Genomic DNA, 56,473 nt, shown 5'->3' on the forward strand with positions numbered 1-56,473 from the left:
CGGCGTGGACCCGCTGAGCTTGAAGAGCCAGTCGTCGTGGCCGGGTTGCCAGGCGAACTTCACGAATCCGGGCTTGGTCACGGCGCCCGCCCATGCGGCCGGCGTCTGGTGCGAGACCAGGCCGGGTCCGGGGCCGAAGTCGGTGACGCCCGCGGCGTGCTCGAACAGCTCGTCCGTGGAGAGGGGGCGGACGGTGCGGCCCTGCTCGTTCGCCCACAGGTGCAGGAGGTAGCTGATGGCGACCTCGGCGCGGGCCTCCGGCTCGTACTTCGGTTCGCCCGAGAACTTCGCTATCCGGTATTCCGGCGGGTAGCTCTGGTACGCCTCCAGTCGCTCCGCCAAGGCGATCTCCGCCCGGGCGGCGGCCCTGTCCCCCGCCACCTGGGCGAGGAAGGCGAGCGGGATGACGTCTCGGCCGTAGAGATGCTCACGGTCGTTGACCATGGGCATGAGCGGCTCACCGGCGTCGCTCATCACGCCGAGGAGGGTGCTCCACAGCTGGTCGGCGTTCGGCTGGTTGGTGAGCACCTGGGGCAGCGGTCGGCCTGCGGCGATGAAGTGGGCGGCGTTACGGCCCGAAGTGCGCCACAGTTCCTCCTGGTAGTGGGGTCCGAACGAGCCGTGGTTCTCGACGATGAAGGTGTCGTACAGGTTGCGAGCGGTGTTGTCCGAGACGGGAGCCCCGTCCACGCGTGCCGGGTTCGCCAAGTCGGCCTGGGGAAGTCCGGCCTCGTTGCGCGACCACGCGCCGAAGGCCGTGGCCCAGTCGGCGTGCCGTGGGTCGTCCACGGCCCAGGCCAGTCCCGGGGCCAGGGACTGCGCGTAGACACCCATCTCCTCGAGCTTGGTGTCTCCTTCAAAGCCGCCGAGTAGGCCACGAGGGGTCCAACTGCCCGAGGCCGGGTCGTTCCCCGTGCCCAACGCCGTTGTGTAAGCGGCCTGCTCACGGGCGATGGTGTCGACACGGGAGCGGGTGGTCTCGTCGAGGTCGTCCCAGAGCAGCCGCGCGGCGAGTACGAAGTACAGCTGGAACGTGGTGTCGAAGAACAGGGTCCGGCCCCATTGGGTGCCGCCCGTCAGTCTGTTGGACGCGGCGAAGTGCTTGATGGTCGCCAGCGTCCGAGCCTTGAGGACCTGCTTCTCCGTCCCCGCTCGGTCCTCGTCGTAGCTGCCGCGGGTGAGCAGGACCGCATGGCCGAGCACGACGGCGAAGCTGAAATCCTTGTCCGTGTAGTAGCCGCGGGCCGCGTCCCACTGTGTTTCGGTCCAACGGGTGTGGTTGAGCAGGACGCGGTGATAGATGTCCGCCACCGGATCGGACGTTGTGTGGCTCTGCTGTTGTCCCTGGGCCTGAGCCGTGCCTGTGCCGACGGCGAGAGGCAGGGAGGCCAGCGCACCCGTGGCACCGAGGAGTTGGAGGAAGCGGCGGCGGTCCATCGGGGATCTCGGCAGCACGAGCGGCACCTCTCAGTCAGACAACGTTGTCAGGCAATGGCGTGAATTCTTCGGTCCCTTGGTCGAAACGTCAATAGGTCAGGTGCGCGGGAGGGAAGCCAGGTGCGCTGCAGCGAAGCACGACCGAGGTTGCAGGCATGGACGTGCTTTGGACGACGACGGACCCGGAATCGCGACGGTTCTCCGCGATCGAGCGAAGGTCGGACGTCGGCGACTTGGCGGATCACTTCACCGCACTGCACTCGCCTGACTCGGTTCAGCGGCGACTGCGTCCTCGCCGTCGACCGTGCATGGGCCCTCATGCTCGACTTCGTCCAGACGGGAAGGGCCGGCGATATCGGCGAGTGGCGTGAGTTGTAGCCCGCCCCCTCGCGGCTCGTGCCTGCCGCACCCAACCGGTCTGGTGCTCAGGCCCCAGGGTCCGGGGTGACGGCGCGGCGTACGCAGTCGCGGAGCAGGGCGCGTCGCTGGTCGTGCACGCTGGTGGGTTCCAGCGGGGAGGCGGCGTAGACGTTGCTCACCGGGGACCAGGCCATCGACATGGCGATGACCATGGCCATCACGTCGAACGGGTCTCCCTGTCTGATGCGCCCGGCGGCCTGGGCCTCGGCGATCGCGCGGAGTTTGTGGTCGTCGTAGCGGTCGTGGTCCGCCACGAGATGCCCGGTCGGGCGCCGCTCCAAGCGCGCCCAGGTCGCGAGCCGGATCAGGTCGGGACGACTGAGGTACTCGTCGTAGAGGCGTACTGCCCAGTCGGCCAGGTCCGTGGCGTCGATGGGGACGACGTTGGTGATGCGCTCCAGTGAGGCGAAGAAGATCGCGTCGAAGAGCTGTTCCTTGTTGCCGAAGTAGCCATAGAGCTGCGCCTTGTTGGTGCGTGCGGCGGCGACGATCCGTTCGATGCGCGCACCGGCGATGCCGTACTCGGCGAACTCCTGTGTGGCGGCGTCGACGATCCGCTGGTAGGTCGCGGCACCGCGACTGCTCGATGGCTGGTCAGGCATGCCTGGACTTTAACAGACCGAATCGTCTGTTTGCTTTTCGGTCCGCGCCCCTCTACGGTCAAATAGACCGAACAGTCTGTCTTAGGAGTCAGAAATGCGTTCCACGACTGGATGGCTGGCGGACAGCGCGACGCGGACTCTGCGCCGCACCGCACTGAAGCGCCGGGATCTACGCCCGGACGACATCGCGGTACGTGTCGACTACTGCGGTGTCTGCCACACAGACCTTCACGCACTCCGGGCCCATGAGAGCGACGCGACCGGGGTGCTCGTACCCGGGCATGAGTTCACGGGCGTGGTGACCGAGGTCGGCAGCGCGGTCCTCGGCTTCTCCCCGGGCGACCCCGTGGCCGTCGGCAACATCGTCGACTCGTGCGGCAGGTGCCGCATGTGCCAGGCCGGCCAGGAGAACTTCTGCCACGAGTTCCCGACCCTGACCTACGGCGGCACCGACCGTGAGGACGGGTCGACCACCCTGGGCGGGTACTCCCGCGAGTACGTCGTGAGCCATCGATTCGCCTACCAACTGCCTCCGCACCTCGACGCCGCCGCCACAGCCCCCCTGCTCTGCGCCGGCGTCACCGTCTGGGAACCGCTGCAGGCACTGGGAGTGGGCCCGGGCAGCACCGTCGCCGTGGCCGGGCTGGGCGGGCTGGGACACCTCGCGGTCAAGATGGCGGCCGGGCTCGGCGCCACGACCTCCGTCATCAGCCGGACTCCGGACAAGGCTGACGAAGCGCGTGGCCTCGGGGCGCAGGGATTCATCGTGTCGACCGACGCGAAGCAGATGAAGGCGGCCCGCGACCAGTTCGACGTGGTCATCGACACCGTCTCCGCCCCCCACGACGTGGCTCCGTACCTGCGTGTGGTCGCCATGGACGGCACGCTCAGCCATCTCGGCCACCTCGGACCGGTCACTGTGGAAACGATGGACCTGCTCGTCGGCCGCAAGAAGCTCAGCTCCGCCGGCAGCGGCGGCCGCCCGTCCACCGCTGCCATGCTGGACTTCTGCGCTGAGCGCGGTATCACCGCCGACATCGAGTTGCTGCCGTCGTCCCAGGTCAACAACGCTCTCGAACGTCTGGAGCGCAACGACGTCCGCTACCGCTTCGTGCTCGACATGTCCGACCTGGACTGACCAACGGCCTCCCGCATCCGGCACACGCGATCGACGACGAACGCGCCGTCACGGTGATCGACCACCCTCAAAGCCTGTACCCCTCGGTCGCGCACGTCGCCGTGAGGTCGGTAACTGCGTTCTGTGGTGGGGCAGTTGGGGCAGTCGATGTCAGTCGGTCCTGGCATGATCGCGGTCATGACCACTCCGATCGTGGATGAGTTCGTGCTGAGGACGGCCGGGAAGCATGGAGTTCCCAGCCCGGTGGCGCGGGAGTTGCTTGCCGAATCCCGGCCCTGTCTCCACCTGGTCACCTTCCAGGCCCTCACGCCCGCCCAGCAGCAGGAGACCCGCCCCGCCGCGCGCACGGGAGGCCTCCCCTGCCTGCCGGACGGCGTCGACTGGCCCGCTGGGCGCCAACCTCTGATACTGACCGTCGACTGCGCGGCGCTCCCTCGTGACGTCCTGGGCATCGAACTTCCCGCCGATGGAGCCCTGTTGTTCTTCAGCTCCATCGAGTACGAGCCGGAGGCGTCGGTGGTGCTGCACGTTCCCGCCGGCGTACGAACCACGCAACGCTCGGCGACGTACGAGCTCGACGGGGAGCCAGAGCAGGTCAGGGTCTATCAACCGGATGATCTGTATCCGGTACGGGGCCTGACCGTCTCACCCGACTGGCGCGACAGCCCGGCAACCAGCGCGTTCCTGGAGATGGGCGAGGACCGCGACGACACCCTGGACAACTTCGAGGACGCCGTGCGCGAGGCGGCAACTGGCGGCGCGTCACACGGAGTCGCCGTCCAGCTCGGAGGCTACTCGGCCCCCTGGCAGTCACCACCGGACGAAGGCGATCTCGTCCTCCTTGCCCAAGTACACGGACAGGCGATCGACCTCAACGTCTACACGCAGACCCTCGTCGTCGGTACCCGCGAGGACATCGCCGCGCGCCGCTATGGAGCCTTGGCGTTCGAGCAACAGGTCTGAAACGCCGACCAGTTCCACCTCACCCGCGTTGGCCTGTCCGCCTGGACCCGGCAGCGGCCGAGCGGCGAACTCTGCCACATGGCCACCATGGCGCCCTCAGCACCTGAGCTGTGTCGCCCCGGCTGAGCACGAGCCTGCGGCCCTCGTGGTCAGCTAGGCCGGCCGAGTGCCGCCGACGGCCGCAAATTCTCCTCGAGTCCTTCGGACATGGCCGCGCCGGCCAATGCCCGTCCCAGGCGAGGTGCCTGCTTGAACAGGTTGTGCCCGGCTGTGAAGAAGATCTTTTCGGCCTCCCAGACCGCCATGCCGTCTTCACTCCACGGCAGGCGTGTCACCCAGCAGTGCAGGTACTCGACGGGCTCGGGGTCGAGGCCGGGCAGTGCGCGGGAGACGTACGCGCGGGCGCGGTCGTTGAGCGCCACCAGTGCGTCGGGGTCCGCGAAGCTGCCGTCCTCCCGCACTTCGACCGTTTCGCTGAGGCCCACCGCATACCGGCTGTTGCCGGGGTAGGGGGCCGCGTAGACGCCGACCTCTCCGAAGTCGCCGCTGCTGTCCTGCAGGCAGGCGACCCGTTCCGGGGGCGCTCCCCTGACACGGAAGGTGAGGCGGACGTGGGCTGCCGGCCGTACGGGCAGCGAGAGCCCCACGTTGCGTGCCAGCCGCGCGCTGCTCAGGCCCGCGCACACCACAGCCGTCGCGTACTCCTGGCGGCCGGCCGCGCTGAGCACTTCCACCGTGCCGTGGCCCGTCGGATGCAGCGAGATGACCTCGTCGGTGACCACCGCGTCGCCCAGCGCGTCGGTCAGTCTCTCGATCGCGGCACGGGTGCGGATGGCGCCGCCGTTCTCATCGAGCATCGCGGGGCCGCTGTAGTCGGCGAGCAGCGGCATGTGGGTGTGAAGCTCGGCGCTGTCCACGGTGCGGGCCGGTATGCCGCCGGCCTCCCGCAGAATGCGGAGTCTCCCGGGTACGGGATCGCCCAGGGCGACCACTCCGTCCGGGGAGATCAGCTCGGTGCCCAGCCGGTCGGCCCACTCCTCCCAGATCGCGCGGCCCTGCCGGGTGAATTCGACCAGGCGGGCGTCGTCGTGGGCATGGCGGAAGATGCGGGACTGGCCACTGGACTGACCATGGCCGGGAACGCCGCTTTCGTACACCCGCGCCCTCGTTCCACGTTCGGCCAGTGCGTAGGCGGTGCAGAGGCCGACGATGCCGGCTCCGACCACGGCCACCTCGGGAACCCGGCCCATTCGATCGCCTCTTTCGCGTAGACGAGCCGTCCCCCTGCGGCGCAGGGGTCGTATGCATCTTCCGCCGCCGCGACCTGCTCGGTGACTGGACCCGGTGGGCGGCTTTGTCGGCCTCTTCGTGACGCGAGGGCGGTGAAGTGTCTCCCCTCAGCCTCACACCGGTCCGAAATATGTTCAATCGGCCGCCAGGGAGGAGGCTGCCGAGCAGTACATCGGCCGTCCGGCGCTTCCGTGGCTGACCAGGCCGGCAGGCAGCACCGGGGGGCGCTCGGTCGAGGCGCCGACCGGAAGGACGAGGTGACGGCACCCGGAGCGCCGCGGGCAGGCGTGACAGGCCCGGTGAGCGAAGCGCGGTCGACACGTTGTCCATGTCCGCCGAAGACCCGGCCGTCGGGGTGTCACTGCTCCTGGGCGTTCGCTCGGCGTGCTGTGCCGAAGCGTCGCTGGTAGGCGGAGGGGCTGAGGGACAATTTCCTCACGAAGACTCTCCGCATGCTCTCGTAATTCGGGAATCCGGCGAGCGATGCCGTCTGCGTCGCGGTATGCCCTTGGTCGAGCAGAGCTTTGGCCATGTCGAACCGGATCATTTCCACGTACCGGGCCGGTGTGGTGGACAGTTCGTCGTTGAAGAGCCGCGTGAGATGCCGGGGGCTCACATTGAGGTGCTTGGCGAGTTCGCCGAGTGAGTGGTTTCCTCCTGGATTCGCCGTGATCAAGTCGGTGACTCTCCGGAGGGCGGGAGACCGGGGCGGCGGTCCTTGCAGGGGGGCGGAGAACTGCGACTGGCCGCCCGAGCGCTGCAGGTAGACCACCAGAGCGCGGGCGACCTCGCGGGTCAGATCGGGGCCGTGATCCTCCTCGACGAGTGCCAGTGCCAGGTCGATGCCGGCGGTCACGCCTGCCGAGGTGTAGGTGGTGCCGTCACGGACGTAGATCGCGTCGGGTTCGACGCGGCTGGCGCGGCAGCGGGCGGCGAGCTCGTCCGCGACCTTCCAATGTGTGGTCGCGCGCTTGCCGTCCAGGAGGCCGGCGGCACCGAGGATGAAGGCCCCGGTGCAGATGGACGCCACCCGGCCGGCCCGATCGGCCAGGGCTCGCGTCGCCTCGATCAGATCACGGGGCACGGGTGTGCGTGGGAAGAGGTCTGCGCCGGCCACCAGGAACGTGTCGGGGGCGGACTCCGTGGCGGCGGCGTCGACCGCGATCCGGATCCCGATGGACGAGGTGACATCGGCACCGGTCGGCGACACCAGCACGGTCGTGTAGTCGGCACCGAGCCGGTTCGCCTCCCCGAACACCTCCGCCGGGCCGACGACGTCCAGGAGTTTCACCCCGTCGTAGACGAGGATCGCGACCCTATGTGTGACGGAGCCCACGGCCCCACTGCCCGCCTGTCCGGATTCGAGTGACTCATGGCCGGACCGAGGGAGCGCCGGAGCCCGGGTGGTCGGCAGGGTGGAGGACGGACGCACGGTCCATTCGTAACACACCGTTCTCGGAAGGAGCGAAGATCATGAGCGAGATCATCGCGGGGGTGGAGATTCCTGAAACGGCGGCGGTCGCCGAGGCCACCCGTCTCATCCAGAAGATGACCAGCCCTTTCATCTACCACCACTCCCGGCGGGTTTTCGCCTTCGGCGCGATACATGCTCAGAGGCTCGGCCTGGAGCCCGACCCGGAGCTTCTCTACCTGTCCGCCATGTTTCACGACGCGGGTCTCTTGACGCCGTTCTCCGACGTCGAGCAGCGCTTCGAGGTCGACGGCGCCGACCACGCGCGTAAGTTCATGCTCGAAAACGGTTTCCCGGCCTCTTCCGCGGACGTCGTGTGGACGGCGATCGCGCTGCACACGACTCCGGGAATTCCCGGGCGGATGGGCCCGGAGATCGCTGTCACGAATCTGGGGGTTCTGACCGATGTGATCGGCCTGGGCGTGGACGATCTGGATCGCAGCCAGGTGGACGAGATCCACGCCGTCCATCCGCGAGGTGACTTCAAGAACGATTTCTTGCAGGCTTGCTACGAAGGACTCAAGCACCGCCCGGACACCACGAACGGAACCGTGAATTCGGATCTGCTGGAGCATTTCATTCCCGGCTTCCAGCGGACGACCACGGTGGAACGCATCCTGGGCGCTCCGTGGCCGAGCTGATCAATGCACTGTAGAACGCGACGAGACACGTACTCGTCGCCCCGCTGGACTCCATGCTCACGCCTGGCCCGGGCAGGCGATAGACGCGGAACTCACGACTCCTGAACCGCAGCGATCACACGGTCCACCACCTCGGTCAAGGGCTTGGAGGCGTCAATGATCGTAGCGCCGTGTCGCTCGTAGATCGTTCGCGTAAGAGGATTCCACTTCAGGGCCGCCGCGAGCTCTTCGGGATGGCGGCCGAACGAGTTCGTCGTGCGGGTCGCCAACCGGTGGCGGAGGGTCTCGTCGTCGATCACCAGGCACACGACGGCGTCGAAAAGATCGAGGACGTCCGCCTCGTTCTCCGCCGAGCCGCACAGGAACGCGACGCGGGACCGGGATTCCTCGGCGAGGGATTCCACCCGCTCGCGGACGATCTCCCACCCGTATCGATCGAGCCAGCCTTCGGGAACCGGGTACGGCGGGCCTGCCACGGCCTCGCCGTCACTCCGGTCGAACCAGCGACAGAAGCCGTCCTCATCGGCGTCGAGCGCGACGTGGCCACGCTGTCGCAGCACTCCGCAGACCGTGGACTTGCCCGCCCCTGAATTGCCCGTCACCCACACCAACGTCACTCCGTCAGCGTAGACATGAGCGGACGCGACCGTGGGCTCATCGGGCGTGCGCCACGCACCGGCCGACACGTGGCGCCACGCATGGGCCGGAGACGGTGCCACGGCTTCCGCCAGGAATGACGTGGCAGAAGCCAGGTCATCAAGTCTGGACCTCGCACACGCCGCCAAGCGACATGTCCTGTTTGCGTACGTGCGAAATCGGGCAAAAGTTGCGCCGGTGGCGGCTTCCCGTGCGTAGGCGACTGGTACAGGCCGGACCCCACTCCCCCTGACCGCACATCACCAGAACCAGAGGCATGCGCGTTGAGTGACCAGGACCAGCCCGGGCAGACGGGGCAGCCGAGGGTGCCCGACCTGCGGCTGCGGCTGGATTCGGAGCTGGACGAGATCGGTGCGCAGGTGCGCGCTCTGGCCGACGCCAAGGACCGGCTGCAGGGTCTGCTGGGCGCGGTACTGGCCATCAGTGGGGAACTGGATCTCTCTGCGGTGCTGCAGCGCATCGTCACCACCGCGATGGACCTGGTCGGCGCCCGCTATGGCGCCCTGGGAGTGCTTCACGAGTCCGGCGAGTACCTCAAGGCGTTCATCACCGCGGGGCTGAGTGAGACCGAACGCGCCGCTCTGGGTGGGGTGGCGTTCCCCCGCGGTCGCGGCGTGCTCGGACACCTGATCCACAATCCCGAGCCGCTTCGTGTCGACGACATCCCCTCCCACCCCGCCTCCGCCGGCTTCCCGCCCGGTCATCCGCCCATGCGCACCTTGCTGGGTGTGGCGATCAGTGTCCGCGGCGAGATCTACGGCGACCTCTATCTGTCCGAACGGATCGACGGTCGCCCCTTCGGCCCCGATGACGAGGACGTGGTGGTCGCTCTCGCCGGCGCCGCCGGGATCGCGATCGAGAACGCCCGTCTGTTCGGGCAGGTCCGTGACAGTGCGGAGACCTTCCAGCGTCTGTTGCTGCCGACGCTGCCCGATCTCAGCCCTTTCACCTCCGCCACCGTCTACCGGCCGGCCGCCGAGCCCAACCGGCTCGGCGGGGACTGGTACGACGCCATCGTGCTGCCCGACGAAGCGGTCGGCATCATGATCGGTGACGTCGGCGGCCACGACCTGTACGCGGCGGCCGCCATGGCCCAGACCCACAGCATGCTCCGGGCGCTGCTGTACGACCGCCGCACCCCGCCCAGCGAGATCCTCACCCAACTCGACCGCACCCTGAACGCCACCGCGGACGTCCCGGTCACCACGGCCTGCCTGGCCCGCATCGAACCCGACCCGGACGGGTGGGTACTGCGCTGGAGCACCGCCGGGCATTTCCCACCCTTGCTGATCACACCTGACCTGCACACGGAGTACCTGCACGCCGAGCCCGGCCTGCCCCTCGGGGTGAGCACCGGCGAACACCGCCCCGACCACACGCGGTCCCTGCCCGCGGGATCGATCCTCCTCTTCTTCACCGACGGGCTCGTCGAACATCCCGCCCACTCCATCGACGTGGGCCTGACCGCGCTCGCCGACCTGGCCGCCACCCACGCCTCCCGGCCGCTCGACGAGTTCGTGCAGGTCCTGGCCGATCATCACCCGAGCGACGGCCAGGACGACCTCGCGATCCTCGCCCTGCGCATTCCGGCCAGCACCCAGTCCCCACAGCTCCCGGCATGAGCCCGCAACCGTACGAGGCCGGGCCACCCGCCTGACGGCACGTCATCTCGCGTCTGTACGGCCAGACCCCTTCGCCCTTTTGACGATGCCACGGGGAACCGTAGGATCACCTGGTCATCGCCGCGACGGGAGACAGGAAGCCGGTGCGAATCCGGCACGGTCCCGCCACTGTGACCGGGGAGCGCCCCTCCGACACGCCACTGCGCACCGCGCGGGAAGGCGGAGGAAGCGTCGATCCGGGAGTCAGGACACTGGTCCGTCGCGGGCCCGATCCGAGGAGCGCGGACTCCAGGAGGCTTCACGTGTCCCAGTTGTTCACCCCTGCCCGCACGCGCGGGTTCCTTCGTGCCACGGCCGCTGCCGTGGCGCTGTCGTCAGTGCTGCTGACCACGAGCTGCGGTGCGGCCGACGAGAGCGGCGGGGACGCCAAGGCCACCGCGGCCGTGCCCGCGGGTTTCCCGGTCACCGTCGACAACTGCGGCGTGCGGACGACGTACGAAAGGCCGCCGTCGCGAGCGGTCACCATCCACCAGCACCCGGCGGAACTCATGCTCGCCCTCGGCCTCAAGGATCGCATGGTCGGCACGGCCTTCCCCGACTCCGCGGTGCTGCCCGGACTGAAGGCGGACTACGAGGCCGTTCCTGAATTGGCCCGGAGGGAACCGTCGTTCGAGAAGATCCTGGATGCCGAACCCGACTTCGTCTACGGCGGCTACGGCAGCGCCTTCGCCGAGAAGGAGGGCCGCGCCCGCACGGCGTTCGCCGACGCCGGCATCGACACCTACCTCAACCGTGAGTACTGCGGCAAGAAGAAGGTGACGATGGAGGACACCTACGACGAGGTCCGCACCATCGGCAAGATCTTCGGTGTCCCGGACCGGGCGGACGAGCTGGTCACCGACCTCAAAAGCCGCGTCGGCGAGGCCGCGGGCAAGGTCGAGGGCCGGCCCGAGGTGCCCGTCTTCGTCTACGACAGCGGCGACAAGGCCGCCTTCACGGCGGGCGGCAAGAGCCTCGGCACCGAGCTGATCCGACTGGCCGGCGGGACGAACGTCTTCGCCGACCTCGACGACGTCTTCGGCGACGTCTCCTGGGAGCAGGTCATCGAGCGCAGACCGGAGGTCATCGCCGTCTACGACTACGCGGGTGCCGGAAGCGTCGAGCAGAAGAAGCGGTTCCTGCTGTCCCAGCCCGCGCTCGCCGACGTACCCGCTGTGAGGAACAAGCGGTTCGTCGTCCTGCCGCTGACCGCCACGTTGGTGGGAATCCGCTCGGCCTACGCGGTCGGCGATCTGGCCCGCGGACTGCACCCCGAGAGCTTCCGGTGACCCGGACGGCCACCGCCACGTCCGCCGAGGGGAGCCACCGACGAAGGACGGCCTCCGCGCCGGGAGAGAGCCGCACACGCCTGACCGTCACACTGTTCGTGCTCACCGCCCTGCTCGGCGTCTCCGCCATCGCGGGACTCGCGATCGGTTCCGTCCAGGTGCCACCCGGCCAGGTGTGGGGCATCGTGACGCACGCACTGGGTGCCGACAGGCAACCTCCGGACTGGTCGCGGGCCCGGGAGACCATCGTCCTGGACGTGCGGGCGCCGCGGGTGCTGCTCGGTGCGGTCACCGGGGCCGGCCTCGCGGTGGTCGGCACCGCCCTTCAGGCCCTGGTGCGCAACCCGCTCGCAGAGCCGTACCTGCTCGGTGTCTCCTCGGGCGCGTCCCTCGGCGCGGTCTCCGTCATCGTGTTCGGAGTCACCCTGTTCGGCCCTGTGTCCCTGTCGGTGGCGGCCTTCGTGGGAGCGCTGGGGGCACTCCTGCTCGTGTACGCCACCGCCCGCACCGGGGGACGCATCACCTCGTCGCGTCTCGTGCTGTCCGGCGTGGCGATCGCCGCGATGCTCACCGCGGTCCTCGATCTGATGCTGCTCACCACCGACCGGGGCAACGAGACCCGCGCGGTCCTGGCCTGGACCCTCGGCGGGGTCGACTGGGGGACGCTGTGGCTGCCGAGCACGGCGTTGATGCTCGGTGTCGGCGTCCTGTTGACGCAGGCCCGCAACCTGAACCTGCTGCTGACCGGTGAGGAGGCGGCCACGACCATGGGGCTGGACGTGGCCCGCTTCCGTGCCCGGTTGTTCGTCCTGCTCTCCCTCGTCACGGGCGTGCTGGTCGCGGCGGCCGGACCGATCGGCTTCGTCGGCCTGATGACGCCCCACATCGTGCGCCTGTTCGTCGGCGGCGACCACCGCCGGGTCCTGCCGACGGCGGCGCTCGGCGGAGCGGTCTTCCTCGTCTGGGCCGACATCGCCGCGCGGACGGTCGCCGCGCCGATGGAGATACCCGTCGGTGTCCTCACGGCCCTGTGCGGCGGGCCGTTCTTCCTGTGGCTCATGCGCCGGGACGCCCGGCGCGGCACCGACCGAGGAGTGGCATGACCGCGACCGAACTGAGCGTCGACGGCGTCACGCTCACCGCCGGTGCCCGTCACCTGGTGCGCGACGTGTCCCTGACCGCCCGCCCGGGCGAGACCATCGGGATCGTGGGCCCCAACGGCAGCGGCAAGTCCAGCCTCCTGCGGGCCGTCTACCGTGTGCTGCGCCCCGAGAGGGGTGAGGTCCGGGTCGACGGCGCCGACGCCTGGTCGCTGCCGGTGCGCCAACTGGCCCGCACCGTGGCGGCGGTGGTCCAGGAGTCGGCGGCCGATTTCGACCTCGCCGTGCGCGAGGTCGTCGCCATGGGCCGCACCCCGCACAAGCGGCTCCTCGCGGGCGACACCCCCGAGGACGCCGAACTCATCGACGCGGCCCTCCTGGCGGTCGACGCCGTCCACCTGGCCGACCGCGGCTTCGACCGGCTCTCCGGCGGCGAACGCCAGCGCGTCCTCATCGCGCGGGCCCTCGCCCAGCAGCCCACCCTCCTCGTCCTGGACGAACCCACCAACCACCTCGACATCCGGCATCAACTGTCCGTGCTCGGCGCCCTGCGGCGCCTGCCCGCCACCGTGCTGCTCGCCCTGCACGACCTCAACCTGGCCGCCTGCTACTGCGACCGCCTCTACGTCCTGTACGAGGGCGAAGTCACCGCCTCCGGACCTCCCGCCGAGATACTCACCCCCGGGCTCCTGGCCGAGGTCTACGGGGTGGCGACGGAAGTGGCCGTCCATCCGCGCACGGGCGCCCCTCAGGTGACATTCCTCCCCCAGGAGCCACGCGCCTGAAGGGCTCACCCGGCACCGCCCCGGTGAGGAGATGGCCGCACCCCGTGCTGCCGCACACCCCCTGCTGCCGCGCACCCCTTGTTGCAAGTAATATGCAACAGCTTATGATCATCATTAAGGGTGTGAGGTCCATGACGGTCCGTCGGATACGGACAACCGCCGCCACGGCGGCCCTACTCACCGGCGTCGCCGCCTGCTCGGCCCCCGGTGACAACGAAGCCGGCGGCGGAGCCGACTCCGTCGTGATCGGGGTGGCCTCCGAGCCGGACACACTCAGTCCGCTGCTCGGCTACGGCAAGGACGGCAATTCGAAGGTGTTCGACGGCCTGCTCGCCCGGGGCGCCGACTTGAGGCTGAGGCCGGCCCTCGCCAAGGCCCTGCCCGAGGTCACCGACAACGGCCTCACCTACACCTACACCCTGCGCGACGGCGTGACCTTCAGCGACGGCGAGCCGTTGACCTCGGCCGACGTGGTGTTCACCTACGAGACGATCCTCGACGCGAAGACCAACAACACCAGCCGCAGCGAGCTGGACGCCATCGAGCAGGTCCGCGCGGACGGCGACGACAAGGTGGTCTTCACCCTCAAGTACCCCTACGCCCCCTTCGCCGGGCGCACGGTGCTGCCCGTCGTCCCCGAGCACGTGGCCAAGGGGCAGGACCCCAACACCGGCTCCCTCAACACCAGGCCCGTCGGCACCGGCCCGTACGTGCTCACTGCCTGGAGCAAGGGGGAGAAGCTCACCTTCAAGGCCAACCCGGACTACTGGGGCGGCGCGCCGAAGGTGAAGAAGGTGACCATGGCGATCATCAAGGACGACGACGTGCGCGCCACCCGCCTGCGGTCCGGAGACCTCGACGGCGCGGTCCTGCCGCCCAATCTCGCCGCCACCTTCAAGAACGACTCCGCACGCAAGACGTACGAGGCGCGAACGTACGACTTCCGCGCGGTCACCCTTCCGCAGGGGAACAAGGTCACCGCCGACCGTGCCGTCCGGCGGGCACTGGACGCCGCGGTGGACCGGCAGGGCATGGTCGACACGATCCTCGACGGCGCGGGACGCCCCGCGTACGGGCCCTTGCCCGTTGACACCCCCTGGTTCGCCAAGGGCATCGAGCGCAAGCAGGACCTCGGCGAGGCCCGGCGGATTCTGGACCACGCCGGCTGGAAGACCGACGACGACGGCATCCGCGTCAGGAACGGCCTGCGGGCCTCCTTCACCCTGCTCTACCCTTCCGGCGACAAGGTCCGCCAGGACCACGCCCTCGCCTACGCCTCCGACGCCAAGAAGGCCGGAATCGAGGTGAAGGTGGAGAGCGCCACCTGGGAGGTCATCGAGCCGCGCATGAAGGACCACGCGGTCCTGGCCGGCTTCGGCAGCACCGGAGACCCCGACTACGGTCTCTACACGCTCCTGCACTCCTCCCTCGCCGGCGACGGCTTCAACAACATGGCCCGCTACCGGGCCCCGGTCGTCGACAAGGCCCTCGACACCGGCCGCCGCACCTCGGACACGGCGACCCGCAAGGCCGCGTACGACGAACTCCAGCGTGAACTGCTGAAGAACCCCGGTTACACGTTCCTCACCCACATCGACCACCTCTACGTCCTCGCCGACCGCTGGGACGGGCTGACCACACAGGTCGAGCCCCATGAGCACGGTTTCGCCTCCGGACCGTGGTGGAACCTCGAATCCTGGCAGCCCGAGAAGTGACGCCGGCCCACGGAAGGCCCCTGCCCTGGAACGCCATGGCACGACTGGCGGGGCGGCGGCTGCTGTTCGCCGCGCCGATCCTGATCGTCGTCACCTTCGGCGTCTTCGCGATCGCGGCCGCCTCCCCTTTCGACCCGGTCAAGGCGTACGCCGGGACGGCCGCCCTCGGCGCGGACGCGGAGACACTGGCACGGCTGCGGGAGAACCTGGGCGTGGACAAGCCGTTCGTCGCGCGCTGGTGGGACTGGCTGACCGCAGCGCTCGGAGGCGATCTCGGGCAGTCGAGCGTGATGCGGCAGCCGGTCACGCAGGTCATCGGTGAGCGGCTCGTGTGGTCCGCGCTGCTGTGTGCGGTGGCGTTCGTGGTGGCCGTACTGGCGGGCACGGTGCTGGGTGTGCTCGCGGCCCGGCGGCCGGGCTCGGTCCTCGACCGGGTCGTGACATCGCTCGCCTACGTGCTCGAGGCGGCTCCCGTCTTCTGGCTCTCCCTGCTGGCGATCTGGCTGACGGCTCTCCAGTGGGGCCTGCTCCCCGCGGGCGGCCTGACGGACACCGCCAGCGAGCAGGTCACGTTCGGGCAGGTCACCCGCCACATCGTGCTGCCGGCCGGAATCCTCGCCGTCTCCCAACTGCCCTGGTTCACCCTGTACGTACGTCAGGGCGTCGCCGACGCCCTCGCCGAGGACCCCGTTCGCGGCGCCCGCGCCCGGGGGGTGAGCGAACGCACCGTCCTGCTCGGCCACGCACTGCGCTCCGGCCTGCTCCCGGTCCTCACCCTGGTCGGCTCCCGCGTACCCGAACTCATCACCGGGGCCCTCCTGGTGGAGAGCGTCTTCAGCTGGCCCGGCATCGCCGCGGCCACCGTCGAGGCGGCCACCGCCGTCGACTTCCCCCTCCTCGCCGCCCTCACGACCCTGGCCACCGCCGCCGTGCTCCTCGGCAACCTCCTCGCCGACCTGCTCTACGGCCTCTTCGACCCGAGGGTGAAGTTCCATGACATGTGAAGCACCTCAAGGCACCGTCTGGCGGTCGTACGGCACCGATCGCCGCTCCACCCGGACCGTGCGCGTGCGCGTCTCGGCGGCCCTGGTCGCCGTCACCGTGCTCGCCGTGCTCCTCGTCCCGCCCCTGGTACAGCTCGACCAGCAGGCCGTGGATCTGCAGGCGAAGCTGCTGCCCCCGAGCTGGGCGCATCCCTTCGGCACCGACGACCTGGGCCGGGACCTGCTCCTGCGGTGCGTCTACGGCCTCCGGGTCTCCCTGTTGGTCGGGGTCGCCGCCGCGCTCGCGGCGACCCTCATCGGTACGGCCGTGGGGGCGGCCGCCGGAGCGCTCGGCGGTTGGGCCGAGCGCGGTCTGATGCGGCTCGTCGACACGCTCTCGTCCGTGCCGCATCTGCTGCTGGGCATCTTCATCGTCGCCATGTTCCGGCCCGGTGTGTGGCCGGTGGTGGTGTCGGTCGCGCTCACCCATTGGCTGTCCACCGCGCGGATCGTGCGCGCGGAGGTGCTGTCGCTGCGTGCGCGCCCCTTCATCGACGCGGCCGTCTCCGGGGGAGCGTCCCGGTGGCGGGTGGCGATACGGCATCTGCTGCCCGGCGTGCTGCCGCAGGCCGCGCTGGCCGCCGTCCTCATGGTGCCGCACGCCATGTGGCACGAATCCGCGCTGTCCTTCCTCGGGTTGGGTCTGCCCACCCACCTGGCCAGCCTCGGCAACCTCATCCAGGGCGCGCGGGGCTCGCTGCTCGCCGGGCAGTGGTGGCCGACGCTCTTCCCGGGCCTTCTCATCATCGTGCCCACGCTCGCCATCGCCGGGCTCGCCGGGGCCTGGCGTGAACGGATCAATCCCCGCCGTCGATCGGAGCTGATGCTGTGACCGGCCGAACCCCGATCCTCACCGTACGAGGGCTGTCCGTGCGCTTCCTCATGCCAGGTGGGCGGCGGATCGCCGCCGTCACCGACGCACACTTCGACGCGGCCGCCGGCGAGTGTCTCGCCCTGATCGGCGAGAGCGGCTGCGGAAAGTCGGTCCTCGCCTCCGCCCTGCTGGGTCTGCTGCCCGCCAACGCCCAAGCGGCGGGAGAGGCCCATATCGGAGACCTGGACCTGCTCGCCGCCGACGAACGCACGCTGGCGCGGGCAGTACGGGGCCGTCTGATCGGCCTCATCCCGCAGAGCCCGGCCGCACACCTCACACCGGTGCGCACGGTCCGCTCGCACCTGGAGGAAACCGTCACCGCGTTGACGGGAGCGCGAGGACGGGCGGCCGTACGATCCGCGGCCGAGGCAGCCGCCGAACGGGCCGCCTTCCCCTCCGGTCACCTCGATCGCTTCCCGCACGAACTCTCCGGCGGCATGGCCCAGCGCGCCGCCACCGCCCTCGCCCTCGTCGGTGACGCCCCCCTGCTCCTGGCCGACGAGCCCACCACCGGTCTCGACCGCGACCTCGTCGAACACACCGTCGACGAACTGCGCCGCCACGTCGACACCGGTCGCCGGGCTCTCCTGATGATCACCCACGACCTGGCCGCGGCCGAGCGCATCGCCGACCGGGTGGCCGTGATGTACGCGGGCCGCGTCGTCGAAGTCACCGACGCGGAGAGCTTCTTCGGCGCCTCCGGTCCCCGCCACCCCTACAGCCGCGGTCTCCTCCAGGCCCTCCCCGACCGCGCCTTCAGCCCGATACCCGGCACACCGCCCGAACTCGGCGACCTCCCCGCGGGGTGCGCCTTCGCCCCACGCTGTGAGCGGGCCACCGACGCCTGCACCGTGCTCCCCCCGCCCACCGACGGCATCGCCTGCCACCACCCGCACGTACCGGAGGACCTCCGTGCTTGAACTGCACGACATCACCGCCGGATACGACGGAGGAACCCCCGTCGTCCGCAACGCCACCCTGACCCTCGCCGCCGGTGAGAGCCTCGGGCTTCTGGGGCCCAGCGGCTGCGGCAAGTCCACCCTCGCCCGGGTCGCGGCCCTGCTGCACCGTCCCGACACCGGCACCGTGACCCTCGACGGGGAGCCCGTACGGGGCTGGCGCTACCGCGCCCCACGCGTCCAGCGCACCGCGTTGGGGATCGTCTTCCAACAGCCCCGCCTGTCCGCCGACCCACGTCTGCGCCTCACCGACCTCATCGCCGAGCCCCTGCGGGCCACCGGCCGGCGCGACGAGATACGGCAGCGCCTGTCCGGCCTGGCCCCGGCCGTCGGTCTCACCCCCGATCTTTTGGACCGCCGGCCCCACGAGGTCAGCGACGGCCAGCTCCAGCGCGCCTGCCTCGCCCGCGCTCTCGTCCTGCGTCCGCGCTGGCTGATCTGCGACGAGATGACCGCGATGCTGGACGCCTCCACCGCCGCTGCCCTGGTCGGAGCCGTCGAGGAGTACCGGGCCGCCACGGGCGCCGGACTGCTCGCCGTCGGCCATGACCACAGGCTCCTGGACCGCTGGTGCGACCGCACCGTCCACTGGAACGACATCACCACCGCAGAGGTCCGGGCTTGACGCCCCCGCGCCCGGCTGCCGGAGCCCCCGCAACGGTGTGACTCCCGTGACGGCGCGCTGCCCGGGCCACGCTCCGGTGGCACGTCGGGGTCAATTGCGGCGGGCGGCCCAGACGGTGCGCTCGGTGCGTACCGTCAGGTCGTCGCGGCGCAGGATGCTGTGCGGGCCGTCGGGGTCGAGGAGCCGGTCCAGCGCGGTGACGTCGTCGGCGGAGAGTGTGTCCGCGATGGCGCCGCGGATGCGCAGCAGGACGCTGGTGGCGTAGCGGCCGATCGTTTCGCTGCGGGTGCCGTCGAGGTTCACGGCGATGGTGCGTTCGCCCTCGACGGTGAATCCGGCGGCGGTCAGCATGGGGCCCCAGTCGGCGCCGCGGTGGGGCATGTGTTCGGCCTGGCGGCGGTCGGCTGCGGCGTGGAGGCGCTCTTCGAGGCCGGGGCGTTCGGCGGGTGCGTCCGCGGGCAGGAAGCGGGGGTGGCCGGCCAGTTCGACGACGGCGAACAGGCTGCCCGGCGCGAGCGCGTCGTGGACGGTGCGCAGTGCGTGGTCGGGGCGGGCCATGTGGTGCATCGAGGCCGACGCCCATACGAGATCCGGTGAGCCGAGGTCGGGCCAGGCGGCCTGGTCGAGGTCGGCCTGCACGGTGCGGACGCGTTCCTCGACGCCGAGGGCGCACGCCTTCGTGCGCAGGCGCTGAAGGTGTTCGGCGGAGGCGTCGACGGCGGTGACGTGCGCGTCGGGGAAGCGGTCGAGAAGGGCGAAGGTGCCCGCGCCCGTACCGCAGCCCAGGTCCACGATGTGGTGGGGGCTGGTCTGCAGGGGCAGCCATGCGGTGATGGACGCGGTGTGCTCGGCGAGTACCTCGGCGTCCAGGTCGAGGATCTCCGCTTGGCCGTCGGCGCCGTGCCCGTGGTGGTGACCGTGGGAAGCGCCGTGGTGGGGGGCGTGCGTGTGTGCGTGGGTCATGCTCATCACGCTAGGGCCCGTATGCGTCTGCGGCACGATGCATCCCGGTTTACGCAACGCGATGGCCGCGGGTGCTGCCTCACGCGCAAGAGACCACCCGCGCGGAACCGTCGGGCGACCCCGCCGTCATTCGTCGCTGTCTTGCGCGTCGTCGCCGCTGTCGCCCTGGTGGCCCCGGCGGGCGTCGCGGTCGAAGATGCCCAGGATCTCGCAGGGCCCGCCCTCGGCGCCGATCGCGTGCGGCATCATCGTGGGGAATTCGGCGGCCTGGTTGGGTTCGAGGCGGAAGCGGCGGTGACCGAGCATGAGGATCGCCGTGCCGGACAGGACGACGAGCCATTCGTGCCCCGGGTGGGCACGCATGCGTGCCGGGTTCTCGGGGGGCGGTTGGGTCATGCGCTGACGCACCACGCTCATCCCCGGGTCGGCCTTGACGGTCCAGCGCATCCGGCCGTGGGCGCTGTCGATCGTCGGGCTGATGACGACGTCGTCGGTGGCGGTCTCCACGAGCTGATCCAGTGTGGTGTCCAGGGCGCGGGCGAGCGTGACCAGCTGATCGAGTGCCAGGCGGCGCCGGCCGTTCTCGATGCGGCTCAGTGAGGACTGACTGAGGTGGGCGCGGGAGGCCAGTTCCTCCAGTGACCAGCCCTGGGCCACGCGCAAGGCGCGGATGCGTTTGCGTACGAGGCTGTCCAGGTCTTCATCTTCTTGCGTCATAGGCAACAGTGTATGCCTTGCCGGCAAGGCGGGATTAGCGTCGTGGCGGATGGTCCCCACCGTCAGGGACCAGTCCATGAGGCATCAGGAAGCCATCGCAGTGACGACCGGGCACCGGCCCACCGCCCGACCGCGCGCGGCGACGCGCGGGACGGACCAGGCCCCGCCCACCCTTCTCGACCCCGCGACCGGCCCTGTCCCGGCGCCTACTCGGCATGCCCATCGTGAGAGGAATCCATGAGTACGAACCAGCCCGCACCAGCCACGCGGTCCAGTGGGGGACCACCCCGACGCACGTCAGCTGCGCACCATCCTGATCACCGTCTCCCTCGCCCTGATGGCGGTCATCGCCTCGGTGACCGGGCTGAACGTCGCGCAGACCCACATGGCCGTGGAATTCAGTGCCTCGCAGAGCGCGGTCCTGTGGATCATCAACATCTACACCCTCGCCCTGGCCGCACTGCTGCTGCCACTCGGCGCTCTCGGTGACCGGCTGGGCCGCAAGCCCATGCTCGTCGCCGGGCTGGGAATCTTCGGCATCGCCACCGTGGCCGCCGCCCTGGCCCCGACGGCTTCAGTGATGCTCGCCGCGCGTACGGTGAGCGGCATCGGCGCGGCGATGATCATGCCGGTCACGCTGGCCGTCATCACCTCCACCTTTCCCCAGGAGCAGCGAGGCAAGGCGATCGGCGTGTGGACCGGCGTCGCCGGGGGCGGCGGCATCCTGGGCATGTTCCTCGCCGCACTCCTCGTCGACGTCGCCGACTGGCGCTGGCTGTTCGCGCTCCCGGTCGTCCTGATCCTCGTGGCCCTGGTCATGACACTGAAGTCGGTTCCCGACTCCCGTGAGACCTCGGCTCACCGATTCGACACCGTCGGCGCCCTAATTTCCGTGATCGCCGTGACCGGCCTCATCTTCGTCCTGCAGGAAGGTCCCGAACGCGGCTGGACCGCCCCCGTAACGCTGGCCAGTTCGGCCGTCGGTCTCGGCGCCGCCATCGGCTTCGTGGCCTGGGAGTCGCGTCGCCATGACGCCGGCCTGCTGGACGTGCGGCTGTTCCGGGAACGCGGGCTGTCGGCCGGATCGGTCACACTGCTGGTGGTCTTCGGTGTCCAGGCGGGCATCGGCGTGCTCCTCTTCCCGTTCTTCCAGGCCGTGCTCGGCTGGTCGGGTCTGCTGTCCACGGTCGCGATGATGCCCATGGCCCTCGCGATGATGACGGCTTCCGGCCTGGCCCCCAAGCTGGCCGCGGGGATCGGCGCGCGCTCGACCATGGTGGTGGGCATCGCCCTGGCCGGCGTCGGGATGGCGTTCATGGCCCTGTTCGTCTCGGTCAGCGGCGGCTACCTCTCCGTCCTGCCCGGCCTGCTCGCCATGGGCGTCGGCATGGGTCTGTCGATGACCCCATCCACGGAGGCCATCACCGCATCCCTGCCGCGTGAGAAGCAGGGGGTCGCCTCTGCTCTCAACGACGTCACCCGCGAGTTCGGCACCGCGCTCGGCGTCGCTCTGCTCGGCGCGCTCGTGTCCACCGGCTACCGCAGCGCCATCGACGGCAGACTGCACGGCATCCCCGACGAAGCCGCGGACACCGCCCGCGAAGGCGTGGCCAACGCCGTCGAGGCGGCGGGCAGCACCGGCCCGCATGAACAGGACCTGCTCCATGCGGCCCACCAGTCCTTCGTCGACGGCTGGCAGCAGGCCATGTGGTCAGGGGCCGCCATCATGGGCGCCCTGCTCATCCTCATCGCCCTTCGGGGACCTGCGAACGCTCCCTCCGCGGCCGCGGACGCCTCAGACCCCGCGGAGGCGGTCTCCGCCGGCTGACCCCGACGGGTGGCGGCCGGAAACCAGGCAAAGAGACGCACGATGACGGCGGTGTCCGCCGCCGCAGCGGCGTCTGGCACGCTGATGCCGGGGAGGGGGAGTCCCCCACCCCGGCACCGGCGCCGCTCACTCCTCGTCGCGCATCCGGTCCGCCAGCTCTGTCAGGGACTCGGCCGCCTCGGTGTGGCCGAGGGACTTCAACCGGGCCGCCGCCGCCTCGACCCGGGCGAGGGCAGGGGCGGTGCGTTCCAGGTAGACGCCCTCCACGAGGCCGGACAGGCGGACGCACTCCGCCCACTCCCCCGCCACGTCGGGGTCCTCGCCCGGCTCCCCGAGCAGGCCGAGGGCCTTCTCCAGTGCGGCCAGCGCCTCGTCGTAGGCCCCGGCGTATGCGTTGACCCGGCCGTGCTCGTAGGCCAGGGCCGTGTCCAGGGAGCGGCCGTGCGTCTCGAAGCCGGCGGCGCGCGCGGCGTCGGCGATGCGGCCGGCGTCGTCGAGGAGGGCGCGGGCGCCGGTCAGGCCCTCGGGGCCCTGCTGCTGGGCCTGAAGCCGGGCCAGCTCTCGCAGAGCGTTGCTGACCTGCTCGTAGCGGGGGTCGAGGGCGTGGGCGGTGAGCGCCTGGTCCATGGCCTCCCGGGCCTTGGCGAATTCACCGGCCTCCCCGAGCAGGATGGCCGTCTCCGCCGCGATCATGGTGTGGCTGCCCGGGTCGTCGTCCCAGCCGGCCGACTCGGCCGCGAGGGAGACCAGTTCCGCGGTGGCGGCCTTGAGGTCGTCACCGGCGCGCAGTGCGCGGGCACGTGTCAGGCGCAGCTGGGCGACGAGGCGGTCGTCCAGTTCGCCGTCGACGACGTCCGGCTCCACGAGCAGGGAGTCGAGCAGCGCGATGCAGTCCTCGATCCGGCCCATGTCGAGACTGAGCTGGGCGGCGTTGCTGTAGGTGCAGAACGCGTCGAAACGGGTGCCCGCCCGCAGTTCCAGCTCCGCCGACCGCGTCAGATGACGAAGCGCCTCGTCGTGGCGGCCCAGGCTCATGCAGACCTGCGCCAGTTCGCCGTGCAGGGTCGGGGCGTCGACCGCTTCGGCGGGCCACTGGGCGGCCAGCCGTACCGCCTCGGTGAGGCTCGCGTGGGCGGCCTCCGGGTCGCCGAGGCCGAGCTGGATCTTGCCGCGCAGGGACAGGGCGCGGGGCAGGTGCCAGGCGGGGCCGTCCGTGCGGAGCAGGTCGACCAGTCCGTCTGCTTCGGCGCGCGCGGTCGGCAGGTCGCCGGCCATGGCGTGTGTGGTGGCGCGCAGCAGTCGGGCGGCGGCGATCTGCCCGGTGAGGTCGTGCCGGGTGGCGAAGTCGTGCAGGAGTTCCACCTCGGCGAGGATCGGGGGTACGTGCTCGTCGTTCCCGGAGGCCTGGAGCAGCAGGCCGCGTGCGCTCACCCGCAGGCGCAGCAACCGCGCCTCCAGGTACGGGGCGCTCCCGGACGCCTGCTCGTGCAGGCGTGTGAGTTCCGCGTGTGCCTCGGTGAGGGCCGCGACCCGGGCGGCGGTGGCCCGCGTCTCCGGATCCGCGCCCTCAGGTTCGGCGCCCTCGGAAGCAGCACCCTCCGCGCCCTCGCCTTCCGGCCTCGGCGGAACCACCTGTGTCACCGCCAGCACCGCCCTCGCGCGGGCGACCACCGCGTGGCCCGCGAGCCCCGCGTCCTCGTACAGGCCCGCGGCCTCCTCGTACAGCGCCGCGGCGTCGGCGTGCGCGTCCTTGCGCTCCGCCAGCGTCGCCTCCTCCTCCAGCAGGTCAGCCCGCAAGCGCACCAGCGATCCGACCTCCGGGTCGTCCGGGTGGACGTACTCCGGGTCCGTGGTGAGGGTGCGCAGACGGGCCCAGCAGGCATGCGCGTCCGGGTGGCCCTGCTCGTCCAGCTCCCGCGCCCGCTTCATCAGTTCGGCCGGGGTCTCAGGGAGGGCCTCGGCCGGTGTCGACGCGGCCGGGGCGGTCGCCGGGACCACGTCCTCCAGGGTGCGCGGTCGCAGGGTCAGCTCCAGCGACTCCAGCAGCGGGGCCCGGTCGAGACGGGCCGCGCGGCGGTCGGTGTGGGCCGTCGTGCCGTTGCGCTTGTCGAAGCGGGCGGCCAGGTCGTCGGCGCGCCGCCGGACCTCGGCGCGCAGCGACGCCACCGTCCAGCTCCGGCCGGGGAACCCGGCGGCGGGCAGCTCCCCGTGGCCGAGCGCCTCCACCCGGGCGAGGAGCACCTCGACGCCGGTGAGCAGGTCGAGCTGGGCCAGCGGCGAGTCCACCTCGCCGAACAGGGTGCGGTTCTCCGCCAGCAGTTCCAGACCGCGCGCCTCGTTGCCGGTCAGCGCGCAGAACTCGAGGTGCCGGCCGATCTCCCCGGCCATCGAGGGGTTGCGGCGACAGCCCCGGTACCCGGCGAGGTGCAGCCGGCGCGCCTCGTCGGTGCGACCGGAGCGCAGCAGCGGCAGCAGCGCGTACGACACGGAGCGGGCCGGCTCCTCCTGGCAGGACTCCTTGCCGGCCAGCACCGGCTCCCAGGCGCGCAGCGCCCGCTCGTCGTCGCCCGCCGCCAGGTGGTAGAGGGCGCGCTCGCAGGTCTCGCACGCCTCGCAGTCGCTGAGCCTGCTGCGGGTGCGGGCCGCCCACAGCTCGTAGGCGAGGGCGGTGTCCTCGCCCACGTGGGCGGCGAGCTGGTAGGCCTGTCCGTAGTACGGCTGGAGGTCGAGCCCTGCCTTCTCGTAGCGGTCGCGCATCTCCGTCTGCCACTGGCGCAGGCTGGCCAGCGGTATCTCGGGCAGGCTGCGCAGGGCGTTGGCGACCCACTTGAACCGCCAGAACAGCTGGTGGCGCAGCCGGTCGTCGAACACGTCGGGCTGCTCGTCGAAGAGGTTCAGCAGCCGGGCGAAGGCGACCGGCGACTTGCGCGGCTCGGAGCCGTACGTGTACGCCTCCTGGAGCTCCAGCAGGGCGTGGATCAGCGGCACCGGCTCGTCGAACAGCTCAGCCGTCTCGGCGAGTTCCTCGGCGGTGACGGTACGGGTGCGGCCGTAGGGGCGGCGGTCGTTCTCCCGGAGCGCCTCGTACAGCTCGTCGGTGGTCTGGGGTGCGGTCTGCATCGTCAGCTGTCCTTGCGCAGGGCGTGGGCGAGAAGGTCGAGGAAGGAACGGTTGATCAGGCTGGACTCGGCGGGCCGGAGCGGGCGCCGGGACAGCAGCGCGGCCTGCCCGTACAGGGCCTCGGCGCTGGTGCGGGCCAGCTCGGGCTCGTCGATCGTGACGGCGGTCCGCACCAGCGGATTGAGCTGGTTGAGGATCAGCTGGGCGCGAGGGGCCTCCTGTTGCAGGGCGCCGAGGATGTCGCCCCACAGGCCGCCGTCCTGCTCCCGTGCGAGCCTCGAGCGGGTGCGCTCGTGCCGGGCCTCGCGGCTGTCGACGAGCAGGGCGGGCGCGGACGCCGGCTGGAAGGTGCGCAGCGCGACGTCGCAGTCGAACACCGCGAGGGCGTCCCGGGCGAGTGCCAGGTAGGCCGCGGCGGCCAGTTCCGTCTCCCTGTCGACCGGGTCGAGGTGCGCGGTCAGGGTCGCCGGGTCGAGGTCGGCGACGCTCACCTCGGGCCTGATCTCCGGCAGCCGGTGGGCCAGTTCGCGGTCGTAGGTGTAGCCGCCGTTGACCACGCCGAGCCCGGCGGCCGACGCGATGGCCGCGACCTGCCGGAACTCCTCCACGCTGGACGTCACGAGCACGGTGCGGTGGGTGCGGGCGAACTCGTCCAGGGTGCAGTGGCCGTCGGTGGTCTCGAACGGCAGCCACGGCAGCAGCATCCGCAGGATCTCGTCGTCGTGCACGGCGAGCGACTTCACCGACAGGTGGTGCGCCTGGAGGAAGCGGTGCAGCAGGTCCGGGTCGCTGGCGGCGACGCGGGCGATCCAGGCGCGCAGCTTCTCGGCGAGCGCGTCACGCACGGCGGCGAGGGTGTCGTCCTCGTACAGGGCCTCGCGAGACGCCGTCGGGCGCAGGCTTTCGGCGTCGACGACGCAGCGGACGAAGAACGCCCAGTCGGGCAGGATCTCCTCCGCCTGCTCCGACAACAGCATGCCCTTGACGTGCACCCGGTGGCCGTGGCGGCGCCCGGCCGGCACCGTCTCCGGCAGTACGCAGGCGATGCCTCGCAGACCGACGGCCGGCAGGTCCAGTTCGATGGTGTCCAGCGGGGTGAAGCCGAACACCTCCTCGCCGTAGGCGGCCAGCGCGCGGGAGCGGGCCCCCGGCGTCGGGTACATCCGCGCCCAGGGCGCTGTCTCGGGGTTGACCGGGACGGCGTTGCCCTTGCCGTCGTCGAAGGTCACCGGGTGGCGCAGCAGCGAGCCGAAGTGCTCGGCCAGCGACCGTACTTGGGCGGGCCGGGTCCACTCGCCGGCGTCGGCGCGCGGGGTCAGCGTGACGGTGGTGCCGGGCCGGGGCCGGGCGGAGGCGGGCAGGGTGCGCACGGTGTAGCTGCCGTCGCCGCGTCCCCGCCACTCCACAGCGGGCGCGTCCGGCGTACGGGCGGACCGGCTGACCACGTGGATCTCGTCCGCGACCAGGAAGCAGGACAGCAGTCCGATGCCGAACTGGCCGATGAAGTCACCGCGTTGCTCGGCGATGCCGTCGGCGCGTTTGCTGCTGCGGCCGATCGTGGCCAGGAAGGTGTGCACATCGGCCTCGGTGAGGCCGACGCCGTCGTCCTCGACGCGGACCACGGCGGTGTCGGCGTACAGCCGGATCCCGAAGGTGCCGGCCGGAGCGGCGGGTTCGAGGGCGTGCCGGGCGGTGAGCGCGTCCACCGCGTTCTGCATCAGTTCACGCAGGTAGACGCGGGGGCTGGAGTAGAGGTGGTGGGAGAGCAGGTCGACGAGTCCGCGCAGGTCGACCTGGAAGGTCCGGTCGGCGGTGTTCTCGGGCAGGGTCATCGGCGGTCCGGGGTGTGAGGGTGTGCGAGGGGCGACAGGCGAGGGCGAAGCGGGGCTCAGAAGGCCTTGCGCAGGCGCGCGTACGTCTTCTGCGGTTCCGACATGTACGCCCACGGCCACTCCGTGAACGCGCCCTCCAGCTCGCGGAAGACGTTCGAGGCCGTACTGCTTCCGGCCAGCGACAGGGCCATGGCGAAGATGTTGTAGTCGCCCTGCCAGCCCAGGCGGCGCTCGTAGGCGTGGTGCAAGATGCTGCGCTCCGCGGCCTGCCTCAGCTCCGTCCGGATCTGCGGCTGCTGCAGGCAGGCACTGTCGTCGGACTCCACCCACTCCTCGACGTACGCCATGGCGACCACGCAGCCGAGCCGGTGCCCTTCGGGCGCCTTGGCGAACGCGCTACGGGCGAACTGCAGCGCCTCGCCCGGCTCACCGCCCCAGCGGGGCTGGAGCTGGGACAGCCATTCGAGGTGGACCTCCAGGTCGAGCGGATCGCGGCGCAGGGCGGCGTCGCGCCGGGTCTCCGCGACCGCGGAGCCGAGCGACATGCCGCGCGCGGAGGTGAGCAGGTGGCGCCACGGCGTGATCCACTCGGGACGCAGCTCGGCCGCCTCGAACAAGTGTCGCTCGGCGATGTCGAGCCGCTCGTGGAAGACCTGCCACTGCTCCCGGGTGACGTCCACGGCACGGGCGCTGGTGCGGGCGTCCCAGCCCCAGTTGACGTGCCGCGCCCCGGAGATCAGCAGGGCCAGGGCCCGGTGCTCCTTGTCCTCCTCGACGGCGCGACCGATCCAGTCCTGCACCCCGTCCAGGACCGCCAGCTGGCCGAGGACCTGATGGTCGCGGCCCAGGTCGAAGGGGGCCAGGGCGGCCTTGACCGCGGTCCAGTCACCCGCGTCGGCGGCCTCCACGACCGCCAGCACCCGTGTGTCCCCGAGGGCGCGCAGGGCGTACGTGCCGTTCTTCCTGCGCGGCGTCGGAAGAGCGTACGGATCCGCCCCCGGTCCGTCCCCGCCCCTGCCGAACATCTTGCCGAACATGTCGCGCCCTCCCCTGGTCCGCGTGATCATCCGGCGCATCATAGGGCGCCCCACCGACACCGGTTCCACAGGGTTTTCACATTCGGCCCCGCGAACGCTCCAGGTCGTACGAGGTGCTCCGATACATCCGGTCGCAGCGCGCGAGAGTTCTGATCATGTGGACGCCACTCCGTACCGTGGTCTCCACGACGCCCCCGACACCGGCCTCGGGATCTGTGGCACGGCCGACAGCGCCACCGGTCGATCGTGACCAGCTCCGGGAATCACCGGGGCCGTGGTCCGCTCCGAAACCGATCAGGACGGTCGGTGGTCGTCGACCACCTAGGATGGCGAGGGTGATGGCAGGAACCAGTGACATCGAGAAGGCGGCCGGTGTGCTGCGCGCCGGGGGCCTCGTGGCCCTCCCGACCGAGACCGTCTACGGTCTGGGCGCCAACGCCGAGGATCCCGCCGCCGTCTCACGCATCTTCCAGGTCAAGGGGCGCCCGCCCTCGCATCCGCTGATCGTCCACATCGGCGGGGCGGAGCAGCTGGACGACTGGGTACAGGAGGTACCGGCGACGGCCCGTCTGCTGGCCGAACACTTCTGGCCGGGGCCGCTGACGCTGGTCCTGCGGCGCGGGCGCCGGGTGCCTTTGGAGGCGACCGGTGGCCTGGAGACGGTGGCCGTGCGCGTCCCCGACCACCCCGTCGCGCTCGCGCTGCTGTCGGCCTTCGGTGGCGGCGTCACGGCCCCGTCCGCGAACCGCTTCGGCTCGGTGAGCCCCACGACCGCGGACGACGTCCGGGCCGAGCTCGGCGACGCCGTCGGCTTCGTGCTGGACGGGGGCCCGTGTGAGGTCGGTGTCGAGTCGACCATCGTCGACGCCACGGGCGAGATCCCGACCATCCTGCGGCCCGGCGGGGTGACGCGCGAGGACCTGGAAGCGGTGCTGGGGTTCCCGCTCGCTGTCCCCGCGTCCAGCGGCATCCGGGTTCCGGGCCAGCATCCGTCGCACTACGCGCCGCGTGCCCGGGTCGTCCTGGTCGAGCCGGAGAAGGTCGTCGCCGAGGCCGAGCAGGCGCAGGAACTGGGGCACCGGGTCGGCGTCTTTCTTCCTGCCGCTTTCGGAGGCGCCGAGGTGAAGGCGCACGCGGTCGTGCAGGTCCCCGGTTCGATGGCCGCCTACGCGCGAGGGCTGTACGGGTTCCTCCGCGAGCTCGACCAGCGGGGGTGCGACCTCATCGTGGCGTCCCTGCCGGCGGAGGAGGGCCTGGGCCTGGCGATCGCCAACCGGCTCCGCCGCGCCGCGGGGCCCCGGGCCACCGTGTGACCTGCGCCGAAGCCGTGCTCTGAGGTGCGGAACAGGCCCGGTCCACAGGGACCGTCGGCCACCGCCCGGCACAACGAAGGCCGATCAGCGCCCGGTCGGCCCTCATTGCCGCCCGCGTCAGTACGCCACGAGGCCTCGCCCGTCCACGGGCCGAACACCCCCCGGCGGCACCGAAAGGCCTCTCCCCCGGCCGCCCGCGGCTCGTCCGCGTCCCGCAGGCGGTTCTGGGAACCTGTGCCGGTTACTCGACGCCTTGAAGCTCCAAGGGGTCCCCGCCCTTGGCCGCCATGGCCGGCTCACCCTTCGGCTTGCCCGCGTCGACGGCAAGGAAGGCGACGAGTGCGGCCGCGGCAAGGAATCCGGTGGCCCACCAGTAGGCGACGGAGTAGCCGTGCACCAGTGACAGGCCGGTGAGGGAGACGGCACCTTGGTGGGAGGCGACGTAACCGGCCGTGGCGCTGGCGGCGATGGTGTTCAGCAGTGCGGTGCCGATGGACCCGCCGATCTGCTGCGATGTGTTCGTCATGGCGGACGCCACCCCGACGTCGCGGAGTTCGACCCCGTGGGTACCCAGACTGAAGGCGGGCATGAACGCGGTGCCGATACCGGCGCCCACGACGATCTCGGCCACTGCGATGTACCCGAACGACGAATCGACATCAAGCAGCGCGAGCATCAGCACACCGATACCCGACACCGCATATCCGGCGCCCATCAGCAGACCGGGGCGGACCCGGTGGGAGAGACGGGCGCCGATCTGTGTGGATCCGAGGGCCTGCGCGGCGGCCATCGGGATGAAGGCTGCTCCGCTCTGCACCGGTGAGTATCCCTTCACCAACTGGAAGTAGTAGCTGAGGAAAAGGAACATGCCGAACATGGACACGACTGACAGGGCGAGGGAGAGATAGGCGCCCGCACGGTTGCGTTCGGTGAGGACGCGCAACGGCAGCAGTGGCGATGTCACCTTGGCCGCAAGCAGGACGAAGGCCGCCAGCAGGAGAGCTGACAGGACGAACATGCTGACGGTCACGCCGGCAGCCCAGCCGTCGCTCTCCGCCTTGGCGAAGCCGAACACCAGGGCGACGGCGCCACCGCTGGCCAGGAGAGCCCCCGGCACGTCCAGCCGGGCGCGTCCTGCGGGTATGCCCGGGTCGCGCACGACCGTCAGCACGCCGAGGATGCCGATGACCGCGATGGGCAGGTTGATGTACAGCCCCCAGCGCCACTCGGTGTACTCGGTGAACATCCCTCCGAGCAGCAGGCCGAGGGCGCCGCCCGCAGTCGCGATGGCGCCGTAGATCCCGAAGGCTTTGGCACGCTCCCTGGCGTCGGTGAAGGCCAGGGAGATCAGCGCCAGGGCCGCGGGAGCGAGAAGCGCGGCGAAGACGCCCTGGAGGGCACGGGCAGTGAGGAGCGTGGGCAGGTTCTGCGCCGCGCCACCGAGGCCCGAGGCCAGGGCGAAGCCGAGCAGTCCGATCACGAAGACCCTCTTGCGCCCCCACAGGTCGCCCAGGCGTCCGCCCAGAATGAGCAGGCCTCCGAAGGCCAAGCCGTATGCGGTGATCACCCATTGCCGGCCGCCGTCGGTGAAGTGCAGGTCCTGCTGAGCGGACGGCAGGGCGATGTTCATGATCGCGCCGTCCAGGAAGACCATCAACTGGGCGACCGCTATGAACAGCAGGGCCAACCAGCGCCGAGGGACGGGCTGGTGGACGTCTTGGGACATGGTGTGCGTTCCTTCGGGGTGTCGTCCGGGGTGTCCGCGGAGCCAAAGGGGACCCCGCCCGCGCTTTTATTATCGAGCGTTCGTTAAAGTAAATAGACAGAGGACAGCCCTCGCTTAGGCGAGGTCCAGCCCCGATCCTGGCGCCGGCCCCTGGCTACGGAACCAGGGAGTCAGTGAGCCGCAGGGTCAGCCAAGACAGTGCAGCGCAACCTCCGCAGCCCGGGTCAGCGCGGCACGATCGGGATTGATCGCTCCCATCACACGCAACCCCTGGAAGGTCATGACGAGAAAGCCGGCGACGTCCGCCGCGCTTCGGTCGGCCGCTATCTCGCCGCGCCCCTGCGCCTCGGTGATGACTTCGTACAGCGTGAGTTCAAGCAGCTGCGTCGTCGTGCGGAGCCTCTCGGCCACTTGGGCATCGCTGTGGGCCCGCTCCATGGCCGCTCCTACGATCAGGCACGACGCCTGACCAGGACCACGGGTGATCTCGTCGATCACCGCATCGAAAGCAGACCGAACCGTCTCCCGCGCGTCGCCACCGGAGCGCAGCATCTCGATGAACGGCAGCGCGTAGCGCCGCCGGTACAAGTCCAATGCCGCCAGGTAGAGGCCTTCCTTGCTGCCGAAGGCCGCGTAGAGAGAGCCGCTGCCGATCTCCATGGCCTCGGCCAGATCCCGCACGGACGTGCCGCCGTATCCGGTGTTCCGGAACACCTCCATCGCCGCGTTGATGGCGGCTTCGGTGTCGAACTCACGAGTGCGTGCCATGCACAGCACGATACCTCTATGAAGAACGATCGCCAAATAATTGCCAGACCCGAACACGGCCCGGAGAAGCCGATTCACGCGGCGCGCACCGTCGGAGGGTGCAGGCATGTCGACGTACACGACGTTTCGATCGATACAGTACCGCTCTCTTTTTCTTGCCAGATCGTTCCAGATAAGGTTCACTGTAGGCACGGGCGTCCCACGACACGCCGAGAGCGCGGCATGCGCGCGAGACCCAGGCGGCCGCTCCAGGGCCCGAAGTCAGTGACCCGTCGCCCACGCATCGAGACGGCGACGAAGGGAAATCACCATGAGAACGCACGAACCCCGCACGTCCCCAGGTTGGCGCTCGCGCGCAGCCGGCGCAGCGGCTGTAGCCACTCTGCTGATCGGAGGGGGCGCGGGCGCCACGGCCTGGGCCTCCCAGCCGGCGTCCGCGGCTCATACCGCACCGTCCAGCGACGCGGCCGCGGTGCGGCGACTTGCCGACGTCGAGGAGATCCGGCAGGTCAAGGCGCGCTACTTCCGCTACCTGGACAGCAAGCAGTGGTCCAAGCTGGCCGCGCTCTTCACCGCCCACCCCACCATCGATGTGGGCGCCAAGTACAGCAGCGGCAAGGAACTCGCCGAGAAGACGGCTGCGCTCCTGGGTGACGCCCCCACCGCCCATCAGGGCTTCCTTCCCGAGATCCAGGTGCACGGCAACCGTGCCACGGCGATCTGGGCGATGGAGGACTACGTGAGTTTCCCGCCGGGATCCAGCTACAAGAACGGTATCCACGGCTACGGCGAGTATCACGACACCTATCAGCGGATCGACGGCCGCTGGTACATCTCCAGCACCGTGCTGTCCCGGTTCCGCGTGGACACCGTCCCCAACTGGACGCCGCCCGCCCCTCAGAAGTAGTCCTCGACCGCAACCCCTCGGCCCGCGCAGGGCCGCCCACAGAAGGAATACGTACATGAGCACCATCGGTGTCGGAATCATCGGCGGCAGCCCCGGTGGCTGGGCCTCCCTCAGCCACATTCCCGCCCTCCAGGCGCTGCCGGGCTTCGAACTGCGAGCCGTCAGCACCTCGCGGCGCGAGTCAGCGGCCGCGGCCGCGCAGGAGTTCGGCGTCGCGGCGGCCTTCGACCACCACGCGGCGCTCCTGGCCCACCCGGGAGTCGACGTCGTCGTCGTGGCGGTGAAGGTCCCGCACCACCGGGAGCTGGTTTCCGCGGCGATCGACGCGGGGAAGACCGTCTACTCCGAGTGGCCACTGGCCCTGAACCTCGCGGAGGCCACCGAGCTGACCCGGCGCGCGGAGGCAGCCGGCGTGCGCACGGTCATCGGCCTCCAGGGGCGCTACCACCCCGAACTGCGCTACGCGCGGCGCCTGATAGAGGACGGCCGAATCGGCCGGGTCATCGGCACCACCCTGGTCGGGTCCGGAATGGTGTGGAACGGGCAGACCACCAAGGCGCACACGTACTGGTTCGACGACAGCCAGGGCGCAACCCCGCTGTCCGGCGCCGCCCTTCACGCCATCGATGCGCTCAACGTCACTCTCGGGAACTTCGACCGCCTGTCGGCCGATCTGGTGCGCGGCCGCACGGAGGTGACCGTGACCGACGACGACAACAGGGTCGTCCCGGTGACCGCCCCGGATCAGATCTCCGTGCTCGGCACCCTCGAGAACGGCGCCGCGGCCTCGGTCTTCTACCGTGGGGGCAGCTCCCGCGGCGACAACTTCCGCTGGGAGATCAACGGCACGGACGGCGACCTCGTCCTGACCGCTCCGTGGGGCAACATCCAGGTGACGGACCTCACCCTCCAGGCCGGCTTCGGCGACGCTGCGACGGTGTCCCCGCTCGCGGTCCCCGCTCAGTACTCGGCGGGTGTCCCCGACGGCCTTGTCGGCCCCGCCAGGAATGTGGCCGCGCTCTACACGCACCTGGGACGGGACCTGCGCGAGGGGACCCACACCGTTCCCGACTTCACCTACGCCGCCACCCGCCACGAGCTCATGGACGCCATCGCGCGTGCGTCCCGCGAAGGGGCTGCGCAGCGCCTCGGCTGAAAGGCGCAGGGGCTACCGCATACCTGTTCTGCTGCACGCCGATCGGCTTATTATGTAGCGAACGATCGCTATTGATTCGCTCGATCCGTACTGCTCAGGCGCCCGCGGCTGAGGACCGCGGGCGCCGGCACACAGGCGGCAGGGCAGGTCTGCGGTGTCTGGTGGCGATACGGAGTCATCCGGGCACCGTGACTCTCGGAATGACACCGCGTGGTATCACCACGCTCAGGCAGGTTGGCCGTCCATGCCCTCGTGCGTGCGAGCATGGGCGGTCTCGGCAGCCCTTCGCATGTTCCACTTCACCAGGGGCTGCAACGCCTCGATCAGGGCTTCACCCAGGGGCGTGAGACTGTAGGTGATCTGAACGGGCGTGGTGGGGACCACGGTCCTTCTGATGAGCTCCTGGCCTTCGAGTTCCTTGAGCCGCTGGGAGAGCAGACGGTCGGATATGCCGTCGATCATCGCTCGGTACTCCACGAAGCGCCTGGCCCCCTGGGCGGCCGCGCCCAGGATCGAGCCCGTCCAGCGGCGGCCGACCATGTCGAGGGCTTCCTGGAACCTCGGGCACGTCTCGTCATGGATGGACCCGCGCTCGAGCTGTCGTGACATGTGATCAACCCCTTGGCAGCACCCTTAGTAGCTTACTAAATATTAGCACCTAACGAGTCGTTTGCCGGGCTTCGGCGGCTGCCGCACTGTGATGACATGACTGACTACGGACACGAGCTGTCGTTCGGCTTGAGCCTCGACCCGACAGCGGACGCACTCGAAGAGACCCGCCGGCTCGCACGCCGTGCCGACGACGGCGGCCTGGACTACCTCGCCGTCCAGGACCACCCGTACCAGCCCGGACACCTGGAAACCTGGACACTGATCAGTCACCTGTCAGCAGTGACCCACCGCATCTCGTTCCTCACGGACGTGGCCGACCTCCAACTGCGGCCCCCGACCATGCTCGCCAAGGCCACAGCCTCGCTGAGCGTCCTCACGGAGGGCCGCATCCAGCTCGGAGTCGGCGGCGGTGCCTTCGCCGACGCGATCGCCTCGATGGGCGGTCTGCCCCGCCGTGGCGCCCAGATGGTCGCCTTCACCGAGGAGTCCCTCCACCTCATGCACCAGGCTCTGGCAGGTGGCGTGGTGAGGATGCAGACCCCCCACCATGCCGTGACGGGTTACCGCGCCGGCCCCGTGGCGTCCGCGCCGGTGCGGCTGTGGCTGGGCGCCCAGAAGCCGAAGATGCTCAACGTGACGGGCCGGGCGGCCGACGGCTGGATCTCCCCGCTGAACATCTACGTGCCTCCCGAGGAGGTGCCCGCGCGCCAGCAGATCATCGACGAGGCGGCCACAGCGGCCGGGCGCGATCCGCGGTCCATCCGGCGCATCTACAACGTCCTCGGGACCATCGGGGCGCACGGCGCCGGCCCGGGACTCGTGGGAGACGTCCAGGTGTGGGCGGACACCCTCAGTGACTGGGCTCTGCGACTGGGCTTCGACACCTTCGTCTTCTGGCCCACGGGGGACGCGGAGAACCAGCTCGACGTCTTCGCCTCACACGTCGTACCGGTCGTGCGCGCACGCGTCGCAGCCGCCCGGGGGCGACGATGAGAGGGGACCGGGCCGCTGCGTCGACCGCACTGTCCGGCAGGCTGATCACCCCCGGCGACAGCAGCTACACGGCGTACCGCTCCACCTACACCACCGTGGGCAGCCCCGCCGTCGTCGCCGTCCCCGAATCCGCCGGTGACGTCGCCGCCGCCCTGCTCCTGGCGCGGGAGCGCGGTCTTCCTCTCGCGGTGCGCAGCGGTGGCCACGGACTGTCCGGCAGCGGCACGAACAACGGGGGCATGGTCATCGATCTCCGGCGAATGAACAAGGTCACCGTGCTGGACCGCGGGAAGCGCCGGGTGAGGGTCGAGGCCGGAGCCCGCTGGGCGCAGGTCGCCGAGGCGCTGAGCCCTCATGGTCTCGCCATCAGCTCCGGCGATCACGGCAATGTCGGGGTCGGCGGGCTGGCCTCGGGCGGTGGCGTCGGGTGGCTGGTCCGGAGCTTCGGACTGGCGGTCGACCGCATACGTGCCGTCGAGGTGGTGCTCGCCGACGGTTCGGCCGTGCGCGCCGACGACTCCACCGAAGCAGATCTCCTGTGGGTGATGCGCGGCGCCGGGGCAGGCGCGGGTATCGCCCTGGCCTTCGAGTTCGAGGCCGTCGAGCTGCGCGACGTTGGAGTCGCGCAGCTCGTCGCACGGGTCGATCCCGCGGGCCGGGTGCTCCAGCGCCTGGACGTCGCTTTGAAGGAGGCCCCGCGGGAGCTCACGACCGCTCTCATGCTGTCCTCGCAGGGCTCGATGACCAGTGCCTTCATCACAGCGGTCGTGGCCTCGGACGACGAGCACGTCATACGACGGTCCCTCGAGCCCCTTCTCGGTCTCAGGGATGTGGCACTCCAGCAGGCCGTGATCACCCCCTACACGAATCTGGTGCCGCGTCAGCACATGCATGCCAATACGGGGCAGATGCCATCCGTCACGACGAACGGTCTGGTCACCGACATCACGCCGGCCGCTGCCCGTGCGATCGTCGACATGGCGAGCGGACCCACACCCGTGCACCTCCAGATGCGGTCGCTCGGCGGCGCCGTGTCCGACGTCGATCCCGCCACCACAGCCTTCCCCCACCGGCATCAGCGGTCCCTCGTCATCGCCTCCACCTTCCCTCCTTATGGCCGCGAAGCCCTGGTCCGGGCATGGGAGCCGATGGCGGAACATGCAGATGGGGCGTACGTGAACTTCGTGAGCCACCCGGACGCCGCCATGTTCGACCAGACATATCCGGGGCTCACCGGTGCCCGTGTGACCGAGTTGTGGAAGCACTACGACCCCGAGGGCATTCTGCGCCCGGGCGGCTGACCGGGTGCATGCGGCCTCCAGGACCATGTCAGCCGGTGTGACCGCCGCCTTCTGGAGAACCCTCGGAAGAAGCGACTGCCCTCGCAGTGCGATCCTCCGTGCGCCCGTCTTCTGCGGGCGTGCGGGTGGAGCCGTTCAGGGAGGCGAGCAGGGAGAGACGCTCTTCGGAATCGCTGCCGGGGCGGGCATGGTAGGTGACGAGGGTCTGCCCCGGGCTGCCGGGGATCAGCAATTTCTCGTAGTGCAGTGTCAGCGTGCCGACCTGAGGATGCTGCAGTCGGCTGGTGCCGGTTGCCTTGTGCTTGACGTCCTGGCGGGCCCAGAGCCTGCGGAAGCGGTCACTGCGGACGGACAGCTCGCCCACGATCTCGACAAGGCGTGGATCAGTTGTGTCGGGACCGGCGACGGACCGGAGGTAGGGCACGATGCGGGCGGTCATCTCCTCCCAGTCCGAGTGCAGGGCGCGCAGCTCGGGTTCCAGGAAGGCGGCGAGGATGCTGTTGTGGCCAGGTGCGTTGAACGGTGAGAGTGCGATCGCCAGAGGGTTGGCAGCGAGCACGTCCATGTAGGTGCCGTGGACGTACGCCGGGGTCAGCGGCCAGGAGTTGATGAGCGTACGAATGCCGTCGCCGGCCTGCTCGGGGCGGGGGCGTCGCCGGCGGATGCGGGGGGAAGCGGCGAGCTGGAGGAGGTAGGCGGTGGCCTCTTCGTCCAGTTGCAGTGCGCCCGCGATGCTGAGCAGGACCTGTTCGGAAGGGTGCCTGTCGCGGCCTTGTTCGAGACGCACGTAGTAGTCGGAGCTGACGCCGGCGAGGAAGGCGACTTCCTCCCGCCGCAGGCCCGCGACGCGCCGGTTGCCCGTATCGGGGATTCCCACCGCGGCGGGCGGGACGAGTTCCCTGCGGGCCCGCAGGTAGGCGGCCAGAGGGCCTGGATCACCGGTGGCTGTCATCGTTCCAGAGTAGGCAGGTCGCTCCTGGTCCGGGTGGCCCTGTCACTCCCAGTCTCAGCCGGTCCTGGGCGGCGGCCCAGGGACTCGTCAGCATGGCAGAGCACGGCCGACACCGGCAGAATCGTTCGATGACGCGGTCCCCGCCGGAGGAATCGGGACGGGAACCGGCGGAGTCATTCGATGACGCGGTCCCTGCCACACGAAGCGGGGCAGGTCGAGCCGTGCTCCCGTAGCCCCTGTACCGACCGAGGAGCACCCATGTCCGAACTCTTCCGCAGTCCCTTCGACCGCGACTCCACCGCCGCTGAGGTGATCGAAGGAGTCGACCTGTCCGGCAAGCGTGCCGTGGTCACCGGCGCCACCTCCGGCATCGGTGTGGAAACGGCCTGGGCGCTGGCGGCCGCCGGCGCCGACGTCACGCTCGCGGTCCGGCGGCTCGACGCGGGCGAGACGGTCGCCGCGGACCTTCGGGCCCGGTCCGGCAACGATGCCGTTCACGTCTCCCGCCTCGACGTGGCGGACCTGGACTCCGTGAACACCTTCACCGCCGACTGGAGCGGCCCTCTGCACATCCTGGTCAACAATGCCGGGATCATGATGCTGCCCGAGCTGGAGCGGGGCATCGGCGGCCAGGAGCAGCAGTTCGCCACGAATTACCTGGGGCACTTCGCCCTGGCGCTGGGGTTGCACCGGGCACTGGCCGAGGCCGGCGGCGCACGTGTGGTGACCGTGTCCTCCAGTGGCCACCTGTTCTCGCCGGTCGTCTTCGACGACGTCGACTACCGCTTCCGCCCCTACGACCCGCTCGGCGCCTATGGCCAGTCGAAGACGGCGGAGGTGCTGCTGGCCGTGGAGGCGGACCGGCGCTGGTCGGACGACGGCATCCGGGCCAACGCGCTGCACCCCGGGGCGATCGCCACCAATCTCCAGCGGCACACCGGCGGGCTGAAGACGCCCGAGCCGTACCGCAAGACCATCGAACAGGGCGCTGCCACCACTGTGTTCCTCGCCGCCTCCCCGCTGGTGGACGGCATCGGCGGCCGCTATTTCGAGGACGTCAACGAGGCACCCCAGGTGACCGCACGGCCCACGGAACTGGGTGTGCCGGGAGTGGCGCCCTACGCGCTCGACGGCGCGAACGCCGAGCGTCTGTGGAACCTCGGCGCCACCATCCTGTCCTGACCGAGCCAAGAGAAGCGGGGGCTGAAGAAGGCGAGAACAGGCCGGTGGGAGGTCGACAGTTCACCAAACTGTTCACCAACGCACTGACCATCACCAACATGAAGAACGCCCAGGACGTCCTGACGAACGTCTGGAACGTGGTGAGGCCGGAGCGTCCGGACTCGTCGACGCCGCCCGCCTGCTCGCTCGTGCGAAGGGTTCTTCAGCATTGGATGCGGTCGGGGCAGGCTCGCAGCCGCACACCCCGACACGTTCCTGAAGGACGGTGGCGTGCGGGCTCAGTGCTGGTCAGAATTCGAGAATCAGACGACCACGCACTCCCCCCGCTTCGAGGAGACGGTGGGCCCGTGCCGCTTCCTCGGGCGGAAAACGGCCTGCGACCCTCAACGTCAGCCTCCCCTCGCCGGCGAGCCGACAGAGAAGGCCGAGCTTGTCCGAGCGGCCGTCGTAGTCGTGGACGAAGGTGGCGAACAACCGCACGCCGTGCCTCTCCGCTGCCTTCTCGAACGCCCGCTGCCCGGCCACACCACGCACGAAGGCGAGCCTGCCGCCCTTGCGGATCACTCCCAGCAGCGGAGTCCCGATGACCGCCGCGTCCAGTACGGCGTCGACGCCGTCGGGGGCGTGAGCCCGAAACTCCTCGGCCACACCAGAGCCGCGAGGGACGACAACGTCCGCTCCCAGGGCGGCAACCAGCTGTGCATCGTTCGGCGACGCGTCGGCCAGTACGCGATGCCCGGCCACCTTGGCCAATTGCACCGCGAACCCTCCCACTGCTCCGGCGGCACCCGTCACCGCGAGGGTGCTGCCCGTCGGCAGATCCAATTGATCGAGGGCCCGCAGAGCCGTCAGTCCATTGAGCGGCAGCGTGGCCGCCTCGGCGTCATCGGCTCCGGCCGGCGCGGGAACGACCCACGAGCCGGGCAGCACGACCTGCTCGGCGTATCCGCCGCCGTTGCGCAAGGTCGGATTCACCAGGGCCACCACCCGATCACCGAGGGAGAGGCCGACATCGGAGCAGGCCCCCACCTCGTCGATCGCGCCGGCCACGTCAAGCCCCGGAATGATGGGCTCCGAGCCTTGGAACCGCAGAGGTGCGGCGCCCCTTCTGATCAGGGTGTCCGCCGGACTGACGGCGGCGGCTCTCACGCGGATTCGTACCTCACCGGGTCCCGCGTGGGGTGCGTCCCGATCGACGACCTGGAGTACCTCCGGGCCGCCGAAACTGAAAAGGCCTACTGCCTTCATGGCGGATCCAAGTCAGACGCGGAGTGGCATGCCACGGGATCTCATTCGATGCTCTCAGCCTTCGCGGTCCTCCGCCGACCTAAGGCGCAACGACGGCCCAAGGCCTCCTTGGCGTTTCTTAATCGAACGTACTAGTCTGTCTGATTAGGAGGTGCGCGGATGGCGACACGGATCAGGAAGACGAAGTCGGAGGAGAGGATCCTCACTGCGGCGGCCGCCTTGTTCTACACGCACGGACTGCGCGGCGTCGGCATCGATCAGGTTCTGGAGCTGTCAGGTGTTGCGAAGTCCACCCTGTACGTCCATTTTCGTACTAAAGAAGAGCTGATCGCGGCGTACCTGCGCACGACAGACGACTCGTGGATGGCGCAGCTGCAGGAAGCTGCCGCCCGCGCGGGCGATGACCCTCGAGACCGTCTCGTGGGGCTGTTCGATGCGTTGGCAGACGCCTTCGACCGCCATGGTTTCTTCGGCTGCCCGTTCGTCAGCGCGGCGATCGAGACGGATCTCGACTCGGAAGCCCGCACCATCACTCTGCAGCACACCCGACGACGTCAGGCATGGCTGACCGAGTTGAGCGAGCGGGCGGGCGCTGAGAGTCCGGCCGCCCTTGCCCGACACATAGGGCTGCTCATCGACGGCGCACTGACCTCTGGTCGCCTGCTGCAGGACAGGGCCGTCGTGGACGAGGCGAAGTCCGCGGCACGGCGCCTGGTCGCCGACCACACCTGACCCCACCTCCTCCCCTCCGCTCCCCTACACAGGAAGGCACGGCACGCTCATGCGCGCGATGGTCCTTGAAGAGTTCGGCACCCCCCTGGTCCTCCGGGAGATCGAGAAGCCCGCTCCGGGCCCGGGCCAGGTGCTGGTCAAGATCGCGTCCAGTGGCGTCAACCCGCTGGACGCCAAGATCCGGGCCGGCAAGGCGCCCCATGCGAAGCGCACGCCTCCAGCCGTTCTGGGGCTGGACATGGCAGGCGTGGTCGAGGAGGTCGGCACCGGGGTCAGTGACTTCGCCCCCGGCGACCAGGTCTTCGGCATGACCGGAGGCGTCGGAGACGTACAGGGATCGCTCGCCGAGTACGCGGCGGTGGACGCCCATCTCCTCGCACGGAAGCCTGCCTCTCTCACCCTGCGCGAGGCCGCGGTCCTGCCTCTGGTCTTCATCACCTCGTGGGAGGGACTGGTGGACCGCGCTCAGGTCGACTCGGGACAGAAGGTCCTCGTCCACGGCGGAGCCGGTGGTATCGGTCATGTGGCCGTGCAGATCGCCCGAGCCCGCGGTGCCGAGGTCTTCGCCACCGCGTCCTCCTCGCGGCTGGAGGTCGTCGAGCGACTGGGAGCCACTCCCATCGACTACACGACCACGTCCGTGGAGGACTACATGGCCAAGTACACGGGTGGGGAGGGGTTCGACGTCATCTTCGACACCGTCGGTGGGGCCGTGCTCGACAACTCCTTCAAGGCCGTCCGCACCTACACCGGCCACGTCGTCAGCGCCTTGGGCTGGGGAACCCACGCTCTCGCACCCCTCTCCTTCCGCGGGGCGACCTACTCCGGCGTCTTCACCCTGCTGCCCCTGCTCACCGGGCGCGGGCGGGAGCGGCACGGAGAGATCATGCGTGAGGCCGCCGCCCTCGCCGACGCGGGGGCGCTCAAGCCGATGGTCGACCCCAGGGTCTTCACCCTCACCGATATCGCCGCAGCGCACGAGGCCGTGGAGAGCGGCGCCACTCAGGGCAAGATCGTGGTCGACGTCGCCTGACCGCTTCCTGAACCCGTACGCGTTGCACGCGGAGGCCCCCCCGAGGGGCCATGCTGTGCCGGGGGCAGGTGCCCTAGCTGTGCTGTCCCCGACGGCTCCGCACCGCACTGCGCCTGGTCAGGTGAGACTCTGAGCTTGGGCGGTGCGAGAGGGCGTGCCGACGCGCTCGGCGGAGGACTGCTCCACCGCATCCAGGAACTGGTGGCGGCGAAGGGCGTAGGTGAAATCGGGGACGGTGTGTGTGCCCTCCCCCAGATCCCTGGCCAGATTCGTGTACAGCGCCGCCACGTTCCTGCTCGGCCCCGAGAGGGCTTCCGGGATGTCGCGCGTGAACTCGGCGGGGACTTCAACGGGGGCCACCGTCGTGTCCTCGCCGAAGCCGGCCTCCACAGTGAGGTCGGTCACCTGCAGGTTGCCCCACGGTGCCGTCACCACGATGTCTCCGTCGGTGCCGTTGATCTCCCAACGGAAGTTGTCACCGCGGGAGACACCCCCGCGGTAGAACACGGAAGCCGCGGCGCCGCCCTCGAGCGTGCCGATGAGGGAGATCTGGTCCGGAGCGGTGACCGGAACGGCCTTGCCGCCGTCGTCGGTGACAGTGACTTCTCTCCGTCCCACGACGAGGTTTGCGGACAGGTGCTCGAATTCGCCGAGCGTGACGTTGAGGGCGTCGACGGCGTGGAGGGCAGCAGCGGTCAGCAGTGTGGCCCCCTGGCCGTTGTCGAACCAGTAGGTGTGGTTCTTCGTGGTCTGCGGACCCCACACCATGCCGGAGGCGACCATGGTGGTGCCGATGACTCGTCCGATCCGCCCTTCCTCGATCATCTGGCGCGCGTGGCGCAACCCGGGGTGGTACCGCCCCTGAAGACCGATGACGGTGCGCACACCGGCCGCTTCGGCACGCTGGGTGAGCTCGGTGGCCTCGGTCAGGTTCAGGGCCAGGGGCCACTCGGCGTAGACAATCTTGCCGGCCGCGATGGCCGCCGAGATGAGTTCGCGGTGATAGGGGACCTTCACCGCCACCACGACGACATCGACTCCGGGGTGAGCGAGGAGGTCGGCATGATGGTCGTAGGCCCCCTGCACCCCGAATTCCTTCGCCGCTGCCTGGGCCGATTCCAGGCGCGACGTGCTGACGGCCCGCAGCTCATAGTCGGGCAGCGCCTTCAGCGCGGGGATGTGACTGATGGAGGCCCAGCCTCCCGGACTACCCCCGATGATGCCGACGCCGATGGTGCTCACTGCTTGGCTCCTGGAGAAGCGGCTCGTGACGGACCGGGCGGGCAGGCGGACTGCCGGGCAGGCTCGGTCGAGTCCGGTTCAGGACGAGGCACCCGCTCGTCCATGGTCCCTTGCTCCCCCTCGACGTGCACCTAGGGAGGATTCGGACGTGAACGCCACTTCCGGCCTCTCAGTGCGTCAGTCCGGTGTGCAGGCGGATCGTGGTGCCCTCACCCGGGGTGGAACGGACCTCGACCAGGTCGCACAGTTGGTGCGCGAGCCAGAGGCCCCGCCCGCCCACCTGGGTGCGGGTGGGCCGTGAACGCCCCACGAGAGGGTCCTCGATGTAGCCGGTGTCGCGGAACTCGCACACCAGGCGGTGCTCGTGACTCCACATGCGCAGCACGCCCTGACCCCCGCCGTGCCGGATGCTGTTGGCGGCCACTTCGGTCGCCGCCAGATGCAGCTCCCGCAGGCGGGCCCCTTCCAGCCCGAGCTGTTCGGCGCAGGAGGAGATCTTTTCCCGCAGTGCCGGCAGATCCCCGCGGCTGTAGGCGAACTCGTCGTACGGGGAACAGGGGTGACTGAGCGGGCTGAAGTCGAAGGGAGCCTGCGCGTCGTAGGTCTCGCTCGTCTCACTGCGGCCGCCAGCGCGGATGGTGGGGTGGCAGCGGGACATCCGCTCCAGCTCGGCCCCTTCGACCGCGGTGTCGTACGGGCACAGCAGCCACCACGCCGGGCCGGCGGCGAACGCCTTGTTCAGCAGCCACTCGTGGTAGCGCAGCTCCTCCGCCTCGGCGGGGCTGCGCACCTCGCTCCAGGGGGACTCGCCGATCCCGCGGACGGGCCGGCCTTCGGCCGTATGCGCCTTGATCCACTCCTGCCAGGCTTCGATGAGCCGGCCCGGGTGGTGCGCGACCGCGCTGGTCTCGACGTAGCGAACGGTGTCGTCCTCGGGCATCTCGGCACGCAGGAGGGCGGCCTTCTCTTCCGGAACGGCGACGACGACAGCCTCTCCCCCGTCCCGGGCCTCACGAATGAAGCCCAAGGTGCCACTGAGGAACTCCTCACTGCCCTGGTAGGGGTACAGCTCGTGCCGGTATCCCTCCCCGGACGGTGACGGCGTGGTGCGGGTTTCGGAGGAGATCATGGCGTCATCACCACGGGGATGGAAGGGTCTGCAAAGCCGGAGAGCTCCCAGGCCAGGCGTACGGTCTCATTGGTTCCCTCTAGCACGATCTTGCGATCGGGCAGTGCTCGAGCGGCATCCGCGAGGGCGCTCATGCCGGCTGCGTCGAAGAAGTCCAGGGTGTGGCAGAGCAACCGCACCGTGGTCGCCTGACGCAGCAGCGTGAGCAGGATGGCGCTGAAGGCCAGAGCGCCGTCGGTGTCGACGATCCCCTTCACCGTCCAGCCACTCCTTCCCGCCCGGTAGAGCTGAAACGAGGGCGACAACGGTCGCGTGCCCAGGTGATGAGGGTGCACACATCTGAGCTGCTCCAGAAGTGCGTCGTCCCAGTGGGCTCTCTGATAGGCGCAGACCACCGCGGCACCGCTGTCGGCCGCGAACTCCTCCAGTTCCAGCTCGCTGCGCAGCAACCGCTCGGCGCTCAGGTCGGCAGCCTCAGCGGTCACGTGGTTCAGCACGCGCAGGGACCGGTATCCCTCGCTCTCGGCGCTGGCCGCCTCCCGACGCACGACAGCGAGGAGGGGTTCCTCGAGCCGGGTCGGATCGAGTACCAGAGCCACGGCATCAGGCGAGACCTGCGCGGACGGCGAGACGATCAGCACCTTGTCGCCGAACAGGGCCCCGTCCGCGACGAAGGCCCGGCTCCGAGCCATGACATCGTCCGTCACGTCCAGGAGCTGACACACATGATCACCAGCATCGACCTCATCCAGCGTCTCCACCGTGCGTGTCGCTCTCACCGCTTCCTCCCTCGCTTCACCTCCCTACCCTAATGTTCCGCACCCCCGCCTCACCAAGCAGTACGGAACCCACCCGGTCTGCCGCCCAAGCCCGGCCGTCGTCCCGGGTTTGCCCGCACGGACGACGCGGCCGGCAGGCCCGCTCGTCACACGCCGGACCACCGCCGGACCGCCTCGGAACCGCGGCTCAGCGTTCGGCCGTACAGGTCCAGGTCCTCGACGGTGTCGTGCGGTTGCGCGGCCGGATCAGGGACGCGTCGCTGGTGCCGGCGGCCGCACAGCTCGTGCGAGCGGCGGAGGGCGTCGTGGACGTGTACTGCGAGCTGACCGCGCAGGACGCGCCTGCGGTGTGAGCGCACTCGCCGACGCGCTCATCGGTCTCGACCGGTGGCCCCCGCGCGGGGCCGCCGCCCAAGCGCGGCCCCGCGACGACGGGCGAGGTCGCCGACGGAGCGTGCGTCGCCCATGCTGGAAGAGGAGTCCACGGCTCGTGGGTTCACGTCCGTCCGTGGATGAGGGGTGAGGCCATGAAAGTCGGAATACTGACCGGCGGCGGCGACTGCCCCGGCCTCAACGCGGTGATCCGCAGCGTCGTCCGCAAGGGGGTCCAGGAGTACGGATTCGACTTCGTCGGTCTGCGGGACGGCTGGCTCGGAGCGCTCGGCGGTGACGTCGTACCGCTGGACGTCGCGGACGTGCGCGGAATCCTGCCCCGCGGCGGGACCATCCTCGGCTCCTCCCGCACCAACCCGTTCAAGCACGAGGACGGGGTGCGGCGCATCAAGGACAACCTGGCCGCGCACCAGGTGGACGCGCTCATCGTGATCGGTGGGGAGGACACGCTGGGTGTGGCCACGGAGCTGAGCCGCCAGGGCGTCGACCTGGTGGGCGTGCCGAAGACCATCGACAACGACGTGTCCGGTACGGACTACACCTTCGGCTTCGACACCGCCGTGGGCATCGCCACGGAGGCCATCGACCGCCTGCACACCACCGCCGAGTCGCACATGCGCACCCTGGTGGTGGAGGTGATGGGACGGCACTCCGGGTGGATCGCCCTGCACGCCGGTGTCGCGGGCGGTGCCAACGTGATCCTCATCCCCGAGCGGCCCTTCGACATCGATCAGGTCTGCGAGTGGGTGAAGAACCGCTTCAAGATCCACTACGCGCCGATCGTCGTCGCCGCCGAGGGAGCGGTCCCCAAAGAGGGGCAGATGTTCCTCAAGGACCGCACGCTGGACGAGTTCGGCCACGTGCGGCTGTCGGGTATCGGCGAGTGGCTCGCTCAGGAGATCGAGGCGCGCACGGGCAAGGACGCGCGCACCACGGTCCTCGGCCACGTCCAGCGGGGAGGCACTCCGAGCGCCTTCGACCGCTGGCTGGCCACCCGCTTCGGGCTGCACGCCGTGCAGGCGGTCCACGACGGCGATTTCGGCACCCTGGTGGCGCTGCGGGGTACGCGGATCGTCCGTGTTCCCCTAGACGGCACCCGGTCCCCGACCAAGACGGTGGACCCGTCGCTGTACGACGAGTTCGAGGTGTTCTTCGGCTGACACAGGTGCTGGCACTGGTGCCTCAGCCGGAATGCGGCACGATCGCCACCGGGCACCGGGTGTGGTGCAGGACGGCGTGGGTCACCGGTCCCAGCCGGCCCTCCGGCGCGCGCGGATCGGTGCGGCGGCCCACGACGAGCAGGTCCGCCTCCCGGGAGGCGTTGAGGAGTGCCTGGGCGGGGTGCAGCAGGACGACATCGGTGCGAGCCGTCACCTGCGGAAATGTGGCCCGCACGGCGCGCAGGGCGTCGGACAGCCGGAGAACCTCCTGGTCCTCCCAGGTGGCCCGGTCCTCCTCGGTCACGAACAGCGTCTGCGGCGACACGGCCTCGGCGGGAAGCGCCCACGCCTGGACCACGCGCAGCCGCGCCCCGCGCGCCTCGGCGACCGCGAAGGCGCGGTCCACGACCTCCCTGACCGGACGGTGCGCGTCGAACCCCACCACCATCTCCGGCGAGCGGGCGTCCGCGCGGGTCCTGCCGCCGAACCCGTCGATCTGCTGCCCGGGCACCACCACCACGGGACAAGGAGCCGCCGCGGCCACGCGCAGGGCCACGGATCCGACGGCGAGACCGTCGAAGCCGCCCGAGCCGCGTGCCCCCACCACGAGGAGTCCGGCTCCCTGCGCGGCGGAGAGCAGCGCTGAGGCGGGCGCCTCTCCGGTCTGCTCGCAGTACGCCCGCAGTTGCGGGTAGCGGCCGCCGAGCTCGGCGGCCACGCGCTGGAGTGTCATCTCGCCCAGTCGGTGCAGTGTGTCCCTTGCCCGGGCGGGGACCGCGTCACCCGGAAGCTGTGGGGAGGCGTGCACCAGACGCAGCGGAACAGCGCGCCGCAGAGCTTCCCGGGCGGCCCAGTCGGCCGCGGCGAAGCTGCGCTCCGATCCGTCGACACCCGCCAGCACCGAGCGACTCATCGCGGCCTCCTCAGCCCGCCGTGGGCGTCCGCGGACGCCTTCGGCCCTCTCCCACTGTTCCACGACCAAGGCCGGAGGGCCCGACCTCGTACGGCGAGGTCACCACGGACCGTCCGGTCACCTGGGCCGGCGGGGAGCGTCATCGTCACCTGGCAGGCGGCCGGCCCGGCAGGGCGCCTCGGCGCTCGCGCACCTCACGCGCACGTCAGCCGTGGGGTACCACGGCGACCGGGCACCGGCCGTGATGGATGGAGGCCTGGGCCACCGGGCCCAGATGGGGTGCCAGACCGTGCCGGTGCGCACGCCGACCGACGACCAGGAGTGCGGCGTCGCCGGCGGCCTGTACGAGGACTTTGGACGGGTTCTCCAGGCGGATGCTCTCGGCCACGTCCACCTGCGGGTACTTCTCCTGCCAGGGCCTGAGTGCCGTACGCAGCGCGTCGCGCGCGTCCCGTGTCATCTCCTCGGTGACCTCGTGATCCGCGCCCCAGGGCAGGCGTGCGTGCAACGGCACGCTCCTGCCGTGGACGGCCAGGAGAGGAAGTCCCTGCGCCGCGGCGCTGTGGAACGCGAAGTCCAGCAGGTCCTCGGAGGAGCCGTTCAGCTTCAGGGCCACAACCACACGGTTCGTCGGCGCGGGGGACGTCGCCGCCTCCGGTGCCTCGGCGCGCACCAGCACGACCGGCCGCTCGGCCCGCGCCACGACAGGCATGCTGACATCGCCCAGGAAGTAGCTCTCGACGGCCTCCAGCCCCCGGGAGCCGAGCACGATCATCTCGGACTCCGACGCGGCCTGCAGCAGGGCCTGCTGGGCGTCGTCGGCGACGAGGTTCCCGACGACGGACAGTGCCGGGTGGTGTGCCTGGAGCTCTGCCTGCGCCGTGTGGACGAGACGCTTCGCCCAGTAGTTCTGGTCGACCTCCGAGGGGACGCGGGCCGGTTCCGGCGCCAGCATGGGCCATGCGTGCAGCAGGCGCAGGGGCAGCTTGCGCCTATCGGCCTCGTCGGCGGCCCATCGGGCGGCGGCAAGGCTCTCGGGTGAGCCGTCGAGGCCCACGGTGATGGCCTGTTGCATGGCGGCGGCCTCCGTCTCGTACGAAGTTGGAGATGTGGTGAAGGGCGATGAACGTCTCGGGGGGCGCGGACGTTCTGGACGTCGCCCACGGGACGAGTACGGGTCGGTTCCTTCCTTGAGGAGTACCTCAATCTCCGCCGCGGCGCATGTGGACCGAAGGCGGAGAAGGCGCACGAAAGGGAGGCCGCGGTATTGCGCAGGAGATCCCCCTCGGACACCACACCGACCGGACGGTCCCGATCGTCGACCACCGGTACGGCGGTGACATGGTGCTCCGCCAGCAGCCGGGCGATCTTCGAACCGGTCGTCCGTACGGTCGCCGCGCAGTACGAGAGCCAGCGCCAGGGCGGGGACATCGTCATCGAGGCGCGTGGCAGTGAGGACGGCGTCTCCCAGCGCTGGAACCTGACGGGGGCAGGGGTCGCGCTGTCCTGCTTCACTCTCGTCGTCCACAAGGACATCGATCTCGGCCCCGATGGGTCGGACATCACGAACGCGGACGTGGCCCCTCATCGATGGGTCCTCTTCACGGTGTGCTCTCCCGTCAAAGGGCGGTATCCGCGCGCATGTTGTCCCTGAATCCCGAGGTAGCGTTCCTCGCATGGACTTTCACATCACCGTCGACCGCGCCCAACGCCTCAAGCGACTGCACGCCCAGAACGAGCCGCTCGTGTTGCCGACCGTCTGGGACGTCTGGTCCGCCCGCACGGCAGTGGCCGCCGGGTTCCCCGCGCTGACGATCGGCAGTCATCCCCTCGCGGACTCCCGAGGGGCCGACGACCACGAGGGGCAGACCTTCGAGGAAGTGCTCGCCGCTGTCCGGCCGATCATCGCGGCCGTCGACGTCCCCGTCTCCGTGGACCTGGAGGCCGGCTACGGGCAGAAGCCAGCCGACCTCATCACCGGGCTCATCCAGGTCGGCGGCGTCGGTCTCAACATCGAGGACACCGTGCACTCGGACGGTGGCCGCGTGCGCAGCACGGAAGAGCACGCGCGCTTCATGGCCGACCTTCGCGCAGCCGCTGACGACGCAGGTGTCCCGGTCTGGGTGAACGGGCGCACCGACCTCTTCATGCATGCGCCGGATGCATCCCGCGTCCTCGATGAGGCGATCGAGCGGCTGCGGGCCATGGAAGAGGCCGGCGCCGACAGCGTCTACCCGGTGGGCATTCAGGACAACGACGAGCTGCTCGCCGCCGTGACCGGGGCTGTCAACCTTCCGGTGAACTCCACCGCCCATCCCACCAAGCACGATCTCGAGCGGTTCCGCCGTCTCGGCGTCCGGCGCATCACCTACGGCCCGCTCCTGCAATTCGCCATGGCCGACAGCATGAAGGACATGCTCAAGCCCTGGGCGCCCTGAGGAGCCGACCGAGTGACAGGGCCGCCTGCTGGTGTCCTCGCTGCGGGCAGCCGCTGCCCGCGCATGCCCGATGCCGGTACGCGAGGACCTCGTGCACAAGGGCGGGCGCGTCGCCTGGGCTGAGGGCTGGGCCGAATGCGCGGATCTCCCGCAGTGACGAGGGAACCCACCATTCCCGGCCTCGACAACGGCGCCTAGGGGCTGTCCGGCGGATCATGTGACTGTCGCGTCTCCAGCTCGTTGGCATGGGCATGGGGCGGGGAGATCTGACGACTGATGAGTGGGCGCGACTGAAGCCCCATCTACCCAAGGCCGGGCAGCGCGGCAGGCGTTGGGTGAGCCTCGCAGGGTGATCAACGGGATCCTGTTCCGGGAACGCACCGGGGTTCCCTGGCGGGATCTTCCTGCACGTTTCGGTCCATGGAAGACCATCTACGAGCGGCAGACGCTGGTCGGCGGACGGCACCTGGGACAAGATCTTGGCGGCCGTCCTGGCCGATGCGGACGAGGACGGCCGCATCGACTGGTCGATGGTGAGCGTGGAATCGACCTCGTGCCGCGCCCACCAACACGCCGCCGGAGCGCGCAAGAAGCCCCCACGAGTGCCGGGAAAAGGCGCACGCCCCGGCAGCATCGCCCCGATGAGGGATTGGGACGCTCCCGGGGCGGACTGACCTGCAAGATCCACCTGGCCGGTGAGGGAGGCCCGCGACCGCTCGCGCTTCTGCTCACGCCAGGTCAGTGGGGCGACGCCCCGCAGCTCATCCCGGTCATGGAACGTGTCCGGGTCGCCCGCCAGGACGGCGGCCGCCCCCGCACCAGGCCCGATCACCTCGGCGGCGACAAGGCGTACTCGTCACGCCGGAATCGCCGCTACCTGCGAAGACGCCAAATCAAGCACACCATCCCCGAGCCCAAGGACCAGCGGGCCAACCGCAGGCGTCGCGGCAGCCATGGCGGTCGGCCCACCGGCTTCGACAAGACGATCTAGAAGCGTCGCAACGAGGTCGAGCGAACGATCAACGCTCTCAAGAACTCCCGCGCCGTCGCCACGAGATACGACAAACGGGCCTACATCTTCCACGGCACCGTGACCGTCGCAGCGATCCGACTCTGGCTCCGTCCATGATCCGTCGAGCCAGCCTAGTTATCGAACCAGACCACCAGGCGGACGTTCTCCGCACCGTGCCGCCTGGCAAGCACGGTCATCACCGACCACACGTCACCCCACTCCTCATCACGTACCACCTGGCGTCGGGTGAGGAGCGTCTCGGGCTCGGACGGCCCTCCGAATGATCCCGTACTCTCCCAGTCTGCACCTTCCAATTCGGCCCAGCTGATCCACGACGGGCTGTGCGAGTCCTCCCGTTCCCACTCGAAGGCGCGCGTTGCAGCGCCTGAGGCGTCTCGCGGGAAGCCACGTTGCGCCGCGAGCGGCTCGAAAGACCGTCCTCGGACGCCGAAGAGACAGCCGAAGGCTTCGTAGGACCGGCTGTTATAGACGTGATTCAGGGCCATCGCGGGGTGCCAGCGGAAGAACAACTCGTCGTCATCGGGCTCCGAGCTGTCGATGTAGCTGTTCCTGACCTCGATGAATCCATGGATATCCGTGCCCATGAAGCCGATCATGGCAGGCATGCCAGATCGCTGACCAGGAGATATCGCTGCTGAGGCACGGCTCTCCTGGCGTGCCCAGCCAACTCCACCTTTGATCCGCCGGACAGGCCCTAGGTCTCGATCTCCCCGTACCCGTCGTGATCTTTGCACCACGCGCCGCTCGCTGTACACGGCCTGCTTCGCCGCCCGGTCGGGGGCCTGGCCATCCGCCTCACCAGGGTGTTGGAGACCCGTCCGCCGTCCGGACAGCAAACCCGGTGCGGACAGGGCGTGCGACAGTTCGGTCCCCGGCGTCAGGCGGAGGGCTCCCGCTCGTGGCCGCGTGCGCGCAGCTCCTCGTTGATGCGCTGGGCCTCCTCGAGTTGGTCTTCGAGGATGATGATGCGGCAGGCGGCCTCGATGGGAGTGCCCTGGTCGACGAGCTCGCGAGCCCGGGCGGCGATGCGCAGCTGGTAGCGGGAGTAGCGCCGGTGGCCGCCTTCGGAGCGCAGTGGAGTGATCAGGCGGTGTTCGCCGAGAGCTCGGAGGAAGGCGGGGGTGGTGCCGAGCATCTCGGCGGCCCGGCCCATCGTGTAGGCGGGGTAGTCGTCGTCGTCGAGGTTGTCGATGGCACGCGATGCGGCAGGGGGCATAGACCTCTTCTTCCGGGGACGCGTCGGGGGGCCCGAACGCCGTCCTGGCGTTCGGGCCCCGAGCTTTCAACACCATCTACCGGCGCATTGCGCCGGCCTTCTGTATCCGCAGGGGGTTCCACCCGGGAGGGTGGAGCTGCGGGGATCGCGGATGCGTGACCGGGGACCACCTTCCAATCCGGGGCCTGCGGTACCCGGGCTGACTCGCTCGCCCGGGCGATCCTGATGGCGCTTTCGCTCCTTACCTTCGGTTACTGCTGGTGATGCGGGATGCTCGCGGCCCTCGGGCCGCGCCTTGCTTGACGTGCCTGCGCGGCAGTTCCTGTCTGCCGCGCCCACTTCGACTCCTGGGTACGTGCAACACCATAACTCCGCGACCCACGGATTTCTACTGTCGCCAGGACAGATTTTCTTCCCACTCAGTGCAGGCATTCTGCCGCGAAGAGGAGCGCACCCAGGCCGAGGCCGCCGGGGAGCCGGACGGCGCTCGCCGTCCGTCCGGCTCAGGCGTCGATGATGACGGGAATGATGAGGGGCTTGCGGCGGTGGGTGCGGAACGCCCAGTTCGCCACGGCGCGGGCGATGAGCTGTTCGAGCTGGCGCGCGTCGCCGACGCCTTCCTCCGCCGCGGTGGCCAGCGTCTTCTCGATGACGGGGATCACCGGTTCGAAGGTGGTGTCGTCGTGGACGAAACCGCGGGCCAGGAAGTCGGGAGCCTCGGCGAGCGCGCCGGTGTCCGCGTCGACGATCGCCACCACCGTGACCACGCCTTCCTCTGCGAGGGTGAGGCGGTCCTTGAGGGAGGCTTCGGTGGCACCGCCCACCTCCATGCCGTCCACATAGACGTTGCCGGCGGGGACCTTGCCGGTGACGGACGCGCGCCCGTCCACGAGGTCGACCACGACGCCGTCCTCGGCGATGACGACCCGTTCGGGATCGACGCCCGTACGGATGGCGAGGTCGGCGTTGGCCCGCAGGTGGCGCCATTCGCCGTGCACCGGCATGACGTTGCGGGGCTTGACGATGTTGTAGCAGTAGACGAGTTCGCCGGCGCTCGCGTGCCCGGAGACGTGCACCTTGGCGTTGCCCTTGTGGACCACGTGGGCACCCCACCGGGTGAGTCCGTTGATCACCCGGTAGATGGCGTTCTCGTTGCCGGGGATGAGGGAGCTGGCGAGCAGGACGGTGTCCCCCTTGCCGATGCGGATCATGTGGTCCCGGTTGGCCATCCGTGACAGCGCGGCCATGGGTTCGCCCTGGGAGCCGGTGCACACCAGGGTGACCTTGTGGTCCGGCAGCTTCTCCAGTTCCTTCGTGCTCACGACCAGGCCCGAGGGGACCTTCAGATAGCCCAAGTCACGCGCGATGCCCATGTTGCGGACCATGGACCGGCCGACGAAGGCGACCTTGCGGCCGTACTGATGGGCGGCGTCCAAGACCTGCTGGATGCGGTGCACGTGGCTGGCGAAGCTGGAGACGATGACCCGGCGCGGCGCGGCGCGCATCACCTGTTCGATCGCCGGGTTCAGCTCGCGCTCGGACGTGGTGAAGCCGGGTACTTCGGCGTTCGTGGAGTCGGTGAGGAACAGATCCACGCCCTCCTCTCCGAGGCGGGCGAAGGCGCGCAGATCGGTGATGCGGTCGTCGAGGGGGAACTGGTCCATCTTGAAGTCGCCGGTGTGCAGCACCATCCCGGCCCGCGTGCGGATCGCGACCGCGAGGCTGTCGGGGATGGAGTGGTTGACCGCCACGAACTCGCAGTCGAAGGGCCCGAAGGCGCGCCGGTCGCCCTCCCGCACCCGCACCGGGCGCGGCCGGATCCCGTGTTCCTTGAGCTTGGCCTCCAGGAACGCCAGCGTCAGCTTGGAGCCGACGACAGGGATGTCCGACCGCTCACGCAGCAGGTACGGAACACCACCGATGTGGTCCTCGTGGCCATGGGTGAGGATCACGGCCACGACGTCGTCCAGGCGGTCCCGGATCGAGGTGAAGTCCGGCAGGATCACGTCCACGCCGGGCTGGGTCTCCTCGGGGAAGAGCACGCCGCAGTCGACGATGAGCAGCTTCCCGGCGTGCTCGAAGACGGTCATGTTGCGGCCGATCTCACCCAGGCCGCCCAGGGCGATGACACGCAGCCCTCCTTCAGGCAGGGCAGGGGCGGCCTTCAGTTCAGGGTGCGGATGACTCATACCCTGACGGTACCCGCAGTGCCGGGCAGGATGATCCATTGCCCCTGTGATCTCTTCCGTCCGACGGCGAGAGGCGATGCGCCCCCTGGCCCGTCGAGCGCCACCGCGCGGAGCCGTCCGCGCGGCTCACCCGGTCGCGGCACCGCTGCACCCCCCAGGCGGCCCGGTGCATAGAATCCGGTTCCATGCCGAAGCCTGACGAGCTGCTCGTTGCCATAGCCGCCCTCGTGGAGACCGGCCGGAGCAATCAGATGTCCCTGACCGCGATCACCAGTGGTGCCGTCATCACCGGTCGGCTGGCCCCGGAAGCCATGTGGAGGCAGAGGGTGTCCGAGGTGCTGACGGATTCCGCCGACCTGGGCGCGTTCTCCGCGGTCTTCGACACCCCCACGGCGAAGGACGGACCGCCCACACATCTGCATTTCCACGTCGCCCGGATCCTGCAGGGAACGGTAGGGATCCCGGAGACGGGCGGGATGTACCGCGTCGCGATCGAGGACGTCAGTGCCTGGACCGTGGGCGACTTCAGCTACTCCGACCACTGACACACGACCCGCTGCGGACGGTGGGGGCCCGTCGGCAAACGCCGGCGGGCCCCCACCGTTCGGTTCTGCTCGCACTGGCTGGACGGGGGCAGGGCGCTGCAGTAGGTCGAGGCCGGGGTCAGGAGAGGTAGTCCTCCACCTGCGAGGCCGGGCGCACGTGCGCGTCCGCGGGGTCCTGCCCGGCCGCGGTCCGGGCGCGGCGCTGGCGCAACAGGTCCCAGCACTGGTCGAGTGCAGTCTCCAGCTGGGCCAGTCGCTCGTGTTCGGTCGGCTGGTCGATGGTGTTCTCCGCCAGGCGGTCCCGCAGGTCCTTCTCCTGGCTGATCATCTCTTGGATACGGCCGAGGATCTGCTTCTCGGTGTCCGCTTCGGAGTTCGGCATGGAATCACTCCCTCAGGACGGGGTGCACGGCTGTGGCCGCGCAGCCGAAGAGCTGTGGATCAGTCGGTCCAGGCGTTGAAGAGCATGTTCAGGCCCTCCGCCATGGTGGGGTGAGCGATGATCGAGTCCCTGAGCAGCGTGTACGGGGCGCCTGTCAGCATGGCCGTCTGGACGACCGTCAGGACCTCGGACGCGTCCGGGCCGATCAGTGCCACCCCCAGAATGCGTTCGCCGGCCCGGTCCACGACGGCCTTCCAGACGCCGCGCGTGTCCCGGAGCGTGCGTGCACGCGGAATGGCCGCGACCGGCATACGGGCGATCCGTACGTCGTATCCGGCGGCCCGGGCCTCGGTCTCGGTCATGCCGACCCGGGCCAGTTCGGGTGTGGTGAAGAGGTTCCACGGCACCAGCCGCTCGGACGTGCGCCTGTCCCCGCCGGCGATGTTCGCCTTGACGATCCGGTAGTCGTCGAGGGAGACGTGCGTGAACTGCGGGCTGCCCGCCACGTCGCCGACCGCCCAGGTGTGCGGGGCCGTGGCCGCCAACCGGTCGTCGACCTCCACGAAGCCACGCGCGTCCGTCCGGACGCCGGCGGCGTCGAGGTCGAGGTCCCTCGTCACCGGTTCCCGGCCGACGGCCACCAGCACGTCCGTGCCGGTGACCTCGCCCAGGTCGCCGAGGTCCACCGTGACACCGGCCGGGCCGCGTGAGACTCCGATGGGCTTGACGCCCGTACGCAGCTCCACGCCGGCCTCGACGAGGAATCCGGTCAGCGCCTCCGATACGTCGGGGTCCTCCCGGGGCAGCACACGGTCACCACGGTGCAGCACCGTGACCCTGCTACCGAACGCGGCGAACATGTGGGCGAACTCCAGCCCGACATAGCCACCGCCGATGACGATCAGGTGTTCCGGAAGCCGATCCAGGTGGAGAAGCGTCTCGCTCGTCAGGGGTTCGGCCTCGG

48 protein-coding genes, 4 pseudogenes and 1 riboswitch (1 of these 53 cut by a window edge) are annotated in these 56,473 nt (G+C 70.0%); of the genes and pseudogenes, 26 read left to right on the plus strand and 26 right to left on the minus strand.

All coding sequences use genetic code 11. The features are described from left to right. Together ADL34_RS09795 and ADL34_RS09800 are read right to left on the minus strand one after the other, a co-directional pair. Nucleotides 1-1,437 (minus strand): annotated as a pseudogene (locus ADL34_RS09795) (hypothetical protein); the annotation flags it as partial. A gap of 425 nt (nt 1,438-1,862) precedes the next feature. Beyond that, nucleotides 1,863-2,459 carry a TetR/AcrR family transcriptional regulator gene (locus ADL34_RS09800; protein ID WP_062672831.1) on the minus strand — a complete coding sequence of 199 codons (597 nt, stop codon included), beginning with the start codon at nt 2,457-2,459 and terminating at the stop codon, nt 1,863-1,865. A 94-nt stretch (nt 2,460-2,553) separates the two neighbouring features. Here ADL34_RS09800 and ADL34_RS09805 point away from each other — a divergent pair, with 94 nt between their 5' ends. Further along, complete coding sequence (locus ADL34_RS09805; RefSeq protein ID WP_062672829.1) at nt 2,554-3,597, plus strand: NAD(P)-dependent alcohol dehydrogenase; 1,044 nt, start codon at nt 2,554-2,556, stop codon at nt 3,595-3,597. A gap of 177 nt (nt 3,598-3,774) precedes the next feature. Further along, nucleotides 3,775-4,560: a DUF1963 domain-containing protein gene (locus tag ADL34_RS09810; protein ID WP_079034405.1), complete on the plus strand. Its 786-nt coding sequence runs from the start codon at nt 3,775-3,777 to the stop codon at nt 4,558-4,560. 149 nt (nt 4,561-4,709) lie between these two features. Here the strand turns inward: ADL34_RS09810 and ADL34_RS09815 are convergent, their stop codons facing one another. Further along, nucleotides 4,710-5,810 (minus strand): NAD(P)/FAD-dependent oxidoreductase, encoded by a 1,101-nt coding sequence (locus ADL34_RS09815; RefSeq protein WP_062672828.1) that lies wholly within the window; start codon nt 5,808-5,810, stop codon nt 4,710-4,712. A 398-nt stretch (nt 5,811-6,208) separates the two neighbouring features. Then, nucleotides 6,209-7,186 carry a GlxA family transcriptional regulator gene (locus tag ADL34_RS09820; protein WP_062672825.1) on the minus strand — a complete coding sequence of 326 codons (978 nt, stop codon included), beginning with the start codon at nt 7,184-7,186 and terminating at the stop codon, nt 6,209-6,211. A gap of 137 nt (nt 7,187-7,323) precedes the next feature. Between ADL34_RS09820 and ADL34_RS09825 the strand changes: the two genes are divergently transcribed. Next, complete coding sequence (locus tag ADL34_RS09825) at nt 7,324-7,962, plus strand: HD domain-containing protein (RefSeq protein ID WP_062672823.1); 639 nt, start codon at nt 7,324-7,326, stop codon at nt 7,960-7,962. Nucleotides 7,963-8,054: 92 nt separating this feature from the next. Here ADL34_RS09825 and ADL34_RS36050 read toward each other — a convergent pair whose 3' ends face one another. Next, nucleotides 8,055-8,579 (minus strand): AAA family ATPase, encoded by a 525-nt coding sequence (locus ADL34_RS36050; RefSeq protein WP_159038906.1) that lies wholly within the window; start codon nt 8,577-8,579, stop codon nt 8,055-8,057. Nucleotides 8,580-8,882: 303 nt separating this feature from the next. Here ADL34_RS36050 and ADL34_RS09835 point away from each other — a divergent pair, with 303 nt between their 5' ends. The 9 genes from ADL34_RS09835 (at nt 8,883) to ADL34_RS09875 (ending at nt 18,670) form a co-directional block, all read left to right on the plus strand. Then, complete coding sequence (locus tag ADL34_RS09835; RefSeq protein WP_079034400.1) at nt 8,883-10,241, plus strand: PP2C family protein-serine/threonine phosphatase; 1,359 nt, start codon at nt 8,883-8,885, stop codon at nt 10,239-10,241. 132 nt (nt 10,242-10,373) lie between these two features. Continuing rightward, nucleotides 10,374-10,495: riboswitch (cobalamin riboswitch) on the plus strand. Nucleotides 10,496-10,543: 48 nt separating this feature from the next. Continuing rightward, nucleotides 10,544-11,569 carry an ABC transporter substrate-binding protein gene (locus ADL34_RS09840; RefSeq protein WP_062672819.1) on the plus strand — a complete coding sequence of 342 codons (1,026 nt, stop codon included), beginning with the start codon at nt 10,544-10,546 and terminating at the stop codon, nt 11,567-11,569. Continuing rightward, complete coding sequence (locus tag ADL34_RS09845) at nt 11,566-12,672, plus strand: FecCD family ABC transporter permease (RefSeq protein WP_062672817.1); 1,107 nt, start codon at nt 11,566-11,568, stop codon at nt 12,670-12,672. The genes ADL34_RS09840 and ADL34_RS09845 overlap by 4 nt, the downstream gene beginning before the upstream one ends. Next, nucleotides 12,669-13,454: an ABC transporter ATP-binding protein gene (locus tag ADL34_RS09850; RefSeq protein ID WP_062672815.1), complete on the plus strand. Its 786-nt coding sequence runs from the start codon at nt 12,669-12,671 to the stop codon at nt 13,452-13,454. The genes ADL34_RS09845 and ADL34_RS09850 overlap by 4 nt, the downstream gene beginning before the upstream one ends. A 131-nt stretch (nt 13,455-13,585) precedes the next feature. Next, nucleotides 13,586-15,169 carry an ABC transporter substrate-binding protein gene (locus ADL34_RS09855; protein WP_062672813.1) on the plus strand — a complete coding sequence of 528 codons (1,584 nt, stop codon included), beginning with the start codon at nt 13,586-13,588 and terminating at the stop codon, nt 15,167-15,169. A gap of 35 nt (nt 15,170-15,204) precedes the next feature. After that, a complete protein-coding gene (locus ADL34_RS09860; RefSeq protein WP_062672811.1) occupies nt 15,205-16,173 on the plus strand; it encodes an ABC transporter permease in 969 nt (322 codons plus the stop codon). Beyond that, nucleotides 16,163-17,044, plus strand: a complete 882-nt coding sequence (locus tag ADL34_RS09865; protein WP_062672809.1) for an ABC transporter permease — start codon at nt 16,163-16,165, stop codon at nt 17,042-17,044. Before ADL34_RS09860 ends, ADL34_RS09865 begins: the two co-directional genes overlap by 11 nt. Then, nucleotides 17,041-18,006: an ABC transporter ATP-binding protein gene (locus tag ADL34_RS09870; RefSeq protein ID WP_062672807.1), complete on the plus strand. Its 966-nt coding sequence runs from the start codon at nt 17,041-17,043 to the stop codon at nt 18,004-18,006. Before ADL34_RS09865 ends, ADL34_RS09870 begins: the two co-directional genes overlap by 4 nt. After that, entirely contained in the window at nt 17,999-18,670 is a 672-nt protein-coding gene (locus tag ADL34_RS09875) for an ABC transporter ATP-binding protein (protein WP_062672805.1), read from the plus strand. The genes ADL34_RS09870 and ADL34_RS09875 overlap by 8 nt, the downstream gene beginning before the upstream one ends. 90 nt (nt 18,671-18,760) lie before the next feature. On the opposite strand, the gene ADL34_RS09880 is transcribed toward ADL34_RS09875, so the two are convergent. Continuing rightward, entirely contained in the window at nt 18,761-19,633 is an 873-nt protein-coding gene (locus ADL34_RS09880; RefSeq protein ID WP_062672802.1) for a class I SAM-dependent methyltransferase, read from the minus strand. A 126-nt stretch (nt 19,634-19,759) separates the two neighbouring features. Beyond that, a complete protein-coding gene (locus tag ADL34_RS09885) occupies nt 19,760-20,350 on the minus strand; it encodes a helix-turn-helix domain-containing protein (protein WP_199835549.1) in 591 nt (196 codons plus the stop codon). A gap of 237 nt (nt 20,351-20,587) precedes the next feature. On the opposite strand from ADL34_RS09885, the pseudogene ADL34_RS09890 reads away from it, so the two are divergent. Then, a pseudogene (locus tag ADL34_RS09890) lies at nt 20,588-22,178 on the plus strand (MFS transporter). A 126-nt stretch (nt 22,179-22,304) separates the two neighbouring features. Here the strand turns inward: ADL34_RS09890 and ADL34_RS09895 are convergent. The 3 genes from ADL34_RS09895 to ADL34_RS09905 are packed head-to-tail and all read right to left on the minus strand — an operon-like array spanning nt 22,305 to nt 28,167. Further along, entirely contained in the window at nt 22,305-25,298 is a 2,994-nt protein-coding gene (locus ADL34_RS09895) for a hypothetical protein (RefSeq protein ID WP_062672799.1), read from the minus strand. Between the two features lie 2 nt (nt 25,299-25,300). After that, nucleotides 25,301-27,130 carry an HSP90 family protein gene (locus ADL34_RS09900; protein ID WP_062672797.1) on the minus strand — a complete coding sequence of 610 codons (1,830 nt, stop codon included), beginning with the start codon at nt 27,128-27,130 and terminating at the stop codon, nt 25,301-25,303. A 56-nt stretch (nt 27,131-27,186) separates the two neighbouring features. Next, nucleotides 27,187-28,167: a hypothetical protein gene (locus tag ADL34_RS09905; RefSeq protein ID WP_062672869.1), complete on the minus strand. Its 981-nt coding sequence runs from the start codon at nt 28,165-28,167 to the stop codon at nt 27,187-27,189. A 338-nt stretch (nt 28,168-28,505) separates the two neighbouring features. Here ADL34_RS09905 and ADL34_RS09910 point away from each other — a divergent pair, with 338 nt between their 5' ends. Further along, on the plus strand, nt 28,506-29,480 hold the full coding sequence (locus ADL34_RS09910; protein WP_062672796.1) for an L-threonylcarbamoyladenylate synthase: 975 nt from the start codon (nt 28,506-28,508) through the stop codon (nt 29,478-29,480). Between the two features lie 241 nt (nt 29,481-29,721). Here ADL34_RS09910 and ADL34_RS09915 read toward each other — a convergent pair whose 3' ends face one another. Continuing rightward, nucleotides 29,722-31,206, minus strand: coding sequence for an MFS transporter (locus ADL34_RS09915; protein ID WP_062672794.1), 1,485 nt, complete (start codon nt 31,204-31,206; stop codon nt 29,722-29,724). Between the two features lie 186 nt (nt 31,207-31,392). After that, nucleotides 31,393-31,974 carry a TetR/AcrR family transcriptional regulator gene (locus ADL34_RS09920; protein ID WP_063892273.1) on the minus strand — a complete coding sequence of 194 codons (582 nt, stop codon included), beginning with the start codon at nt 31,972-31,974 and terminating at the stop codon, nt 31,393-31,395. A gap of 472 nt (nt 31,975-32,446) precedes the next feature. Between ADL34_RS09920 and ADL34_RS09925 the strand changes: the two genes are divergently transcribed. Then, complete coding sequence (locus tag ADL34_RS09925) at nt 32,447-32,881, plus strand: nuclear transport factor 2 family protein (protein ID WP_062672792.1); 435 nt, start codon at nt 32,447-32,449, stop codon at nt 32,879-32,881. Nucleotides 32,882-32,936: 55 nt separating this feature from the next. Beyond that, entirely contained in the window at nt 32,937-34,037 is a 1,101-nt protein-coding gene (locus ADL34_RS09930) for a Gfo/Idh/MocA family protein (RefSeq protein WP_079034397.1), read from the plus strand. A gap of 225 nt (nt 34,038-34,262) precedes the next feature. Here ADL34_RS09930 and ADL34_RS09935 read toward each other — a convergent pair whose 3' ends face one another. Beyond that, a complete protein-coding gene (locus ADL34_RS09935; protein ID WP_062672790.1) occupies nt 34,263-34,646 on the minus strand; it encodes a winged helix-turn-helix transcriptional regulator in 384 nt (127 codons plus the stop codon). Nucleotides 34,647-34,742: 96 nt separating this feature from the next. Here ADL34_RS09935 and ADL34_RS09940 point away from each other — a divergent pair, with 96 nt between their 5' ends. Both ADL34_RS09940 and ADL34_RS09945 read left to right on the plus strand, forming a co-directional pair. After that, nucleotides 34,743-35,642: an LLM class flavin-dependent oxidoreductase gene (locus tag ADL34_RS09940; RefSeq protein ID WP_062672788.1), complete on the plus strand. Its 900-nt coding sequence runs from the start codon at nt 34,743-34,745 to the stop codon at nt 35,640-35,642. Further along, nucleotides 35,639-36,943 (plus strand): FAD-binding oxidoreductase, encoded by a 1,305-nt coding sequence (locus ADL34_RS09945; protein ID WP_062672786.1) that lies wholly within the window; start codon nt 35,639-35,641, stop codon nt 36,941-36,943. The genes ADL34_RS09940 and ADL34_RS09945 overlap by 4 nt, the downstream gene beginning before the upstream one ends. Before the next feature lie 28 nt (nt 36,944-36,971). Here ADL34_RS09945 and ADL34_RS09950 read toward each other — a convergent pair whose 3' ends face one another. After that, nucleotides 36,972-37,895, minus strand: a complete 924-nt coding sequence (locus ADL34_RS09950; protein WP_062672784.1) for a helix-turn-helix transcriptional regulator — start codon at nt 37,893-37,895, stop codon at nt 36,972-36,974. Between the two features lie 258 nt (nt 37,896-38,153). Here ADL34_RS09950 and ADL34_RS09955 point away from each other — a divergent pair, with 258 nt between their 5' ends. Continuing rightward, a complete protein-coding gene (locus tag ADL34_RS09955; RefSeq protein ID WP_062672782.1) occupies nt 38,154-39,077 on the plus strand; it encodes an SDR family NAD(P)-dependent oxidoreductase in 924 nt (307 codons plus the stop codon). Nucleotides 39,078-39,365: 288 nt separating this feature from the next. On the opposite strand, the gene ADL34_RS09960 is transcribed toward ADL34_RS09955, so the two are convergent. Continuing rightward, nucleotides 39,366-40,325 carry an NADP-dependent oxidoreductase gene (locus tag ADL34_RS09960; protein WP_062672780.1) on the minus strand — a complete coding sequence of 320 codons (960 nt, stop codon included), beginning with the start codon at nt 40,323-40,325 and terminating at the stop codon, nt 39,366-39,368. Nucleotides 40,326-40,484: 159 nt separating this feature from the next. On the opposite strand from ADL34_RS09960, the gene ADL34_RS09965 reads away from it, so the two are divergent. Beyond that, nucleotides 40,485-41,057: a TetR/AcrR family transcriptional regulator gene (locus ADL34_RS09965; RefSeq protein ID WP_062672778.1), complete on the plus strand. Its 573-nt coding sequence runs from the start codon at nt 40,485-40,487 to the stop codon at nt 41,055-41,057. A gap of 49 nt (nt 41,058-41,106) precedes the next feature. Further along, nucleotides 41,107-42,090, plus strand: a complete 984-nt coding sequence (locus tag ADL34_RS09970) for a zinc-dependent alcohol dehydrogenase family protein (RefSeq protein ID WP_062672776.1) — start codon at nt 41,107-41,109, stop codon at nt 42,088-42,090. Between the two features lie 117 nt (nt 42,091-42,207). On the opposite strand, the gene ADL34_RS09975 is transcribed toward ADL34_RS09970, so the two are convergent. The 3 genes from ADL34_RS09975 to ADL34_RS09985 all read right to left on the minus strand — a co-directional run bounded on the left by ADL34_RS09975 (nt 42,208) and on the right by ADL34_RS09985 (nt 45,240). Then, nucleotides 42,208-43,332, minus strand: coding sequence for a Gfo/Idh/MocA family protein (locus ADL34_RS09975; RefSeq protein WP_079034396.1), 1,125 nt, complete (start codon nt 43,330-43,332; stop codon nt 42,208-42,210). A 169-nt stretch (nt 43,333-43,501) separates the two neighbouring features. Then, a complete protein-coding gene (locus ADL34_RS09980) occupies nt 43,502-44,461 on the minus strand; it encodes a sensor histidine kinase (protein WP_062672774.1) in 960 nt (319 codons plus the stop codon). Further along, a complete protein-coding gene (locus ADL34_RS09985; protein WP_062672772.1) occupies nt 44,458-45,240 on the minus strand; it encodes an MEDS domain-containing protein in 783 nt (260 codons plus the stop codon). Before ADL34_RS09985 ends, ADL34_RS09980 begins: the two co-directional genes overlap by 4 nt. A 32-nt stretch (nt 45,241-45,272) precedes the next feature. Between ADL34_RS09985 and ADL34_RS37205 the strand changes: the two genes are divergently transcribed. Then, nucleotides 45,273-45,593 (plus strand): BON domain-containing protein, encoded by a 321-nt coding sequence (locus ADL34_RS37205; protein WP_079034395.1) that lies wholly within the window; start codon nt 45,273-45,275, stop codon nt 45,591-45,593. Nucleotides 45,594-45,767: 174 nt separating this feature from the next. After that, nucleotides 45,768-46,793 carry a 6-phosphofructokinase gene (locus ADL34_RS09990; RefSeq protein WP_062672770.1) on the plus strand — a complete coding sequence of 342 codons (1,026 nt, stop codon included), beginning with the start codon at nt 45,768-45,770 and terminating at the stop codon, nt 46,791-46,793. Nucleotides 46,794-46,815: 22 nt separating this feature from the next. Here the strand turns inward: ADL34_RS09990 and ADL34_RS09995 are convergent, their stop codons facing one another. The 3 genes and pseudogenes from ADL34_RS09995 to ADL34_RS37210 form a co-directional block, all read right to left on the minus strand. Further along, complete coding sequence (locus ADL34_RS09995) at nt 46,816-47,706, minus strand: universal stress protein (RefSeq protein WP_062672768.1); 891 nt, start codon at nt 47,704-47,706, stop codon at nt 46,816-46,818. A 205-nt stretch (nt 47,707-47,911) separates the two neighbouring features. Then, nucleotides 47,912-48,781 carry a universal stress protein gene (locus ADL34_RS10000; RefSeq protein ID WP_062672766.1) on the minus strand — a complete coding sequence of 290 codons (870 nt, stop codon included), beginning with the start codon at nt 48,779-48,781 and terminating at the stop codon, nt 47,912-47,914. 185 nt (nt 48,782-48,966) lie between these two features. Then, nucleotides 48,967-49,137: pseudogene (locus ADL34_RS37210) on the minus strand (CBS domain-containing protein); the annotation flags it as partial. Nucleotides 49,138-49,382: 245 nt separating this feature from the next. Here ADL34_RS37210 and ADL34_RS10010 point away from each other — a divergent pair. Together ADL34_RS10010 and ADL34_RS34705 are read left to right on the plus strand one after the other, a co-directional pair. Then, on the plus strand, nt 49,383-50,144 hold the full coding sequence (locus ADL34_RS10010) for an isocitrate lyase/PEP mutase family protein (RefSeq protein WP_062672762.1): 762 nt from the start codon (nt 49,383-49,385) through the stop codon (nt 50,142-50,144). A gap of 251 nt (nt 50,145-50,395) precedes the next feature. Next, a pseudogene (locus ADL34_RS34705) lies at nt 50,396-51,273 on the plus strand (IS5 family transposase). A 14-nt stretch (nt 51,274-51,287) separates the two neighbouring features. Here the strand turns inward: ADL34_RS34705 and ADL34_RS10020 are convergent. The 3 genes from ADL34_RS10020 to ADL34_RS10030 all read right to left on the minus strand — a co-directional run bounded on the left by ADL34_RS10020 (nt 51,288) and on the right by ADL34_RS10030 (nt 54,582). Beyond that, nucleotides 51,288-51,782 carry a hypothetical protein gene (locus ADL34_RS10020; RefSeq protein ID WP_062672761.1) on the minus strand — a complete coding sequence of 165 codons (495 nt, stop codon included), beginning with the start codon at nt 51,780-51,782 and terminating at the stop codon, nt 51,288-51,290. Between the two features lie 272 nt (nt 51,783-52,054). Beyond that, the gene (locus ADL34_RS10025; protein ID WP_062672759.1) at nt 52,055-52,393 is read right to left on the minus strand and encodes a MerR family transcriptional regulator; all 339 of its coding nucleotides are present in this window, start codon (nt 52,391-52,393) and stop codon (nt 52,055-52,057) included. 503 nt (nt 52,394-52,896) lie between these two features. Beyond that, nucleotides 52,897-54,582 carry a ribonuclease J gene (locus ADL34_RS10030; protein WP_062672757.1) on the minus strand — a complete coding sequence of 562 codons (1,686 nt, stop codon included), beginning with the start codon at nt 54,580-54,582 and terminating at the stop codon, nt 52,897-52,899. Between the two features lie 185 nt (nt 54,583-54,767). On the opposite strand from ADL34_RS10030, the gene ADL34_RS10035 reads away from it, so the two are divergent. Then, nucleotides 54,768-55,127, plus strand: a complete 360-nt coding sequence (locus tag ADL34_RS10035) for a hypothetical protein (RefSeq protein WP_062672755.1) — start codon at nt 54,768-54,770, stop codon at nt 55,125-55,127. Nucleotides 55,128-55,245: 118 nt separating this feature from the next. Here ADL34_RS10035 and ADL34_RS10040 read toward each other — a convergent pair whose 3' ends face one another. Together ADL34_RS10040 and ADL34_RS10045 are read right to left on the minus strand one after the other, a co-directional pair. Beyond that, the gene (locus ADL34_RS10040) at nt 55,246-55,509 is read right to left on the minus strand and encodes a DUF2630 family protein (RefSeq protein WP_062672754.1); all 264 of its coding nucleotides are present in this window, start codon (nt 55,507-55,509) and stop codon (nt 55,246-55,248) included. A gap of 59 nt (nt 55,510-55,568) precedes the next feature. After that, a protein-coding gene (locus ADL34_RS10045; RefSeq protein ID WP_062672751.1) for a dihydrolipoyl dehydrogenase family protein crosses the window boundary here: on the minus strand, nt 55,569-56,473 show its 3' portion. It continues 484 nt past the right edge of the window; 905 of the gene's 1,389 nt are visible here — the last part of the coding sequence; its start codon lies off the right edge, out of view — the gene reads right to left on this strand; the stop codon is at nt 55,569-55,571.

The organism is Streptomyces sp. NRRL WC-3605, assembly GCF_001509795.1.
GTDB classification, from domain to species: domain Bacteria; phylum Actinomycetota; class Actinomycetes; order Streptomycetales; family Streptomycetaceae; genus Streptomyces; species Streptomyces viridochromogenes.

Bases quoted from the DNA above. Each gene is read 5' to 3' on its own strand.
- ADL34_RS09800 (WP_062672831.1), bottom strand. From the start codon at position 2,459: ATGCCTGACCAGCCATCGAGCAGTCGCGGTGCCGCGACCTACCAGCGG.
- ADL34_RS09805 (WP_062672829.1), top strand. From the start codon at position 2,554: ATGCGTTCCACGACTGGATGGCTGGCGGACAGCGCGACGCGGACTCTG.
- ADL34_RS09810 (WP_079034405.1), top strand. From the start codon at position 3,775: ATGACCACTCCGATCGTGGATGAGTTCGTGCTGAGGACGGCCGGGAAG.
- ADL34_RS09815 (WP_062672828.1), bottom strand. From the start codon at position 5,810: ATGGGCCGGGTTCCCGAGGTGGCCGTGGTCGGAGCCGGCATCGTCGGC.
- ADL34_RS09825 (WP_062672823.1), top strand. From the start codon at position 7,324: ATGAGCGAGATCATCGCGGGGGTGGAGATTCCTGAAACGGCGGCGGTC.
- ADL34_RS09850 (WP_062672815.1), top strand. From the start codon at position 12,669: ATGACCGCGACCGAACTGAGCGTCGACGGCGTCACGCTCACCGCCGGT.
- ADL34_RS09855 (WP_062672813.1), top strand. From the start codon at position 13,586: ATGACGGTCCGTCGGATACGGACAACCGCCGCCACGGCGGCCCTACTC.
- ADL34_RS09860 (WP_062672811.1), top strand. From the start codon at position 15,205: ATGGCACGACTGGCGGGGCGGCGGCTGCTGTTCGCCGCGCCGATCCTG.
- ADL34_RS09865 (WP_062672809.1), top strand. From the start codon at position 16,163: ATGACATGTGAAGCACCTCAAGGCACCGTCTGGCGGTCGTACGGCACC.
- ADL34_RS09880 (WP_062672802.1), bottom strand. From the start codon at position 19,633: ATGACCCACGCACACACGCACGCCCCCCACCACGGCGCTTCCCACGGT.
- ADL34_RS09885 (WP_199835549.1), bottom strand. From the start codon at position 20,350: ATGACGCAAGAAGATGAAGACCTGGACAGCCTCGTACGCAAACGCATC.
- ADL34_RS09895 (WP_062672799.1), bottom strand. From the start codon at position 25,298: ATGCAGACCGCACCCCAGACCACCGACGAGCTGTACGAGGCGCTCCGG.
- ADL34_RS09900 (WP_062672797.1), bottom strand. From the start codon at position 27,130: ATGACCCTGCCCGAGAACACCGCCGACCGGACCTTCCAGGTCGACCTG.
- ADL34_RS09905 (WP_062672869.1), bottom strand. From the start codon at position 28,167: ATGTTCGGCAAGATGTTCGGCAGGGGCGGGGACGGACCGGGGGCGGAT.
- ADL34_RS09910 (WP_062672796.1), top strand. From the start codon at position 28,506: ATGGCAGGAACCAGTGACATCGAGAAGGCGGCCGGTGTGCTGCGCGCC.
- ADL34_RS09915 (WP_062672794.1), bottom strand. From the start codon at position 31,206: ATGTCCCAAGACGTCCACCAGCCCGTCCCTCGGCGCTGGTTGGCCCTG.
- ADL34_RS09920 (WP_063892273.1), bottom strand. From the start codon at position 31,974: ATGGCACGCACTCGTGAGTTCGACACCGAAGCCGCCATCAACGCGGCG.
- ADL34_RS09930 (WP_079034397.1), top strand. From the start codon at position 32,937: ATGAGCACCATCGGTGTCGGAATCATCGGCGGCAGCCCCGGTGGCTGG.
- ADL34_RS09935 (WP_062672790.1), bottom strand. From the start codon at position 34,646: ATGTCACGACAGCTCGAGCGCGGGTCCATCCATGACGAGACGTGCCCG.
- ADL34_RS09940 (WP_062672788.1), top strand. From the start codon at position 34,743: ATGACTGACTACGGACACGAGCTGTCGTTCGGCTTGAGCCTCGACCCG.
- ADL34_RS09945 (WP_062672786.1), top strand. From the start codon at position 35,639: ATGAGAGGGGACCGGGCCGCTGCGTCGACCGCACTGTCCGGCAGGCTG.
- ADL34_RS09950 (WP_062672784.1), bottom strand. From the start codon at position 37,895: ATGACAGCCACCGGTGATCCAGGCCCTCTGGCCGCCTACCTGCGGGCC.
- ADL34_RS09955 (WP_062672782.1), top strand. From the start codon at position 38,154: ATGTCCGAACTCTTCCGCAGTCCCTTCGACCGCGACTCCACCGCCGCT.
- ADL34_RS09960 (WP_062672780.1), bottom strand. From the start codon at position 40,325: ATGAAGGCAGTAGGCCTTTTCAGTTTCGGCGGCCCGGAGGTACTCCAG.
- ADL34_RS09965 (WP_062672778.1), top strand. From the start codon at position 40,485: ATGGCGACACGGATCAGGAAGACGAAGTCGGAGGAGAGGATCCTCACT.
- ADL34_RS09970 (WP_062672776.1), top strand. From the start codon at position 41,107: ATGCGCGCGATGGTCCTTGAAGAGTTCGGCACCCCCCTGGTCCTCCGG.
- ADL34_RS09980 (WP_062672774.1), bottom strand. From the start codon at position 44,461: ATGATCTCCTCCGAAACCCGCACCACGCCGTCACCGTCCGGGGAGGGA.
- ADL34_RS37205 (WP_079034395.1), top strand. From the start codon at position 45,273: ATGTTCCGCACCCCCGCCTCACCAAGCAGTACGGAACCCACCCGGTCT.
- ADL34_RS09990 (WP_062672770.1), top strand. From the start codon at position 45,768: ATGAAAGTCGGAATACTGACCGGCGGCGGCGACTGCCCCGGCCTCAAC.
- ADL34_RS09995 (WP_062672768.1), bottom strand. From the start codon at position 47,706: ATGAGTCGCTCGGTGCTGGCGGGTGTCGACGGATCGGAGCGCAGCTTC.
- ADL34_RS10000 (WP_062672766.1), bottom strand. From the start codon at position 48,781: ATGCAACAGGCCATCACCGTGGGCCTCGACGGCTCACCCGAGAGCCTT.
- ADL34_RS10010 (WP_062672762.1), top strand. From the start codon at position 49,383: ATGGACTTTCACATCACCGTCGACCGCGCCCAACGCCTCAAGCGACTG.
- ADL34_RS10020 (WP_062672761.1), bottom strand. From the start codon at position 51,782: ATGCCTGCCATGATCGGCTTCATGGGCACGGATATCCATGGATTCATC.
- ADL34_RS10025 (WP_062672759.1), bottom strand. From the start codon at position 52,393: ATGCCCCCTGCCGCATCGCGTGCCATCGACAACCTCGACGACGACGAC.
- ADL34_RS10030 (WP_062672757.1), bottom strand. From the start codon at position 54,582: ATGAGTCATCCGCACCCTGAACTGAAGGCCGCCCCTGCCCTGCCTGAA.
- ADL34_RS10035 (WP_062672755.1), top strand. From the start codon at position 54,768: ATGCCGAAGCCTGACGAGCTGCTCGTTGCCATAGCCGCCCTCGTGGAG.
- ADL34_RS10040 (WP_062672754.1), bottom strand. From the start codon at position 55,509: ATGCCGAACTCCGAAGCGGACACCGAGAAGCAGATCCTCGGCCGTATC.